We start from the raw sequence: 47,132 nt of genomic DNA on the forward strand, positions 1-47,132 counted from the left end.
GCCTCCAGGTCGGCCAGCCGGGCGGCGGTCGCACTCGCGTCACCCGTCACCAGCCCCAGGGTGTTGCCCGTCGGCGCGGCGGTGCCGGTGACGGCGTGCTTCAGCGGGCCGATGGTGGCGGTGTTGACGGTCTGGCGGCTGATACCGGTGGCGTCGTTGATCGCCTTCTGCGCCGCGCTGACGCCCCGCAGGCTGGCCTCCAGCCCTTTCGCCGCAGCGCTCCACTCGGCAAAGCCGGCATGGCCGGTCCGGAAATCGGCGTTCAGCAGCTGTAGAGCGTGGACGGTGCCATTGATCCCGGTGGTGACGGATCCGGCCGCGGCGTAGACGCTGGCCATCGCCCCCGACCAGGACCCCGCCGCCGCGGTCGCGGCGGCCATGCCGGCGGCCTGGGCGGTGGCGGCCGCCTCCGACGCCCGCAGGCCGGCCATCAGCTTTTCGTGCTGCGCGGTGACCCGCTGCACCGCCGCGTCCTGCTGGGCGAGGATGCTGACCCGCAGCCGCTCCTTCTCAGCCAGGCTGAGCTCGCTGCGCTCCAGGTCCTCCAGGGCCTGGCGGTACGGTCGGGTGGCCGCCGTCAGCCGCGCGGCCAGCCGTTCGGCATCGCCGAACGCGCGAGCCAGCTGCGCCCCGGACCGGCTGGCCCGGGTGACCTTCGCCTCGGTGGCCAACGCCTCCTCACCCACCCGCCGGATGGCTTGGGCGCTGGTGTTGGCGGCCGCGGAGGCGTTGTCCTCGTAGCCGACGGACAGGCTTTCGACTTGTGACGTCATGGGCAGCCTCACAGGCGCGGAGTGATGATCAACGCCGGGCTTTCCACCGGTTTGCCTGCGCGGTTGCGCGACCGGCCGACATAGCGGCCGGACCGATGCACCTGTTCGTTTTTCAGGAGGTACTGGCCATCGAAGCGCATGGTGTAGACGCGCTTCACATCGACGAGCGACCCGTACCGGGTGCGAATGGCTTTCGCAGCGTCGTCGAAAATCCCAGGAGGCACGCTGAAGGAGAGGGATTTCCCCCCGACCTGCTGGACGTCCACCTTCCGGCTGTAGGCGTTGATGTTGTAGATGACCAGCTCGGCGCCGGCCGGCACCAGCTCCGGATCGTAGCGGGCCGCCGGGAAGGCCCGGCCGTTCACGCCGATCCAGAAGCTGTCCCGATAAGCCCCGTGCTTGCCGTTCCGCGGCCGCGCCGGCAGCCCGGACGCCGCCGGGCTGCGCTGCCGTAGGAACGACACCGCGAAGGTGCCGACGGCGCCAAGGTGATTGAAGCGATAGACGATCCGGCCGCCCGGCGCCGGCGCGACCGTCTCCTCCGCGGCGCCCTCCCGCCCGTCGACGAACCGCTGGTAGGACGGCGAGGCGTGCCCCTCGGCGACCAGCCGTGCCAGCTCCCGCTTGGCCGCCCCGGCCAGCCGGGCGGACTGCGCCGCCGGCGACAGGGTGCGGTCAACGAACAGGTCGAGCGACCGGGCGAAGGCGGCGGCTTTGGCCATGGGCTAGTCCTCCGTCCGCTTGGCCGCCGCCTTCGCCTGCTCGGCCCACCAGGCGCAATAGACATCGTCCATGGCGCGCAGCAGCCGGAGCAGGACGGGCAGCGGGTGCTGGTGGTGCGCGGCGTACCGGGCCACCACCGGCCAGGGAATGGGGCTGGGCGTCGCCGGCCCCATGCCGCCGCCGCGCCACTGGCGGCTGTCGGAGAGCGTGTGCCACGCCCGCCAGGCCCAGCGGCACCAGGCGTGCGGCTCGACCGCCTCGCCCAGCTCGGCGAGACGGTCGGCAACCAGCGCCGCCGCTTCAGGTTCCTCCGCCGCAAGGTCGGCCAGCAAATCGACGTCGCCGGCCTTGCGGGTCAGGAAATCCTGAAGGGCGGCGGTCAGTTTCCCTCCGCTTCCTTGACCTCCTCGGCCTCCGCCTCGGTCGCCATGGTGGCGGCGGTGAACGCCAGCCCGAGCAGCTTCTGGCCGCGCTTTTCCTGGATGAGGGCGCAGAACGCCTCGAAGTCCAGCGCCTGCCCACCGACGACGGCGTTCTCGATGTCCATCAGAGCGTGGTTGATCAGGCACTTGGCGTTGATCGAGCGCTTCACGGCGACCGGGAGCTTCTCCGTGTCGCCGCCCAGCCCCGTGGCGGCCTTGCGCTGCATGCGGGCCTGCGCGTCGGCGTACTCGTCGCCCAGCGGCTTGGTCTTGATGCGCAGGGGCAGGTCGGGGTCCGGCTGGACCCAGCGGCCGTCGATGTAGACGTTCTCGTCGACCAGCAGGGCGTCAAGCGAGGCGGCGGTCAGCAGGTTGGTCTTCATGGTCGTGATTCCTATGGTCGGTTGGTCGGAGTGCGCGGTGGATGGGCGGGCGCCGACCAAACGCCCGCCCGCGGCCCGCGCGAGCCGCCACGCCGCCCCGGTCGAGGGCAGCCTCTGTCCCGTTGGTCGCGGGATCGCGTCAGGGGATCAGCGCACGAACTCGAAGCGATTCAGGATGCACTGCACCCCGGTGACCGGGTCCTTGGAGGCGGTGGCCCGCACCGGCAGCATGACGTCCTGGTTCTTGCCGGACACCGTCGGGTCGCCCTCGCGCGGGGTGAGGTAGGGGGCCTCCCACACGATGGCCTTGCCGTTCTTGTCGAGCCAGGCGTTCACGGCCCGGCCGGTGCCGGTCAGGATGTCGTTCAGGATGCTGTCGTTGCCGAAGTAGCAGTCCAGCTCCACCGCGAGATCGAACGCTCCGTCCTGCACGTCCACCGGACCGGGCGCGTTGCTGTCGCCGTCCGCGATGGCGTCGAGCGGCCGCAGGTTGTTGTTGAGGGTGAACTTTAGCGCTTTGGCCCAGTTCGGCGTTCCGAGGGCGCCGCCGCCGTAGCCGACCCGCCCGCAATTGGCGCTGAAGGCGAAGACGGGGTAGTTCACGTCGTCCGGAGCGTCATCCGGCGAAGCGTCGAGCGGGACTTGGCTGGATTCGCCGCGCATGCCGACGAAAGAGAGCGAGCCGGAGGCCTTCTGTTTGGCCTGGCCACCGAACTCCAGGGTGTTGATCCGCATGCCACGCTGCGGGATGTAGGTTGGGACGGTCTGCCCCATGAACCCGCGCTCCAGGGTGACCCCCATCTTCTGGACGCCGTTGCGGATCACGTCGCCGAAGAAGACCCGGATCGTCTTGCCGTTGCCGTTGTCCGTCGCCCAGGCCGCCGGCAGATTGTCGAGCGTCAGCTTGTTGGCGGCGATGTCGACGATGCGGGCGCGCCCGTTGGCGCCGGCGGTCGCGAAGCGGTAGGCGGCCCCGACATCGCCGATCTTCACCCACTGGCCGATCGACAGGTTGAACGTCGTGAAGTCGAGCGCCATCGAGCCCAGCCCGTCGGCCAGGGCGGTGAGGTCGCTCGCGGCGCCTTCCAGGCCGATGACCTTCATCCGGGCGTTCGCGGCCGGAGCGGCCTCGTCGACCAGGCCGGCGCCGGCGAAGGCCGGCACGGTGGCGCTGCCGGTCGTGCATTTGGCGATGGTGTTGTTGGCCGACATGCCGAACTTCGTGAAGCGGACCAGATGGCCGGCGACGAAGGCCGCGCCGGCCGCCACGGTCACCACGCCGCCGGTGGCGACCACGGCCGAGATGACGGAATCGGCGACGCCGTCGTTGTCGCGCCACGGCGTGTTGACCCAGTCGTTGCAGAAGGCCGACTTGATCTCCTCGTCCAGGAGGCTGCCGGGCAGCGGGTAGTGCCACTCGATGCCGATCTGGCCGGTGTTGGACTCACCCACCATGATCGGGGCGGAGGCCATACGGTCGTCGCGGATGTCGTCGGATTCGACGTATTCCGGCTTGAGCGACAGGCCGATCGAGGTGACCCGCTGCCGCCGCATGCGCGGGTTGGCGGGGGTCTCGCCGAAGGTGGCTTCAGCAACGCCCGAGAGGCGGACGCGGTTTGAACTGGTCATGGACGGCTCCTTCCGGCCAAAGAAAAAGCCGCCTCACACGGGCGGCCTCGAAATGCGGATGACAGGGTGGATGGTCAGGCGGCGGGGTCCGCCTCGCCGGTCGGCGCCTTGCCGCCCTTGGCCGGCTTTGGCGCGGGCTCGGCGGCCGGCACCGGGTCGAGCACCGGTGCGGCGATCTGGCCCAGCGCCACGCGCTCGGCGAAGGACAGCGGGCCGGTGATGTCGGCTTCGGTGACCGGCTGCCCGACGGCAAACCGGCGGGTCGGGGTGCTGAAGGGCTTGGCGACGGTGTGCGTGCTCATGGTGGTCAACTCCTGAACCAGTCGATGGTGATGGTCATGCCCCACCAGGCGCCGGACTCGTCCTTGGTGCCGATCGGGTCGAAATGCACGTCCTGTAGCTCGAGCTGGCCGCCGAGGTCCTGGCCGCGGCACATTTCGGCGAAGGCGGTCAGCTGCGCGCGCACCGGCTGGCTGCCGGCGTTCACCGGGGCGAAGACGGTCAGCAGCAGGCTGCCGGTCTCGCCCCAGCGCTCCGCCGCCGGGTCGCCGGCGCCGATCGACTGCTGCTCCCACAGGTCGCCGTTGACCAGCACGCGGCCCCAGCACTGCGGCTGGTCCTGCGCGTCGAACGGCTGTGGCAGCGCGAAGGCCTCGTTGTCCCAGTTCAGCGGACACGGCGCCGGCGCCGCGTCTGGCCAGGTCGCGTCGACGAAGCTGCGCAGCAGCTCGAAGGCGTGAAGGCTCGCCATAGCGTCACCCCCGCGCCTGGATCCAGAAGCCGACACCGGCGCGCGGTCCCGGGTCCTGGATGGTCAGCGGCCGGCCGCTGCCGCGCTGCCAGACGCCGTCGGTGACGATCGGGCCGATCACGACGAGGTCGTTGTGCTGGACGGGCAGCGGGTAGCCGGCGGCCGCCAGCTCCTCCTCGAGGACGATCACTTGGTGGTCGCCCTGGACGATGGCGCCGGCGAGCTCGTGGACGCCGAAGGCGCGCTCCAGCCCCTGCACCACCACGGTGGCGAAGGACACCGGGGTGGTCGGCAGCTGGCGGCGCAGCACGACCGGCCGGCCGTGGCGGCGCATCAGGTTGGCGATGTTGCGGGCGTCCATGCCGTCACCCCACCGCCGGCGCGACGAGGCCCTCGGCCCGCAGCGCCGCCATGATGTCGGCCGGGATGCCGCTGCCCCCGGGACCGGTGCCGCCGATCCAATATTCCTCGCGCACCGACCCCTCCAGGCTGATCGCCTTCAGGGTCAGATCCCGGCTCCTGCCCTCCCAGCGCAGCCGCACCAGGCGCAGCACCGCCTGGCGCAGCGCCGCCGGCACGTCCCCGGGCGCCCACCCGGCGGTGCCAGTCACCACCACGCCATCGCCCCAGCTGCCGCCGTCGCGGCGCGACAGCAGCAGCGCATCCGGATCCAGGTCGTAGGCGCCGGCATCGAGGAGGGCCCCGCCGACGCGGACCGCCACCGTGGTGCTGTCCAGCGCCAGCCGCCACGACAGGAGCAGGCGGCGCGCGCGGGAGGCCTCGGCCGCGCTGAAGGTGATGGTCACGTCCTCGGCCAGGAAGGTGCGGCGGCGCTTCTGGTCGGCCGCCGCGCCGCAGGCGGCGCACACCGCGTCGCTGTCATCCCGGATCCAGCCGGCCAGCACGTCGTCCGCCAGGGCCGCCGCGCTGATGCCGAGCTCGGCCCGGACCCGCGCGACGTCGACCAGCGACCGGTCGGCCACGGCGGCCGCCACGGTGAGCGCCGGCATGGGTCAGGCTGCCGGGTCGGCGCCGGCGGTCCGCGCCGCCTTCTTCGGCGGTTCCTTCGCGGTGTCCTCGTAATGCTCGGCGACGCCGCGGGCGACCAGGTCGGCCGCTTGATCCGCGGGGAAGCCGGCGATTTCGCCGGCGAGATAGGGAGCGGCCGTCTTCAGAAAGCGGACGGGGGTTTTGGTGAGAGTGGTCATGGCAGGCAGTCTCCCAAGGGACAGAAGAGCAGAAAGGGAACCGGGCGCGCCGGCCTGGAAGGTCAGGCCGGCGACGGCAGCACGCTGAAGCCGCCGAAGGTCCAGGAGGCCGCCACCGACGCCGTGTCGGTGTCCGCCGCCGACAGGTCGGGCTGGAACACCACGCGGACATAGCGGCGGGCGCCGGTCAGGCAGACCTTCGCGGAGGTCTGGCCGGAGCCGCTGGTGGTGGCCACCACGCCGGGCGCCGTGAAGGCGGTGAAATCGCCCCAGCTGGCACCATCGCCGGAGTCCTGGATCTTGAAGGCCGGAACCGACAGCGTCTTGCCGGCGCCCAGCGTGGCCGTGAACAGCAGAGTCACCAGGGCGGACCCGGGCAACCCGAGCGCGTTGCGGTCGATCGCCAGGCCGTTGACGGCGACGTTGTCGCTGCCGCTGCCGGCGGTGATGGCGGCGATCGCCGAGCCGGCGCGCGCGGTGATGACCGACCCGATGTCGGTCTGAAGGATGCGTTGCATCAGGGAACACTCCCGAATGTGAGGGGGAACCGGCGGCCGGCCGGGGACGGTCCGCGGGGGCTTACTTCCACTTGACCCGGTGGATGACGGAGACGGCGCCGTCGTGGCGCATGTGGAAGTCGTGTTCGGCGATGCCGCGGAAGAGGGTCTCGTCCCGCTCGAAGGCGTTGCGCTGCGTGCCGTCTTCCGCCGTGTAGGTGCCCTCGTTCGACATGGCGATCGAGAGCGCCAGGGCGTCGAAGATCATCGCCTGCGCCATGTCGCCGAAGTAGATTTCCGTCTCGTCGCCGCCGACGCCCAGGTTTTGCGGAATGCGGGTCGTGGTCTTGTACGGGTAACGGCGCAGCTTGCCGCTGTTCATTTCATCCCGGTAGACATAGAAGCCGTTGTCGTTCTTCAGGTTCCACAGGAACTCGGCCGTGCGCGGGTTCATGAACCAGCACGGGTTCAGCATGGGAATGTCGCGCAGCTCCAAGGCCAGCTTGGCGGAGCCGAGCTCGCTGTCGACCGTCTCCAGGGTGAAGGTCGGATCGGACGCGATCAGGTTGCCGGGCAGGACGGCGTTGCGCATGCCCAGCGGCCACTCGCCCGTGCCGTCGCCGCGCAGGAAGGCGAGGTCCTCGGTGCCGGCGAGCCCCTGGAGGATGTCGTCCTGGACCATGGAATCGGTGGCGGCCGAGGCGTAGCGCAGCCAGTCGTTGCTGACCGGGGTCAGCACCGTCAGCTTCTTGAAGGTCGCCGTGATGCCGCCGGTGCTGCCCTGCTGGGTGCCGGCCTTGGCGCCTTCGCCGCCATAGGTGCCGGTGACGCCGCTGGTCTGCTTGGGCATGCGCATGGTGCCGCGGGGCATGGGAACGACGCGGGCGCCGGAGGAACGGACCACCGTGCGGGGCCGAAGCAGCTCCACCACCTCGTTGGCCATATCCTCGGCCAGCAGGGCGCCGCCGGCGGTGGCGGTGGCGGTGTTCAGGGCCTTGGTGACCGGATGGGACTCGCCCATGTTCTCGGTCGCCCACTGTTTGGCCAGCATGAAATTGCCGCCGGCGTTGTAGAGCGACTTCACCAAGCCGCCGATCTTGGCGACCTTCTCCTGCGGCTGGGCGGGCGTGGTGGGAATGACGGGGGTGGTCGGCTGGCCCGGGCTGGGCTCGGCGGTTTCGGCGGCGAGCAGCTGCTGCTTCTCCATCCGCTGGATCTGGCCCTTCAGCTGCAGGGCCTCCGCCTCCTTCTTCTCGAAAGCGTCCTTGTCACCGGTGAGGGTGGCGAGATCGTCGACCGCCTTGGCGTACTGCTGGCGGAGCTGGGTGATGGTCATGGTGGACTCCTGTGGACATAAAAAATGCCGCCCCAAAGGCGGCCGCGGCCCTTCGCCAGCACGGGCGGGGGAAATCAGTCGATGGACAGGCGCATCGCCTTTACGCGCCGTTCGCGCTCCTCACGGGCGGCCGCGTCCGCATCGGCGGCATCGTCCGGCGCCGCCGGCGTCGTGCTGGCCTTCGTCGCGCCGATCAGGTCGACCACGGCCTTGATGTCGGCTTCGCTGGCGGCTGACAGCGTGCGGCCGGCCTTCACGATCGCCCCGAAGCTCTTCAGCTGCGCCGCCGTGGCCGCCTTCTCGCCGCCGGCTTTCGCCAGCAGCTCGGACACCTCCTCGGCCGTCATGGCGATCAGCGCCTCGCCGAGCTGGCGCATCGCGTCGGCCAGCATGCCGGGGACCGCGCTGCCGTCGCCCTCGTAATCGGCCTCCCAATCGGCGTTGCTGTGGATGTAGCCGAGGCTCGACAGCAGGTTCGCGAGGCTGGCGACGTCATAGAGGCCCTTCACCGCCAGCTTCGGGGCATCGCGCGTCACCAGCTGCTTGGTGACGAGGCCATCATCCTCGAGCTGCCAATCCCGCCCGACGATGAACAGGCCACCAGAGGCCCGCGCCTCCAGCCAATCCTTCCGGATCTGCGCCACGGCGTCCTTGGAGAGCTCCGCGGGCACGCGCAGGACCGCCGGCCGGCCCCACACTCCGGCATCCAGCGCGCGCTCCACCACCAGCGCGTCGGCGTGGCAGGGGATGGTGACGAAGCTGAACTCCATCAGGTCGCAGCGCGTGAACTCCACGCCGCCGTCCTTCCGCGGCTTCGCCTCCAGCGGGTCGAAGCCGATCGACACGCCCTTGATCCCGCCGGATTTGACCATCCGGCAAATGCGGTCGGCCGTTTCATCGACGCCTTCTGGGAAGAACTCCACCAGGGCCTCGGTCAGATCGCCCTTGGGGATCAGCTCAATGGCGTTGCCGACCGGGAAATCCTTCTTGTGATTCCACAGCACCACCGGGTTCTTCTGGTAATTGTCGAACCCGATCCCCTTCTGGACGACGACGTCGCCGGCGCGGTCAACCGTGCCGGCGGAAATGACGACGCGGACCTGGCGCGGGCCGAGGCCGTCCCCGCTGGTGACCGTGCCCCCGATGAATTTGCGCTTCAGGTCCATGCCCTACCCCTTTCCCAGAGTTGCCCGTGACCGCCGGCGGAGCTATGCTGCACACGCGGTCCGTGAAATCGGTTCGGCCGTTCAGTGACGGGGGGACCTTCGGGTCCAGCACGCTCACGTCACGGGCCGCGAATACATCGTCAGCATCGTCTCGCGCTTGCGCCCGGTCAGCACCTCGGCGACGTAGGTGTATTCGACCCCGTCGATCCTCTTCCCGTAGCGCAGCACATCCCGCCCCAGCTTGCTCTTGCCGGCCGCCTCGATGCTGTCCGGCTTGGACACGATCGCCGGAATGTGGCGGAAATCCTCCTGGACGATCGCCCGCTGTCCGCGCTTCGCCTCGGATTTCGCGTTGCCATGGTGCTTGATGGCGTGGCGGACGCCGTAGGTGTCGACCGTGCGCTGGTAGCCCGCCAGCGACAGGCCGGTGGCCTTCAGCACGTCGTCGGCGTTTCCGACCAGGCCGAGCTCGACCACCGCCTGGCTGTTGCCGGGCTTGGCCGCCGCTTCGAACAGATCGAGGAGCGCACCGCCGGTCCGGGCCCACCGCCCGCGCTCATCGCGTGGCTGGTCCTCATGCCCCTTGGTCACCCCGCCAGAAAAAGGGAACTGCGCCACCCCCGAGGCGCCCTTGTCGAGCCGTTCGCTGTCCGCGGGGCGGCCGGCGCCGTCGGGTGCCGAGCCGGAGGCGTGGCTGCCGGTGGCCGCCATGTTGGTCGGCGCCATCAGGACGTCGCCGCCCTCGATCGGCGGCAGCGACCGATCGAAGACCCACCGCGCCTCGTTCTGCGTCAGGATCCCGCCGTTGTAGCCCTGGCGCGCCGTTGCCATGCGGGTCGACGGGTCGGCCCGGAACAGGTCCGACAGGTCGAAGTCCACCTCCAACCCCTGCTCCGCCAGCTGGAAATGGAAATCCAGCCGGCGCTCCCACCGGGTGAAGCGCGGCGACAGCGTGTTGTCGAGATAGTCGCTGTCCTGCGCCTGCATGTTGCTGTTCGTCGCGCCCTTCACCTGCGCCACCTTGTGCGGCGGCATGCGGAAGAACCGGCAGATATCCTCCACCTGGAAATTGCGGCTGGCCAGGAACTCCATGTCGGTCGACTTCAGCGACAGGGTTTCCGGCTTCAACCCCTGCTCGAGCACCGCGGTGCCGCCTTGCCGGCCGAGGCCCCCGTTCAGCTCTTCCCACTCGGCCTTGATGCGCTTGGCGGCCGGCTCCGACAGCTCCTTGTCGGTGACCAGCACCACCGACGGCTTAGCGCCGTTCGCCATCCAGGCCGAGGCCACCTGCTCCTGCGCCATCGACAGCCCGATGGCGTCGGCCGCGAAGCCAATTCGCGATGAGCCGTAGAGCATGCTGAAGCCGACGTCCTGCAGATGCAGCACGTATTCCGCTGGCACCGTCAGGCTGCCGGTCTGGCGGAACAGCCGGTCGAAGAGCGACCGCTCGACGTTGCCGGCCGTGGCGAAGCGGTAGAACACCGAGCCGTCGACCGCCTCCAGCACCGTCACCTTGTCGGCGTTCATCGGGATCCACTGCGCCGGATTTCCGCGCCGGTCGGTCAGGATCACCGCGTAGGCGTTGCTCTTCAGGCCCAGGCACCGCTCCATCATGCCGGCGAACTGGTTCCAGTCCTGGTACTGGTTCGGCCGGACGAAGCGCCGGGCGACCGGATGGTCGGTCACCTCCACCCGCCCGCCGGGCAGGACACGGCCGTCATCCAGCACCCGCGGCGGCAGCTTGCGGTACAGCTTGGGCACCGCGCGGGCCACGTCCTCGGCCGGGATGTTCACGCAGGCGAACACCGTGCTGACCTTCATGGCGGTGCCCTGAGACACCGCCAAGCCCACCGCCGACTTGGTGGTCAGCAGCGGCATCCAGCCGGCGGTGCGGCCGGCCGCGACCGCGCTGCCGTCGGCAGCGGCCGCGGCCGACTTGCGCACCGGCGCCACCATGCCGCCGAACAGGCCTCGCATCAGCCGTCACCCCGCGCGGCCATCGTCCGCGACAGCTGGGAGACGCCGGCGATCACCAGCCCCCCGCCGACGATGAAGCCGGCCGGCGGCCAGGCCAGCCACGCGCCATAGGCGACCGAGGCGGCGCCGGCGACGCCGGTCAGGTCGAGCAGGATCACGCCCACCGCCGCGGCGGTGCGCTCCAACAGCTTCTTCATGACGATGTCCCCTAGAACTTGCGGAGGCCGCGGTCCTCGTAGACCGACCGCTTCGCTTGCGGGTTGCGCTCCATCAGGACGGCGGCGTTCAGCATCGCCATCAGCGGATCGATCTTCGCCTTGCCCGAGGCCTGCTTGGTGATCAGGAAGGCGTTGCGGGTCGGCTCCACCTTGGCGTTGCTGACGGACCAGTTCAGCAGCGGCTGGCCCGCGTGGACGAAGGAGCCGTCGATCACCTTGCGCTCCACCGTCTTGATGGTGCCGCTGAGCTTGTAGCCCTGCGAGATGCCTTCGATCAGCCCGTTTTCTTGGGTGACGTCGATCACGTCCAGGGCGTCGACGAGGGCGCCGATGCCGATCACGTCCAGGCCGATGCCGGCGAAGAGCTGCGCCTTCTTGACCAGCTCGACCAGCTCGACCACCCCATCGATGTCCTCGGGGTAGTCGGTGATCACCTGTAGGTCCTCGTCCTTGACGAACCCCTCGTACCAGGTGGCGTTGATCTTCCGGCGCTCCAGCGCCACCGGGTGCGCCCACGCCTTGCACCAGGCCAGCCAGCGGCGTGTGATCTTCTCGCGCCCGATCGCGCCGAAGCCGAACAGATCGTCGGCGCCGCCGCCGTCGGCGCCGCAGGTCACCACGTCGCACCGCTCCAGCATGCGCCGCAGGGTCAAGGCGCGGTCGACGTTCTGGGCCCGCAGCCAGTAGTCGGCGCCGGCCCAGCGGTCCGACCGCAGGGCCATGCCGATCTCGACGTTCAGGTGTTTCGCCAGGAAGCCCCGGACCGAATCCTCGCCATCCTGCAGCGCCTTGGCGTACTCCCGCTCCAGGAACTCGACGTCGACCGAGGTGCCGAGGTTGGGGTTCGTGATGTAGAAATACGCCGGGTCCTTGTGCTTCTCCTCCTTCAGCAGGGCGTCCGGGAACTCGTAGATCACCGGCAGGAACTTCCGGTCGGTGATCCGGCCATCCCGCACCCCGCGGGCGTAGAGGAGCTTGGTGCGGAAAACCCCGCGCGGCGGTTCGTCCGACTGGGTGGTCAGGTAGATGACGAACCCCTCCGGCCGGCTGGCCAACCCGCCGGTGGCCTCGCGCAGCATGTTCTCGGCGCCGTCCCGCTTGCCGAAGATCCAGAGCTCGTCGACCAGGATGCCCACGGCCTTCTTGCCGCCGACCGTATCGTTGTCGGCCGCCACCACCTTCAGCGTCGCGTTCGTCAGGCGGTGGGTGACCGTCCGGGTGTGCTCCTGCACCAGCAGCAGGTCGGAGAGCTCCGGATCCTTCCGGATCATGTCGCGGACCGGGTCGAAGCTGTTCTTGGCGATCTCGATGGTGGGCGCGAGAATGATGAACTCGGCCGATTCCCGCCAGTTCAGGATCAGCGCGGTCAGCATGATGCCGGCGGCGGTGGTCGATTTCGTGTTCTTCTTGCTGATCAGCAGGAAGAACTCATTGACCAAGCGGCGGCCGCTGTCCGGATCGTAGGCGCCGAAGATCGACGCCACGAAGTCCTTCACCCACGGGCGGGCGGCGTCCGCCATCATCGGGCTGCCCGGAGCGTCGACGACGCGCAGGCCGTTGAAGACGTCCATGGCGGCCGCGGCCTCGCCTGGGAACAGGGGCGCGAACGGCACCAGGCTCTCCGACGCCACGATGCGCCGCTCCCAGTCCGGGCACGCGGTGCTCCAGACCGGCTGACCGTCGAAGGGCGCCGTCATCAGCCGTTGTCCACCACGAGCTTCGGCGGTGGGCGCGGGGCGTAGCGGCCGCGGCCGGCCTCCGCCGCCGCCTCCTGCCGCTGCTCCTTCTTCCCGACCTTCTTCTTGCTGGCGCCGGCCTCGCCGAGCAGCTCCAGGACCTGGGCGATCGTCTTCAACGTCAGCGACCGCGCCGGCAGGCTGACCGCCTTCAGCATGGCCGAACGCCGCCGCCCGCTGCGATCGCCCTGCGTCTCGTCATGGATCGCGTCCTCGATGTCGTCGAGCTGCGACGTGGTCGTGTCCAGCTCGTGCAGCTGCCGGCGCACGAGCTCGCGCACATGGTCCGCCAGCTCGACCGGAACGACCGGCGCCGCCGCGGCGGAGGAGGCGGTGCCGTCCGCCGGTGGAAGCTGCGGCCGCACCGGCGGCAGGATCTCGGGTTCCGGCTGGCGATCCTGCTGGTGCGCACCGTGGTGCGCGGGTGCGCACCCGGTGCGCACCCAGCCGGCCTCGCCGGCCTTCTTCCGGATCGCCGCCTCGGACACCCCGTGCTTCGCCGCCAGGGCCCGATTGCTATAGTTCCCAGTGCGATAGTCGGCCTCGATGGCCGACCAATCGATGTCTTTGCGCTTCGTCATGGGCTACCGCGCCCCCCGCGAAAGTGCGCACCTGGAATCGCCCAGGGGAAAAATAATCTGCGCGTGAGACCCATACCGGTAGGGCGGGCAGGCCCCTCGGTCCGGATCCAAACCCCCTCCCCCCTCAGAGCCCGCCCAGCCGCCGGCGGCGGGCCTCTGAGGTCTTGCGGGCATGGCACCCACCCGACGCCCCATCCGCGTGCTGGCGGCCGTCGCCGCCCGCCCTGGCGCACAGCAGCTGGACGTTGGCCGGATCCAGCTCGGCGCCGCCGTCCCGCCGCTCGTGGATGTGGTCGCCGATCAGCTTGACCGGCGCGCCATCGTCCTCGTGCGTCTTGCCGCAGCGCTCGCACCGGCGGCCGCGCACCTGGATGGCCCGCTCGACGAGCTGCTGCCACGCCGAGGACACCAGGACCGCGTCGGGCTGCTTCGGCGCCGGGCGCGCGGTGCGCACGTCCATGGGCGTGAGGCGCGGCTTCAGCACTATCAGGCGCTTGCTCATGGTCACACCCGCCCGCCGAGCTGTCGGTCCGTGGCATAGAGCGCAGCGTGCGCATCCAGCCGGGCCTCGAACGTGTCGATCGCGGCCTGCCGGGCCGCCTGGATGCGAGCCGGATCACCCACGGTCAGCGCCGCCTTGAACAGCAGCAGATGTGCGTCGAAGGCGAGATCGCTGGCCACGCTGGCGTTGGCCGCCTGCTGAAGGATGGGGTTGATGGTGGGGGTGGTCATGTCAGGCCTCCCGATCCGGCCGCCACCGGCGATAAACACGAGGGACATGGTGCGCACCGAGCTGGTGGTGCGCACCTGCGCACCGCCCCAGATGGATGGCCAGAGCGACCAGCGCGCCAACGCCGACAGCACAGACCAGCGCCAGCGTCAGGATGGCTTGGGTGAGGGTCATGGGCAGCCCCGAGTTTACGATAATGACGGGATCCGGCGGGTGAGGTCAGGCGTTCGCCAGATCCAGCGTGACCGATCGCCACGACGATTCCGGCGTGTCCCGGTGGTAGAACCGGACGTAGGTCTTCGTGCCAGCCACCCGGATGCTGTCAGCGATGGCCTCCATTGCCCGCGCCCACCGGGCATCGGCAATGGAGACACGGCGCAGAGCAAAGACACTTTCACGGGAGACTTGGCCTTCCTTATCAACGCGGAAAGCGTGATCGACAAGAACGCGGATGTTATCGTTCGCGTCCTTGCCCCATTCACCAATGCATTCGTCAATCAGCTGCTTGGCGACTTGGAGTTCAGGGCCAAACGTCAGGTGATCCGCAACGGCGACTTGAACCTTGAGCTTGCCGTCGAAGCTGGTGAAGGTCAGGTTTCCCTTCTTGCCGCCGCGCTTTGCGTCGTACTGATCGGCCAGGATCGCCAGGAAGGCGCCGACGTCGTTGAAGACGCCCGCCTTGAAGGCGGCCAGCGTCGCAGCGAGGGATTCCGCCCGCTCCAGCAGCTCACGGACGAGCTGGTCCTCCAACAGGTCGGTGGCCTTCACCAAGCGCGCCGGGATCATGCGTCCCTTGGCGTCCTCGTAATACGCCGGCGGATCGGCGGTTTCGGCCGGCTTCTGAGCGTCCTGCGTCATGGTGCGCACCAGTTCAGAGTTTACGATAATGCCCATTTTCGTAAGCTTCAGACCGCGCCGGCCGAGGTTTTGCCGTGCTGCAGACCCTGCTCGTAGCCCGTCTTGAAGTCGAGATCGGCGGTGCCGCCACAGACCGCACAGCGATACTTCGAGAAGATCTGCCCGGGCGCGATCCGCTCGAAGCGGTGGCCCGGGCAGCCTTCCAGCGCCCCGAGATTGGCCTTCACGGCCGCCATCAGGGAGCGCGCATCGAGGGTCATGGTGCGCACCTTACGGCTTGGGGGGCCGGCCGGCGCGGAAGCGCGCGACCAGGTCCAGCACGAACCAGGCGAAGCGGCCGACGGCGAGCAGGACGCAGGCCCAGAAGGCCAGCTCCGCCGCGACGCCGTGCAAGGCGCCGTACCACGCCGGCATCGTCCACACGGCGGTGGCCACGCCGCCATCGAGGACGGCTTGGCGGGTGTTGTAGACGTCGAACGGCAGGGTGCCGAAGGACGAGCCCAGGCCGTCGGCCGGGGCGCGGGGGGACAGGTCGACCATGGCGGTCCTCATCGTCAAGATCCTGGAAGCCACCAGGTGTACGAGCCGGCGGCGGCCGGCGGCGGTGCGGAGGCCCGTTCGGGCCGTGGCGGGGCAACCTCACCGCCGATCCAGACCAGGCCCAGCGCCGCGACGCCGCGCGCGCGCAGCGCCGTCAGGCCCTCCTCGATGTGCCAGCCGCTGGTCGCCACGTCGTCGATCAGCAGCATCGGGCCCGGCGGGTCCGCCTGCCACTCCAGCGGCGGCAGCTTGGCAAACTCCTTGGGGTGGCTGACCCCCGAGACGAAGCGATCCGCCCAGACCTGCAGGAAGGGCAGCCCGAGCCGACCGGCGCAGCGCTGGGCGAGCTGCTTGCCGAAGCAGTCCGGCCGCCGGCTGTGGCCGCAGGGCACCGTGGTCACCGTCCAGCCGGTCAGCGGGCCGCCCAGCGCCGCCGCCACGAGCGCCACGTCGGCGGCCGCGGCGTCCAGCACGTCGGGCGCGCAGGTCCGTTTCGCCGCCTTCAGCGCGCCGATGTCGGCGGCCTTGGCGTCGGACCGCCAGGACCGGCTGACCAGGTAGGCGACGGCGTTGCGCGAGCGGAAGGCCGGCCGCCAGACGAGCGAGCCGACGGCGGCCGCGCCCGGCGCCGCGACCATCAGTCGTCGTCCCGGGCGATCCGGTCGGCCATCTGGCCGGCGAGGTCCTCGCGGGAATCGTCGTAGCGCTCCAACACCCGCACGTCGCGGTGCCGGCTGAACTTCTGCGCCGCCCGAATGTCGCCCTTCGAGCGGTCGAGCACCGTGGTGATCGCGGTGTGGCGGAACCCGTGCGGCCGCGCCGTCACCCCGACGTCCTCGCCCAGCGCGCGAACGATCTGGTAGACGGCGGTGCCGGTCAGCCGGCCGTCGCCCTTCCCCGCCGGATCCAGCGAGCGGAACAACGGGCCGGGAACCGGCCCCCGCCGCTTCACCCAGGTCATCAGCACGGCCAGCGTCGCCGGCGGCACCGTGACCAGCTCCTTCTGCGTCCGGCCCTTGCCAAGCACGGCCAGCGTGCCGGCGATCGTGTCAAGATCAGCGAGGTCGAGCGCGACCACCTCGCCCCGCCGCAGCCCGAGATCGTGCAGCAGGCGCAGGATCGCCGCGTCCCGCAGGCCCTTCATCCCGCCGCGGCCGGCGGCCATCCGCGTCATCGCCTTGACCGCCGACCGGCCAGGCCCACGGGTGTCGCGGTACAGCTCGGCCCGGACGTTGTCGACCTGGAGCTGCCACTGGATCAGGCCCAGCTGGTTGCCGAGCTGCACCAGGCTGCGCAGCGCCGACAGGCGGCGGTTGACGGTCGCCGGCGCCAACTTGCGCCCGATCAGGTCGGCACGGTAGGCCATGGCCAGGCCGTTGGCGTCGCCGTGCGGCGTGGCGAGCAACCGCCGGGCGGCCTCCTCCGGATCGGCCACACCGACGAAGCGGGCGAAGTCGGCGACGTCACGCTGGTAGGCCGCCTGCGTGCGCGGCGTCCGGCCGGCCAGAAAGGCGTCGAGGAGGCGCTCCTGCAGCCGGGTCAGGGGCAAGGGCGCCGCCGGCGCCGATGAGGCTGCTGGCTGTGTGGTCAGGTCCCCCATGCACCCTCACAAACCGGCCGGGTGGTGTGTTCCATGGCGAAACCTATCGGTGCCAACGCCGCCACGGCGGCGGCCAGGGACTCCCGCTGGTGCGAATGCGTTTCGCACCGCAACGCGGGCATTTGCTCCAATTGGCCGGCTGGGCGGGTCAGACTCCGCCCGGGACGATCTCGGAGCCGGCCGGCTCGTACGGCCGGCCGGTACGCGCGCAGTCGACCAGCGTGTGCAGCTCCGCCACGAGCTCGGCCGTCGGCTCGCACCCGTGGGCGCGGCTGAAGGCGGCGTGGAGGGCCAGATAGGCGGCGGCGAAGACATCCGCGTGGCCGCCGTCCGGTCCCGCCACAGCGTGCGCCAACTCGTGCGCCAGGATGTCCGGCACCGCGTAATAGGGAGCCGATGCGTCGATCAGGATCAACGCCGTGATGCCGTCCTCCCAGTCGGGATGCAGCTCGCCGGCGCCATCCGGCCACCAGGTCATTCCCCAGGCGCCGTCCGCGGCGTGCATGCCGTCGACGAGCACCACCTTGGTGGCCAGAGCCGGGTACAGCTGCTGGGCACACCGGAGGAGCACCGAAACGGGTTCGTCGAAGCGGATCATGGACGGGTCACCAGCGGTTGGGACGATCGGGCGCGTGCGCCAGAAACAGGAACGCCCGCCGCGGCGGAAGCCGGGCGGGCGTGATGAGCGCATCGTGAATCACACGATGGAAAATAATCCTAGGTTTGTAAAGCGACATGTGCAAACGCCCCGCGGAATCCAGCTACAGCCGGTCGGGGTGGGGGATTTGGTGACGCCCCCTCGTCAGGCCGATCGGGCGATGGGCGGGCGGCTGGGGTAGAGGACGATCTCCTTGTCCTCGATTGTCACGACGGCCTCCGGGTATGCCGCGAGGGCGCGGCGCAAAGACGGCCCGGCCTTGTATTTGAACTGCCGGACGGTCTTGTAGCCGCCGCCGAACTGTTCCTTGAGGGCCGCCCAGGACATGGGCGTCGGCCGATCGAGGCTGCGCAGCCGGTAGGCCAGCCAGACGTACATGTCGAGCGCCACCGGTTCGTCCGCGAGGGCGCGGACGGCGGCGTCGAGAAGCGGCACCGCGTGTAGCCGCAGGTGCTTGTAGAACTCGTCATCCAGGGTGACGGAATCGTCCCACAGGCGCGCCTGGGGATCGTCGGCGGCGCCGGCGCCGGCGAAGGAGCCGCTGCGGATGAGCCGCGGGCACTCGAAATGGTCGCTGCGGGCGGTGGACCAGAAGAATTTCAGGCTGCAGGCCGAGAGGCGGTAGATCTGATCCTGGAGAGCCTTGCCGGTCGACCCGCCCCACTCCAGCCCCAGCCGTTCGGTGGCGAAGGCCCGCAGCGACCGGCCCAGCTCGACCGTTGGACAGGAGGTTCGCACCGCCTCGCTCTGCAGGTAGATCATCACCAGACGGGCCGAGGCTCCGTAGGGCACGCCGTATTTTCTGACCTTCCCGGCCACTTTCAGGCTGCCCGGGTCGACCGTCATGGTCACCTGGTGACCGTCCTTGGTCCAGCTGGCGTCGGTGGGCAGCTTCTTGTACGGGAAGGCCGTCAGCGCGAAGCCGGAATACGAAAAGCCGGTGTCACGGGTCTCATCGGCGAGCACAGCAGCCGCGATGTCGGCTTCGCTGTGGGGGAATTGAGATCGAGCGGCATTATGCCCAACCTGCAAAACGAGTTGATGTATTTCACCCATCGCATTCCCCATCAGCCCGGTCGATCTTCAATTTTTCGTCGCTGCCGTCAAGGTGGGGGATTTGGTGACGGAGCTATTTGTTTTTTCTTTTGTCCTTACCTTTTGACTCGTCACCAAATCCCCCGGGATAAGTCGAGTCGTGTCACCAAATCCCCCACCTTGCGTCACCAAATCCCCCGGGATAAGTCCGGCGTTGTGGACAACAGGGGGGTGTCACCAAATCCCCCACCCCCCGAATCGGAACCATGAAGCGGTGGCGTCACCGACGCGATGACGCCAGGAGGCATAGCGCCATTCTGACGCTACCATGATGTCATTATGGCGCCTTGTTGGCGTCATTCAGGCGTCGTCACTCGGAGCCCGCCCGGCCTAGCTTCTCGTAAGCCGCTTCGAGCAGCCAAGTGTTGGCGGACACGGTGCCGGGACGCTTCTTCGCTTCGGCCTCGATCCGCTCCATCAGTTCGACCGGTGCCCGGAACGAGAACCGGCGGACCTTCCCTTCCGCGGCCGGCTCCGTATCGGCCCGGGCCAGACCCCGGTTGATCACACGGTCCACGGCGGCTTCATCCACCGGAGGCTTGGGGGCTGGTTTGACGCGAGGGGTGATGGCCATGGCTGCTATCCTTGATGTCGTTATGGCGCTTCTTTGATGTCACGATGACGCCATTATGGCGTTACGGTGGCGTCACTTTGGCGGCTGTCTGCCGTCACCGAGCCGAACGCAAGGTCGTAGAGCTGCTGCATCTCGGCCGAGGCCTGCGCGATCGCTTTGCGCTCCGAGCTGCTCTTGGACGTCAGCTCTGCGACGGCCAACCCCTTCCCAGCGGCGGTGTTGAAGACCTTCCGTCCCATCAGCGTCACCGGCGCGAAGCGGATCACCTGAGACTGCCGCAGCAGGTCGGCCGCATCCTCGTTGTCGGATCCGACGGCAAGCCCGCGGGAGATGTAGGCTATGGCGTCGAGCTCGGGGTTCACCGCCCGCACGTCCTCGATGATCCCTTCCACCTTCTCCAAGGTCCACAGGTCGAAGTTCCCGGGCTGGAATGGCAGCAGGACAACGTTGGACACCGTCAGCGCCGCACGCTGGCTGGCGGTGTCGCGGCCGCCGGTGTCGATGATGACGTCGGTGTACTTGCCGGCGAGCTGGCGGACCTGGTCACGCACCGTCTTGCCGGTCAGCTGGACCAGGGGAAGCACGCCGTGGCCGAGCGCCTCGCGCTGGTCGGTGAACTCCTTGGCGGTCTCCTGGTCGTCCGCGTCGACCAGCAGCGCATCGACGCCAGCGGCGCGGCGCAGCACCATCAAATTGGTGGCGGCAAGCGATTTCCCGCTGCCGCCCTTCATGCCACCCACTGTGATAATCATGACGCCACTCCGATGCCATTATGGTGCTGGATTGCTGTCATTGTGACGGCACATAGGCGGCTGAATGCCGCCTGATTGACGCCAATGTGACGTCATGATGGCGTCATGTCAACGCCATCATGCCGCCCATATGGCGTCATCCAGCTTGCATCGTGAGTTTGCAAGCGACACCGGCAAGGATGGCGGCGGCACCACCCCCCTCGCCAGTGCTGACCCCTCGGCGCCGTCTTACGGAAAAACGCTGCCGTAGCGGGTGAGTTGCCCGAACCAGTGCGGGGTCGGAAGCGGCGCACCCTCACCAGTGCGGATCGGATCGTCAGCCGCCGGGGACAACGCGATGGTCGCATCCTTCACGATCTGGCGCGCAGCATCCCGAGCATCTTCCCGAGAGCCATAGCTGGGGACGGTGACCGTGACGTCCGGCCCGTCAGCCAGAGCCCAACGGACAGTCGAACGCCAGCCTTCGGCGGTGCGCACCGCCGTGAAATCCGTTGCCTCCACGCTCGCCACAGCCGCCAGCTTGCGAGCCAGGTTCCAACGAGCGGCCCGCGCCACCACATCGGCCTCAGCTTCAGAGAGCGACGTGTCGCCCCAAGAGGTGATTACGGGACGGGTGGTCACATTGCCTTCAAGGTGCACTGAGACCTCAGCCTCCGGGCGCCAAACCCGACGTCCACTGGTGCCGATGATGATCTCCTTGTGGGCCAGCGTGACAGTCTCAACAATTTTGAAATTACCGCTCATGCGCTTCCCCTTCGCTTGCATGCATGAGGCGGACACGTAGCGAGTCGGGTAAATCGCTTCAAGAGGACTATTATTTTTAAACGTGCAGCGAAGGGCGACGCAGCAACCACCCTCCCAAGGGTGATTCCGCAATCACCCTCGCCCACGAGGTGGCGGCCGCCCAAGGGTGACAGAGGAATCACCCTTGACCACCCTTTGGCATGCGCTTGCATAGGGGTGGCGACCGCCGCCGTAAGGGTGTCTCTGGAATCACCCATCAGCCGTTCAGCGTGGCGACGAGCAGCTCGACCGCCTTGCGCTCCAGCGTGGCGACGTGGGTGTGCGAACAGTGCAGCGCCTTGGCGACCCGCCGCAGCGAGATGCCCATGGCCACCGCGGTGACCGCCTTCCGCTGGTCGATGCCCTCAAGGAGGAACAGCCACTGCAGCACCACGTCGAGCCGGCCGAGCTCGGACGGCGTGGGCAGGATCCGGATCCGCGCCTCCGACCACCCATAGGCCAGGGCGGCCTGGTGGATGACGTCCGGCATCGAGCTACGCCAGCCGCCCGGGTGGTCCTTCGGGCAGGCCCGCAGCGTCTCCATCGCCTCGGCAAGCCACTCCCGCACCGTTTCCACTGTCCAGCCACCGGAGCCGCCCCACGGCCCCTCCAGGAGCTCCTCGCCCGGCGCCGGCTGCCAGGGCGGGATCGCGGCCGTCGCGGTGTGCGGCGCGCGGCGGTAGTCGTCGTGGGCGCCGCGGCGGCCGCCGACCGGGTAGGACACGGTGCGGGTGGTGGTGGGCATCGTCGGCATCGGGATGTGGCGGGTGTCGCTGATCGAGAAGCGGAGGGATTCGGCCTGGGCCAGCAGGCTGCGCGTCGCCCGGTCTTGCTGGCGCACGGCGCGCTCGCGCAGTTCCCTGGCCGTCAGCTGGCGGGCGGCGCGCCGGTCGCGCCCCTGCTTCTTCCGGCCCATGTCAGACGCCGGCGAGCGGCTGGGTGTTGGTCAGCGCCGACAGCCCCGCGATCAGCGCCGGCACCAGCTCGGGATTGACCATGGCGCCATCGTTGCGCTGCCCGTGCAGGACCTCCTGCGCGATCGCCATTACGTCGCGCGCGTCGACGACGGTGCCGCGCACCAGCTGCTCCTCGAGGAGGCCGAGGGTGGTGTCGTAGGCCTCGGCGTCCAGGCCGATGGTGCGCAGCTTCTCGCGCAGGCCCTGCAGCGTGACAAAGGCCTCGGCGGGCCGCATGGCTTTGATTTCGGCACGGCTGAACGACATGGCCACCTCGCCCATCATGGCTCGTGCCGCTGGAACGGACGGCGCGCCGGCGGCACCGCGGCGGCCGCGACCACGAAGGCCTCGCGCCCCGGCCGGATCGTGACGCCCGGCAGGGTGGCTGCGGCGTCCGGATCGGCCAGGATCGCCGCTTGGTCGATGGAAACATTGTTGCGCAAAAGGGCCGGCCGGTTGCTCTGCAGCCACCGGACCAGCGCCGCCTCGTCGGCGATCGCCAAGCTGTCCGGGCGCGGGTGCCAGCACAGCCGGCCGGTGGTCAGTGTGATCGACCGGGCCCGACCGATGCGGCGCCGGGTCGCCCAGCTCTCCAACCGCGCGGTCAGCGCCTCGATGCGGGCGCGCAGCGGCGCCGCCCGCGTCTCGGCCGCCGCCTGCAGGGCCGCCACGTCGGTGACCAGGTCGGTTGTGACCGCTGCCAGCTGCCGTTCAGCCGATGCGATCGCCACCAGCACCCTGGACGCTTCAGCCGCGTCCTGGATGTCCCCTTCCACCGCCTTTGGCGTGCCCCTTTCGGCCACCCTACACCCCCAAACAGGCGCAGAAAGGGCGCCCCGAAGGTAGGAGTAGTATCACACGATAGGGGTAGAGAATACCACCTTGGAGGACAATTATCCTATCATGCTGCTGCCGCCTGCTCGCCCCGGAGGGCCGCAAGGGTGGCAGCGACGAGGGTCGGTGCCATGGCAGCCAGCACCTTGGTGACCGTCAGCGCCACAACCTCCTCCGAAACGCCCAGAGAAGGCGCGGGAGGGGCTGCTGGGGGCGGTGCCAGGGGGGCGGAGGCCGGCACTGCCTCCGCCCCCTGGCAGGCATCCAGAGCCGCCTTCAGGGCGGTCCGGAGTTCAGGGTCACCGAGTTCCTGGCCGCGGATCAGTCCCTGGAACAGAATCGGGTTGGTCGACTGGAGGGCGCTGACGGCGAGGTTGCCCTTGCCACGATCGCCGAGCAGCCCCCCTGCCCGTTCCAGCAGCGTCTCCAGGTGGCCATCGCTTCGCGCTGCAGCGGCCGCTCGGCTTTCGGCCATGGCACGGCCGACCGGACCGCAGTCGATCGGCAGCATGATGTTCAGCTGGGCGGAGGGGATGGGTGGCTGACCCGGCTGGCGTGGGCCTCGCGTGCGCGCACGCGCGGGGTTAGATCCCTGTTTAACTATATGTTCGGGTGATTCCACGTTCACCCTTATCGAGGCCTCGCTGCCACCCTTATCGGCAGCGATTGCCACCCTTGCCGTGTCCTGGACCGTTTCGGAGCCGGATTTATCCACAGAAAGGGGGCGTGCGGCCGGATTGTCCACAGCCTGGGGGTGGGATTCTTGGGCATCAGGTGCGACAAGAGTGACAGAGGAATCACCCATCGCGTCCTCGCCACCCTTCACGCCCGCGAAATCCGCGCTGGAATGGGTGGTCGTCCTGTCACCCATCCCGCCATCCGCCGTGCGGTCGAACAGGCCGGGAAGGGTGGCCGTCCGGTCACCCTTCTGCCCCTTGCCCTTGCCGAGCTTGGCGAACTGACCACCCTGACGCAGCTTCGCCTCCATGTCCTCCAGCCACCGCATGGAAAACTCCACGCACTTGGTGTCGCCGGCCCCGCGGCCACCCTCGTGGCAGTCGACCAGGATCCCGGTGTCGAGCATGGTGGTGCGCGCGGCCTTGATCGTGCGCGGATGCAGCCCCAGGACCGCCGCCATGGTCGGGACGCCGATCCAGGTGACCAGCGATCCATCGCGCCGGCCGGTTTCCCCGTGCAGATGTTCCAGCATGAGGCCGGCGACCACCTTGTGAGCCTCTGTCAGGTCCGACAGAAGCACCGCGAGACGAAACCGCGCAGCGGTCAGCCGAAAGCCATCGGTCTTTTCCGTCGTCATGGTGTCCCTGCTGCTGCCGGATTCTCCGGCCGCCGGAGTCCCCGGACGGTGGTCAAGTCCCGCTCCATGGCCGCGCAGACGCACTCCGCATCGGACAGGGTCAGGCGCTGGGGATCGAGGCCGAGTGCGCGGCGGACCCACAGGTCCGGCCGCGACCAGGCCGAGCTGATGGGGGCGATCCGGCAAGCGGCCCGCAGCCGCAGCCAAGCCGCGTCCACGCGCTCGTAGGGCGTGCCGCATAAGCGCTGCATCGACTGGTCCATCATCCTCGCTCCCCCTGCACTTCCACCATTCTTGCGGCCGCCGCGCGGCCGTGACCTGTGAACCGCTGCAGCCGGATCCAGCCGCGCAGCTGCCACCCCCGCCGGATCGCCGCGATCGTCTCCGGAGCGGCTGGGTAGCGCGCAAGTGCCGGGTCATCCTGGTCGACGGCATGGCGGAGCGCCGCGAGGATCGCCCCCTCGTCCGGTACGGCGGGCGGCACGTAGCCCCGACCGCCCCGCCGGGCGGATGGGTCGACGAGCCGCGCCGCCCGGGCTTCGCCCTGCTCGGTGAGCCGATACCAGCGGCCAGGGGCGTTCATCGGAGCGGTGCGGATCAGCCCACGGCGGCACAGGAACAGCTCCGGGGCCTGGTAGGCCTGGATCAGCACGCCGTTTTCGGTGACACGATACCCGAACGTCCGCGTTCCGCCGGCGAACGACGCCGGCCCATGCGTGCGCATGAGCAGCAGGATTTTCCGCTGCGTCCGGGAAAGCGACCCGGTGTCGAGCGGTTCAGCCATGATCCGCCGCCTTTCGCCGACGCCGTAACGGCGCTCCAGCCGCCTACCGTCCCCGCGTTCGTCCACGGCATCGTTGCGGGCCGCGTCGCAGCACGTCGAGCAGATCAGGAACTCGGTCCGGGTCCGCTCGTACTCGGCCATGTCGGCGGCGGTGACGACGCCGGCGTCCTCGGCCGGCATGCCCTCCAGGTCGGCGCGGGTCTCGACGATGCGGCGCACCTTCGTGCCGGCATGGATCGGCCCGGCGCACACATGGCACCGGATGGGCGCGGGGGCGTCGACGATCGCGTCGACGACGCGGGTTTCCCGGTCGCCGAAATCGCCGTCGAACGGATCGAAGGACAGCGCGTCATCCTGCTGTTCGGTCGTCTGGTCCATGGCCTCAGCCCTTCCTGGCGGCATTTGCCAGCCGCTTCATCTCGTCCCCGACGACCTTCCGCCAACCCTCGTCGTGCCGGAGCGCGAGCTGGATGAACCAGTGCAGGACGTGGGCCTGTTCGTCCTCGCACCGTCGCTTGATGTCCGCACCGCCCGCCCGAAGAGCATGGGCAACCGGTCCGCTCTGGAAGTTCATGACCCCGAGCGCATCGTGCAGGGCCGGCGTCATCACGTCTGGATAGATCAGCGCTTCCGCCGGCGGCTGAAAGCGCTGGTTCCAGGCGGCGCGAGCGGCTTCCTGGCCGCGACCGTCGTCCGTGATGTAGTCGCCATGCTCCACGATGGGCCCCCGCGCGCCGCAGCCGTCGCAGCGTGCCTGATAGGCGCACAGGTCTTCGCGCTCTACGAAAACGTCGGTGCCGCCGCAGTGCCCGCAGGGGCGGCTCGCCGGAATGGTTGGCTCAGCCATGGTCAGTCCCCCTTGGTCACGACGGCTGGACATGCGGGTCGAACCACAGGCCCTGGCTGGCCAAGGCGTGGGCCGCGTTGTTCATGGAGAGCTGCAGCAGCGACAGGACCAGATCCGCGTTCCCCGGCTGTGCGTTGCTGCCGACGATGGCGGCCGAGAACAGCGCGACCGCCTCCGTCAGCTCCGAGCCGGTCAGGCCGTGCTCCTGGCGGAGGGCCTCCGCCGATGCGCCGAGGGCCATCGCGAAGGCGATGGAGCGCGGGCTGAAGGACGTGGCGTCAGACATGGGCGACTCCATCCAGCGCGTAGTCGGCGGCGTGGGTCTCAAGCAGGGCGATCAGCTGCTCGAGGTGGTCGAGCGGGCCGAGGGAGGGCCGCCGCTTCTGCCCGCCCAGCTCGGTGAAGAGGGCGGCCGCCTCCAGGATGTCGCGGCCGGACAGCACGGCGCCGCCGTTCTTGAAGTGGCGCAGGACCGCACAGTCGGCGTCCAGGTCGGGGTGCAGGCCCTCCGCGATGGCGGCGAAGGGTTGCAGCACCTCCAGGAGCCGGCGGCGGGTGGCGGGGCGGAGCACCAGGGTCGGGGCGGCCATCATGCTTGCCCCCCAGCTGCGGGTGCGGGCGGCTTGGCGGTCACTGGCGCCAGCCAGTCGCGCACCGGCTCGGCGGGCTCGTGCCCGACGATGAAGTCGCAGTCGCTGCACCGGCACAGTTCGTCCGGATGGCAGATGCGGCAGGCCTTGGCGAAACGCAGCCCGACCCAGCCGTCCCGGCCGGTGCCGCGGAAGGTCACGGCGAGGTAGCGATCGCCGGTCCGGATCGGGTGGCCGCACAGGTAGCAATGGTGCGGCTGGCGGGCCTGGTGGAAGCACTGGCGGAGGACGCTGGCCATGGTTCACGCCCCCTTCTTCGGCGGCGCCGGCAGGCGTCGGACGGCGGGGACCTCGCCGATCGGCACGTCCAGCGCGGCGGCGACGGTGCGCAGGGCCTCCTGCCTGATCCGTTCCGCGCCTTCCTTCTGAGCGATCCGGAAGGCCGTCATAAGGCCGATCTCCAGGTTGGTGATCGGGCCGCCCAGCATCGGGAAATGCTGAAGGTCGGCGTAGGTGGCCGCCCCCGGAGGGCGGGCGGCGGCGCGCTCGCGCAGCTCGGGGCGCGAAAGCCATTCGCGGCGGACGGCGCAGTCGGTGCAGAAGAACGGCTCCGGCGCCGGCGGCGGGAGGGTGGCCGCGCCGGGGGCGCTGGCGGAGCCCTGGGACTTCAGCCCGCCGGCGACGGCGGCCGTGCGCAGACGCTCGCGCTGCGCCGGCGTCATGCGGCGCAGCTGGCCGACGACGTCCGCCTCGATCTCGGACAGGCCCGGGACGGCGCCGGCGGCCGCGGCGTCGAACACCTCCACCACCGCGATGGTGATGTCGGTGGCGCGGTCCGTCTCGGACTTGGTGGCGATGTAGATCGCCTGTTTCTTGGTGAGCCAGTATTCGGTCGCGGGACGGCCCCTGCCGCGAATTTGCGCCACCATGGCGCAAATTCGGCCGAGCCGTTGCAGCGCCGGCAGATGGCGCTCGATCAGCTTCCGGATGTCGCGAGGTTGGGCGAACCCCAACCCTTGAGCCAACCGCAGATCCAAGATGCGCGGCTCGTGGTTGATGGTGGTGTTCAGGTCCGTCGGCATAAACGCAGCCGGATCTGTGGCGTCGTCGGCTTCGGCCATGGCGCAAGCTCCCTTGAGGGCGTTGACCACGCCACCCGGAAAGCCTGCTAGAGCCGCCCTGGTGGCGGGAGCTAGCACATGTTCAAGGACATGCCGGGGCGTTACCGCTACCCGACTCCCGCCATAGGGAGACACGCGCCGGACAGAGTCCGAGCGTGAAAAAGGCCGCATCGCAAAAATGCGCGGGCGGCCTGCCGCCTTGAAGGAGTTGCTAGCTCCATAAGGCAACATGGAGAAACCCGTATGCCGGGTCAAGTGGCCGGACCAGGAGACGAAAGAACCTGACTGCGGCACATATCGCTGTATGCAATCGAGGCGCGAGCGGGATCGACTCCCGCTCGCGCGCTGCCTACCATGGTCAACGCCAATCAACCCATGGAGGCAACCTCTATGTCTGAAGTTACTGCTGAACAGAAAATAGATGAACTCGCTAGCCAATTCACCAAATTGAAGAATGAACTTGATTTCCTCAACCATCTTGTTGGAAACACGGAAAAAATCAGGATTGAGGAGAGTTATGGTGATCCAAAGCTCCCCAATCTTCTGAAGTATTCCAAATCCTCGAATGATGAAAAATCGCCAGTCCCGCGAAGTTTGAGGAATGCATATATATCCATCTATTGCCATAACGAAGAAATCAAGAAACTTCAGACCGAAACGGACATTCTCTCCCAATTCATCGTCAGAGCTATAGGTGTCTTGGAAGCCAGAAAAGCCATTCCGCAAGGGGTCATGGGGGCGCTTGCAGAATCGTTCGTCAATGAACTCAACGAGGAAGAGAGGGAGGCGGCCCTTCGCGTCGTGAGCACGCTGGAGCTCTTGATGTAACTCACCGTTGGCCCGCAGTCCGAAAAAGTCCCCCACCAGCTTGCGGGCTGGCGGGGGGCAGGCCCAGGAGGAACCCAAGGAATTCCGGAAACCGCCTTCAACCCGGTGAGCGAAAAATTTCGCCCGGCCCGTTTCTGGATAATGTACCTTCGAGGGGTATTTCTTACCCTCGTACCGTCTCCGGAAACCCCGAGCATGAGCAAGGACACCGAACTGTTTGAGAAACTGGACACGCTGATCGGCATGGTCCGCGACGTGCAGGCCGAACAGCGCCGGCACGCCGAGGCCATCGCCGAATTGCGTGGGGAAATGCGCGGCCTGTCGTCCTGGCTGTCCAGCATGGACCAGCGCTTCGTGGCGATCATGCGGCCGTACGAGCCCCCGGCGGCACGGCCGGCGCCGCCCGCCGTGAGCGGATAGGCCTGAGAGGGCGCGATGACCAGCAACGATAAAGCTGACGAACTCGACATCGCCGAAGAGACCGCCAAGCTCGCCGCGAATGTGGCGGTCCTGGAGGACCGCATCGGTCGTGGTGACCGTGCCCTTGAGGGCGGCCCCGCGGCTTCCGATCACGCCAGCCAGGACGAGCGGATCGCCTACCTGGAGGGGCGCGTGGACGAACTGTCCCGGACCCTGAACGCCCTGATCGCCGCCTTGGCGGGGTCGCGCACCGCGCCCGAATAGTCCGGCGCCGGTCAAGACACCAACTCCCCATCATCGACGCGCTGGGCCGCCCGCACCTTCGCCGGCAGCGTCTCCACCAGCTGGCCCACCAGCTCGGCGATCCGGTTGCTGGGCAGGTCGTCGAGCTCGGCGGCGCCGGACGGCAGGTTGCTCAACCCGTCGCCGTCGACGAACCCGCCAACGGCTTGGCGCGCGGTGGCCAGGGCCGCGCGCAGGGCCTGCACCTCGGCCTCGAGCTCGCCGAGGCGGGCGTCCTCGGCGGCGTAGGCCTCGGCGAAGACCGAGCGCAGGAACTCGCCGTCCCACCGCGCCACCATCTCCTCGAACAGCCACATGCGCGGCGCGTAGCCGCCCAGCAGCTTGTTGGCCAGGGGGACGCTGATCCCGAGTTCGTTGGCGACCGCCTTGGCGCGCGGGGCGTCGAACCGGGCGCGCAGATAGGCGCGGGTGCGCGGGCCAACTCCATGAACTGTATCATTCATGGCGCTTGGGTCCCCCGTGCCGCCGACAGTACGGTCGGGCCTCTCGCATTGCGCGTCGACCATGGCCCTGGATTCCCGCACCCCGCATACCCCAGTATGTCGGCAAGGCGTACAGCCAAGCCCGAGAACCGGGCTCTGGCGGGATCGACGCGGCACGCCGCACGCAGCCGTCGCGTGAGGCAGAGGGGAGAGGGCGGGAATGGCGAGCCGTTATCGATGGGGAGACGTGCAGCATGGATCGTCAGCCCTTGACGCCGGCGTGCTTGGTGGAGCGGCGCGGTTGACCGCGCGGTCGGACCGGCAGCCGGTGCATATGGAACCGCTTCAGGACGGTGCGCCCGGCGAGGCCGCACTCGGCGCCGAGGACATCGAGGTTGGCGCCAGCCAGATAACGGCGGTGCAGCTCCAGGAGCTGCACCACGCGGTCTCCGGGCGCGACAAGGTGTGTTTGCGTCATCCGCAGCCTCTTCAACCGGAACACAAACAAATTAATAGCTTTGAAGAAGCTATTAAGCAACCTGGGATTATAAGCGCGCCAAGTGCAAATACGCCGCACCGCGATAAAGCCATAATCCCGGCCATGCCGATCCGTTCCAAGTTCCCCGAGAGGCCGTACCTGGAAGTCGGCCAACGCGTCGAAGCCACGCGTCTGCTTGCCGGCCTCACGGTCATTGAGATGGCCGAGCTGATGGGCGTCTCGCAGTCCCGCTACACCGTCCTTCAGTACGGCCGAGCTCTTCCCGACGCTGAAAAGCTGGAACCGCTGTGCGACCACTTCGGCTTGTCGCTGGACTGGCTGTATCGGGGGATCACCGCAATGATTCCGCTGGGCATCCACCGCCAGTTGGAGCAGCACCTACAGTCGCTGGTCGACGAGGAGGGCCGTCCCCACCAGCGCAAACCCGGCCGGCCTTTCGGCACCGGCGGCACCCCACGCAAGAAAGCGGCGAAGGACCCGACCTGACGGACGGAGCCGCCCGATGGCGGCGTCCGACATTCTAGGTCCTGCTTAGCATTTCCGTTATGGAAACACTGCCCGAACTCTGGAAGAAGCGGCAAGCGGCGGTGCGCCGGATCGAGCGCGCAACCCAGCCGGCCCCCCCTGCCCTTGCGGCCGAAACCCACGCCCTGACCGTCGCGGTCGCCGGCCACCCGATCGGCAGCGACGCCGACATTGACGTGAAGCTGACCCTGGCGCGCGAGCTGGCGGCGCATGCACCGGACGCCGCGCTCCTGCTCAAGCTGCTCGACACGCTCCAGGAAGGGCTCCCCGCTACACGCAGCGCGCGACTGCCGGGGGCAAGGGTTGCGGAACTTATTAGCGCAAAAAAGGCCAATAAGGCGAATTTCCCACTTTAATAATAGCTCTCATGATGTAATTAATTGAGCGGATCACAACCGCCGAATTGCCATCATGACGGCTATTCCCGAGCATCTCAAGACCGTCCAGGACCTGTGCCGGATCGCGCGCCGCGTGTATCAGCCAGCCCCTGTGCCCAGCGCCACCGAGCGGCAGGACGCTGTCCGGCACATGGTGGCGACCGGCCGGGTGACACTGGACGGATACCCCTGCGCGCCGGATCTGGCGGATGGAATCCTCGCCATCTGCCGCCAACGCGGCTGGATCGTCCGGTCCCGGCTGACCGCCGCCGCCCGGCGACAGGCGGAGGAGGGCCACCACCCCGCCCGCCTACAGGAACTGGGAGCGGCCGATGCCTGACACCACCCTCCTCCTCAGCCCGCTGGCCACCAACCTGCACAGCCGGATCCAGGCCGCTGGGTTGGACCGTGCCGCCTTCGCCAGGGTGACCGGGATCCGGCGGGACACCCTGGACCGTCTGTTCGCCGGCAGGATCGTCGATCTGCCGCATGTCGACTTGGCTGCAGCCGCGGACTATTTCGGCGTGGCGCCGACCATACTGACGGCCCGCATCCGCCCAGAAGCGACTGACGTTCCGGCGGGTGCGAATGCGCTTCACGGTCATACCCTCCTGCCGCTCCGGAGCATCCGCCGCTCCGACCGGAATCCCCGCAAGCACTTCGATCCGGAGGCCCTACAGACGCTGGCGGACTCCATCCGGACGAACGGGATCCAGCAGAACCTGGTGGTGCGCTACGATCCACAACCCGGTGAGCCGGATTATGCAATCGTCGCCGGCGAGCGGCGGTTCCGGGCCGCGCATCTGCTGGCCAACGTCGGCGAGCTGGATCCGGACGCGCCGCTGATCCCGGTCAAGATCGTCGACGTCGACGACGCGCGCCACACCGTCCTCGCCATCCTGGAGAACCTACAGAGGCAGGACGTCAACCCGCTCGAGGAGGCGCAGGCCTTCGCCGACCTGATCGCGCTGGATCCGGATACGTGGGGGCCGAGCCGAATCTCGAAGGAGGTCGGTTGCAGCCGCCGCCATGTCCAGCTCCGCCTTGGCCTGCTCGAGAAGCTGTGTGGTGAAGCGCAAGACCGCCTGCGGTCCGGCACGATCACCATCATGCAGGCTTACGTCCTCGGCACCACCACGTCCCAGCGCCAGCGGGAGATCCTGAAGAACATCGACCGCTACGGCACGTTACAGCAGCTACGCGACGCGGTGACCGACGGCTTGGTCCCGACGACCCGGGCCAAGTTCGACTTGGAGACCTTCACCGGCCGCCTCGTCACGCTGGACAACGGCGCCCGCTACTTCGCCGACCGTGACGAGTTCCTGGCGGCGCAGCGCGCCCATGGCCAAGCCCTGGCCGAGCGGTTGAAAGAGGGGTGGGCATGGGCGGAGTTCCTGGAGGACACTTACTTTCCGTCCGCCCGTTTCGAAGCCGAACGCAGCCATGACGCCGGCGCCGGCGTCCTGGTGCTGATGCACCCGGTCACCGGCGTCATCACGGTTCATGACCAGCTGATGCCGCGCGCGCCCAAGCCGCCGGCGCCGGTGGCGCCGTCCCGCGCGGCGGCCGCCAGCCCGGCCGGGCAGACCAAGCAGCTGCTGGTCGACTTCCTGGGCACGGATCCGGACACCGCCGACGGACTGGTCCGGACGGCGGAAGCCGTCGGCAAGGCGGTCGCGCACGTCAACGACCAGACCCGCCGGGCCCAGGAAACGGAGACGGCGCGGTTCCACACCGCTCTGTCCGACCGGATCAAGCGCGACAGCCGCACGGCCATCGCGGTGCTGCTCGCCGACGCGCTGCGTCTCGACGAGGGCGGCTTGCTGGAGGGAACACCCAGCGATGATTACGGGCTGCCGGCGTCCGTGTTTCGGGGGCCGGACGGACCGCTGAAGCATCTGGCGCAGCACGTCACCAACATCGGCCGGGGCCGTGTGGCGCTGATCGAGGACACGGCTGCGGCGGAGGAAGCGTTGCACGGTCTGATGGGCACGCCGATGCTGCTCCTCCTGGAGGCGCTTGCCCTTTGGACGGCGGACCACCTGATCATCCCTGAAGGCACCGAGTTGCCGATCGCTATGCGCGAGCTGGCGGTGGCGCACGCGATTCCGATTCCCACCCATCTGCGGGGTGGATTGACGGGGCCGGACCACGCGGTGGAGGAGTTCCGCCAGGACGACGAGGCGGAGGAGCCCGAGGAGGACGTCCCCGCGTGGGCCGACCGTGAGCGGCCGGTCCGCACCTGGGACGCGCCCCCCGCCCCGGCGCCGGCGGCCACCCCGCGCGTCGTCTGCAGCTCGACAGGGCCGATCGACGCGAAGCTGCTGGAGCGCTTCGCTGTCGCGGCCGCCCCGCTGCTGACCGGCAAGGACCTGTCGGTCAACCTCGCTGACAGCAAGGTCGGCCTTCGGCTGTCGCTGAAGCGCGGCGAAACGGCGGTCTACGACGTCAGCGGCTACTACGATGACCGCGGCTGCTGCTTCTCGTGGGGCTGCATGTCCAAGACACGCGTCACGGCCTTCCTGCGCGCCTGGCTGCGCCAGAAGGGCGGCTGACCCCCGATCCGGCCCGGCATCGCCGGGCCTTCCTCCTGTGGCCCTGTCCCTTGTCCAGCAGGCGCCCCAGGGTCGGCCGCCGGTCTCCACCTTGCCCCGCCGACGGCCGTCCACCACCCCCCAGACCTTTTGGAGGCCCTGCCATGCCACCCGCCCCCACGCACGCCGCCCTGAAGGGCAAAGCCCAGCTGGAGCCCTACTATCACGACTGCCTGGACGAGATCGCCAAGCGCACCGGAATCGCCGACGGCGCCACGCTGCTGGACGCGCTGCTCGACCAACCCGGCCAGACGGCCCACAGCATCCGCTCCTTCGTGATCGGTTACTACCGCGGCCAGCCCGCCCGCATGCCAACGACGTCGTCGGCGGCATGACACCCGCCCTCCCAGCGCCGGGCGAACCCGGCGCCGCCACCCTGCCCCGAGCCAGGATGCCCCATGGCGCGCGCGCCTGACCTGCCCCAGCTGTTCGACGAGGCCGAGCTGACGCGCCGGATCGGTGTGCCGCAGGACCTGCTGCGCGCCGAGCGTGACGCCGGCCGGCTGAGCTATTACACGATCGCGGGAAGCTGCTGGTACAGTGCGGACATCGTGCAAGCGTGGCTTGCGAGGGTGAGGGAATGCCCAGAAAAAACTCCGGCCCCCACCTCGTCTGGCTCAAGAAGCGCAAAGCCTATTACATCTCCTTTACCGAAAAGGGACGCTCCCGCCTCGTCTCCACAGGTCAAAGAGATCGCGGACTCGCTCAAAAGGCGCTCGCGGACTTCCTCGCGACCCGATCCATCGCAACGGACCCCGCTGCTGGTCGTCTCCGGGGGCCAGCCGAGTTGAGCATCGAGCAAGCCCTCGTCTGGTACGGACTGGAGCACGCGCCCGACGTGGAGGCGCCGCGCGCGATCGGCACGGCGATCGACCACCTGTCGGCCTGGTGGGGGACGCGGGTCGTTGCGGAGATCACCAAGGCCACCGTGTCGGCCTACCGCCGGCATCGGGAATCCACCGGCCGCGGCCGCGGGCTGCGCAAGGACGAGCCGTCCGCCGGCGTCTCGCCGGCAACGGTCGACCGCGAGCTGGTCGTGCTGCGCGCCGCGGTCAATTGGGCCCACGAGAACGGCCGCCTGACCACGCCGCTGAAGCTGGAGACCGGTCCACAGCGGCCGAGCCGGGATCGTTGGTTGACCGTCAGCGAGGCGGCCCGGCTGCTGTGGCAGTCGCGCCAGTCGCCGGCGCACATCCAGCTGTTCACCGCTCTCGCCCTCTACACCGGCGCACGCCACGCGGCGATCGTCGACTTGACCTGGGACCAAGTCGACCTACAGGCCGGCACTATCCGCTACCTGCCGGTCGGCCGGACCCAGACGGCCAAGCAGCGCCCAACCGTCCCGATCCCGCGCCCCCTCCTCCGGCTGCTGAAGAAGGCCCGGAATACAGCCAAGAATCCGTACGTCATCACTTGGCGCAACAAGCCGGTGGAGAGCTGCCGAACGGGCTTTCGCACACTGGTGACCCGCGCCGGCCTCGCCGGCGTCACACCGCACGTCCTCCGCCACACGGCCGGGACCTGGATGGCCCAGAGGGGCGTCGACACTTGGCAGATCTCCGGCTTCCTCGGCCATTCGGAGGCCCGCACGACGGCGCTCTACAAACACCACAGCCCCAACTTCCTCGGCCAGGCGCGGGCGGCCATGGAGGGCCGCCGCCGCCGGTAGGCCTCCCATCGCTGAACCTACCAGGGGGCACGCCATAGAACGGGCGAGAATATACGCTAAGCGGACAAAGCCGGAACATCATGCGGCCAAGAGTTCGGTTGGCGCGCGCAATAGGCGATAGCCGACCGTGCTTGGCACACGGTTCGCGCTCCAGAGATAGTCGCCGGTCAGGTTAATGTGTTGCCATCCAAGGGGCGCGAGATGGCTCAGCATCTCGTCGGGAATCCGCTCGCCCCCGGCGCGCAGGGAATCGATGGCCAGCTCCATATAGACGGTGTTCCAGAGGATGATTGCGGCCACGACCAGGTTGAGGCCGCCGGCACGGTGCTGCTGGTTCTCCGGCGTGCGGTCGGGGATGCGCCCAAGGCGGTGAAAGCACACGGCGCGGGCGAGTCCGTTGCGGGACTCCCCCTTGTTCAGTTCGGCTGTGGCTTGGCGGCGAAGTGCCGGATTTTGCAGCCATTCCAAGGTGAAAGCTGTTCGTTCAATGCGCCCCACCTCCCGCAACGCCAATGCCAGCCCGTTCTGCCGTGGGTAGGAGCCCAGGCGCTTCAGCATCAGCGAGGCCGGCACGGCGCCGGTTCGGATCGAGGTGGCCAACCGCAGCACGTCGTCCCAGTGCGCCTGGATCAGCGCCTCGTTGATCCGCCCGGCGATGAATGGCTCCAGACGCGGCCAGGCCGCCGCCGGCCCGAAGGTGTAAAGGCGCCGGTCGTGCAGGTTCGGAATGCGCGGCGCGAAACGAAATCCCAAGAGACTGCATAGGGCGAAGACGTGGTCAGAGACTCCGCCACCATCGACATGATGGACGGCGATCCCGGCATCCGTGCCATGGTAGAGAAGGCCGTCGATAACGTGAGCCGCCTCGCTCTCCGCCACCGAGATGGCCTTGGTGTGGTAGGGCGCGTAGCGGTCGGAGATGTGGGTGTAGAAGGAGATCGCCGGGCCGGTCCCCTTGTGTGGGTTGACGGCCCCGGTCACCTCGCCCCGCCCGCTGAGCGGGAAATGCTGACCATCGGAACTGGACGCCGTCCCGCTGCCGAAGCGGGCGGCAAGGGGCTGCCCCTGCTGAGCTGCCACGATCCGGGCCAGAGCCCGGCCATAGGCATCGGGGGGCGAGTAGCAAGCGAACGGAAAACCTAGGTAAGCGCTGCATGCTGGCCTGCTACTTCGGCACTGAGTGTCGGCGTGCACGGAGCGCCATTTTAATAGCCCTTCCTAGTCACAAAAGACCAGGGGGAGGTCGTATAGGACTAGGGAAGAAGTAAGAATAAACATTTATAAATTCAATGACTTACTCCCCCCAGTAGGAATTGACATCCCATGCTAGACATATCATGTTTGGGGTGTAGGGTTCTTGAGGTGAGAACAGCCTCCTCACACACGGCCCTGTCGCGTGGCGCCAGTTTCGCGATGGGCAGTAGAGTAGCTTCCCTTCTGGGGGAGTGAAGAGATCCGGAGTTGGGCAGCCCGGCAGGAACCCCACCAAATCTCAAGGCTCCGCTTGTTGCGGAGCCTTTCCCTTTGCAATCTTTAGTGTTCCAGCTCCGCGTCGCTGGTCAATCTTCTTATCCGATATCGGATACATTGATGCAACGCGGTATCGTCCCTGTTCGTCTGGAATAATTTCAACTGCTATTAGAAGTCCATTTCCAAGGGCGGGAACACGTGAAATTAATTCAATCTTACCGTGATTCTTGAAATCGTCGCGTAAATACGTTGGCTTAGCCACAACTGTACCAATGTGGGGAAGGCATCGGCCGAAATCTTCTGGATGTTTATTAAGTGCATGCTTTTGATTGCTGACCGTAAATACGACTGGGCCAAGCTCCACCTCGATTCCCAGGGTAGCTTCTATAATATCGACGGGCAAAGGGCCTAGTTCGAGGAGGACAAGACTGTTTTTTCTGGACATGGCGTGAACTCAAATGAATAGTAAACAGCACAAATATCCAAAACATTATACTGCAATGATATTTTAAGTTAATGTTTTGGATACTGGTTTAAGTTGCTTTCGGCGCTCGACTGCCGCCCGCTTGCGCTTATTATCCTCTCTTACTTCGCGAAACTCAGGTTCCAATTCCTGGAGCTTCTTTACCAAACCATCCAGATGATAGAGATTGCTGGTTTGCCCCCCTCCCCCAGCGAGAAAGCGCTCTTCACGGCGGATAAGTCCAGCCTTTTCCAATTCGGCAATGTACCGCTGGACTTGGCGTTCCTTAATGCCTAGCCGCTGTGCCAAGGCAGCTTTGCTCGGATATGGCTTCCGTCCACTCTCCCACCAGAAATCGGCAAGTTGTAGCACGACAGCAAGTTGGGTGGGGTTGAGGCCGAGCCGATGCTGGGCACGAAAGATCAGCGACGGAATAATGCTGAACCCAATATCCATCACTGCCTTGCCCCACTTGTCGTCAGCAGGGCGCCGCTCCTTCGCTTTCTCCAAGCTAACAACAGTTCCAGTGGTGACGACACTCATGGGGCTCTCCTTCATCTCCTGAGATGAAGGTACGGGCGACCGAGGCGTTACGCAAGGAGGCCCCGGTGGTCAAATCTGACCAGGACTCGCTACGTCCTATGAGTATGTTATGGGGTTTATGTCCTGATAACGATGAGTCGTATTTCGGCAGTCGTCTGAGACTAGGAGGGGGACGTCATAAAAGGCCAGGACGGGGCGTCATAAAAGTCTGGGGTATGGTAGACATTTTATATGAGAAATCTGTCCCAGGTACACATGAGCGTACCATGCACCTCGGCTCTCCATGGCTACAAAAATAATTAAAGGGGCCAATCGCCTTGGTGAGCTTGGGCACAGAAAGCGCAGGCCATTTTCCATAAAATCCGTACCCTGCGCGAACGGCGTTCGGGGTGGCCGGCCGGCCAGCCACCCCGAACGCCGGGCCGGCGCCGTCGGTCACCCGGCAACCGGGATCCACGCGATCGACAGCAGCGCCAAGACGCCCGCCCACGCGGACCAGAAGGTCAGCTCGCTGCCGTCACGCGTCTGGTGGCGGCGCACCAGGTCAGCGGCCAGGGCGGCCGCCAGCAGCAGGAACGGGACGAGCCACCACAGCTCGGTCCAGAGCGGATGGGGCTGGGGAACAGGGTCGAAAGGCGACATGCGCGCTACTCCAGTTCGGGGGGCCAGCCAACCCGGCCCCGCCCTCTCCACGCTCGCCCGGGTCGCCCGCTTCCGCAAGCAGGAAAAATCCAGCAAGATATTGAAATTGTTGACAAACAGGACGCATCGCGGGGTTGAAGCCCGCATGGCGTATGGGCTTGTCAACGGATTTGTTCGGTTCAAGAAAAGTGAAAGGCCGCCCTGGCAAACGCCGTTCACGGGCGGTGGGCTGGACGCGGCGTCCGCATAGTTCTAGTTTTGTTCCCATGAGCCGCGCCGCCACCGTCCTCTTGCTGCCGACGCTCCGCCTCCGCGATCTGCTCCGCCCGGTGGTCGAGGCGGAGATCGCCTGCTGCCTCTGCCGCCACCGCGGGCCGCTGGACGCCGTCGACCTGCTGTGCCGGACCGGCCGGCACGAGCGGCTGACCAAGGCGGTCAAGGACACGCCGTGCCCGCGCTGCGGCGCGCAGGACGCCCTGGACTGGTGCACCCGCCCGCAGCTCCTGCGCTACGCCGCCCGCGTCAGCGCTCTGGTCGGCGCGCGCGGCCCGCTCGGCGGGACCTGCGGGGCCTGCCGGCGGCGCTGGGCGGTCGATGTCCTCGATGCCGTCGAGCGCCTCGGGCCGGACGTGACGCTGCGCGAGCTGGCCGAGCGGTTGGTGTGCCCGGCCTGCGGCCAGCGGGGCTGGGCGCGGCTCGCCCTGGCCGGCCGGGTTGACGCCGCTGGCCAGGGCGGGGAGGATGGCCGCATGTGCGGACGCTACTCCATCCACTCCGGCGGCGAGCTGCTGGCCAGCCGCTTTGGCATCACCCACCCGCTGCCCGGCGACCTGACGCCGCGGTGGAACGCCGCGCCGACCCAGCAGTTGCCGGTCGTACGCCGGCACCCCGACGGGGGTCGCGCGCTGGGGCTGTTGCGCTGGGGCTTGGTGCCGCGCTGGGCAAAGGACCTGTCGATCGGCGCGCGGATGATCAACGCCCGGGCGGAAACCGTGGGAACGAGCAACGCCTTCGCCCCGGCCTTCGCGAAGCGGCGGTGCCTGGTGCCGCTCGATTCCTTCTTCGAGTGGCGGAAGGAGGGGAAGACGAAACAGCCGATCGCCTTCGCCACCACGGAGAACGGCCCATCCGCTTTCGCCGGCCTGTGGGAAGGCTGGCAGGACACCACCGGCGCCTGGGTCCACACCTACACCATCATCACCACCACGCCCAACGATCTGGTGGCGCCGGTGCATGACCGCATGCCGGTGATCCTGCCGACGGAGGCCTGGGCGACGTGGCTGGGCGAGGAGCCGGCCGGGCCGGCGGACCTACAGGCGCTGCTCGTCGCCTACCCCGCCGACCGCATGCGCGCCTGGACGGTCGACCGTGCGGTCGGGAACGTCGCCAACGACCGGCCGGAGCTGGTGGCCCCGATTTCCCCTGCCTGAGAGAGAAAATGTGGCTGAAGGACGCTATCGCAGTCGCGCCGAACTGTACGGCAACCACGGCGGCGGACCGGACTTTTGGGGCGTGCGGGGCTATCCCACGCCGGAAGACGAGTTCCCGACGCGGGTGTATCGGGTCTGGGCTTACGGGCCGGAGCAGGCACACCAGGTGATCCAGGCCAGCGGACAGGCGGACGGCGTCCACCTTGGCGAGCCGCACTGCCTATCACAAGGTGGCGGCAGCACGAACAAAGTGCCGCATCTGGACTATGCCGGGCCGTGGCCGTGGCCCGGCAAAAAGACCTGACGCGCCGACCGCGAAATCGTTTCGCACCATCCCCACCGATCCTCTCATTCCTCTGACGCCTGGACCACGCCGTTGACGCTTCGCCGCACCGCCACCGCCCTCGTGGTCATCCTCCCCGCCTTGGTCCCGTTGGCTGCCGGCGCCGGTGAGCGGATCCGCATCGCCACCGAGGGCGCCTACGCCCCGTGGAACGCCACCGACCCGTCGGGCGCGCTGGTCGGCTTCGAGGTCGACCTGGCCCGGGAACTGTGCCGGCGCATGGAGGCCGAGTGCGAGATCGTCGCCCAGGACTGGGACGGCCTCCTCCCGGGCCTGCTACAGCGCCGGTACGACGCCGTCATGGCCGGCATGGCGATCACCGCCGCCCGGCTGGAGCGGGTGGACTTCGCCGGGCCCTACGCGAGCGAGCCGACGGCCTTCGCCACGATGCGGGGGGCCAGCCTACAGGCCCTGCGGCTTCCCGCCGATCGGCTCGACCTCGATGCCGCCGGCGCCGAGACCGCGCCGGCCCTGCTGGCCCTGCGCGCCGCATTGGCCGGCCGGACCGTCGGCGTCCAGGTGTCGACCGCCCAGGCCGCCCTCCTCGAGCGCCATGTTCCCGGGGTGACGGTCCGCGGCTACGGCAAGCTGGACGAGGCGGCGCTCGACCTCGCCGCCGGCCGGGTCGATGCCCTGGCCGGCACCCGCTCGGCGATCGGCGCGCTCGATCGCGGGGACGGCGCCGGCGGGCTGGCCTTGCTCGGCCCCGACATCGTCGGCGGGGTACTGGGGCGCGGTGTCGGCGTCGCCGTGCGCAAGGGCGACGCCGGGTTGCGGGCCCGCCTCGACCGCGCCATCGCCGGGGCCGCGGCCGCCGGCGTGACGGCCAGGCTGGCCATGACCTGGTTCGGCTTCGACGCATCGGTCCGCCCCGCCGGCGCCGGGCCGGACGCCGCTGCCACAAGGGGGGAATGATGAGCCGGAGCCGCTTCCACGACCGGGCATGGCGCGCCGAGGCGGCGGCCTTCCTGGTCCGCCTCGCGCGGGTGCGAATCCGCAACGCCGTCCTCTACGTCGGCGCGGCGGCGCTGCTGGTGATCCTGCTGGCCAGCCTGCCGGTGCTGGCCGTTCTGGCGGCCGCCCGCCTCGATGTCGCCCACGGGGTGTCGCGGCTGCAGGATCAGCTCCGCGCCATGCGCGACCGCCTTCAGGCGGAGGGTGACGAACTGGACCGGCAGCACAGACGGCTGTTTGCCTGACCGCAGGCTGGCGGGCTCAGCCCCGCCAGACCATCTCCCTCGGTGCCGCCAGCAACGTGTCGACGCGCTCCAGGCACAGATTCGGGAGCAGCTCAATCAACTTGCATCGCCCCCCCATCGTCGACGTCGTCAGCGGGCGGGGCCAGCTTGGAGAGCAAGGCCTGAACGTCGTCGTTGAACCGCTGCTCGCTGGTGGCCGGCTGCCGTTGCGAGGGATCGACCCAGCGGCCGTTCTCGTAGAGATCGAACACGGACAGAAGAACCTGATGGAGCCGTGTGATCAGATCGAGAACGTCGCCCACGTTCGTTTTGGCGAACAGCGCGGCCTGCTGATCAAGGGCGTTGACATCGCGGTGCGCCATGACCTGGTTGCGGATGGCGTTGTATTGTCCGGCCTCATACACCTTGCGGCATTGCTTGACGGCACTCTTCAAGGCCCTGAAATGGGCGGCCGTGGCATCCTCTTTGCCGACCATCCAGTCGTCAAGGTACGCGGGACGCTGCCCGCCGTTGTCGCGCACTTTCCGCTGCTCGAGAGCGTTCCGGCTGAAATCCGGCAGCGCCTTCTCACAATCCTTGAGGAAGCGCGACAGGGAGAGCGCGTCGGAATCCGTGTCGAACAACCGGCCCAGGGCGATGAAGAAGGTCAGCTGGAGGGAGTGGAGGACGATGTTCCACGTCAGAGCGTTCCCCTGCAGCCCGCGTTGAAGCCGCCGGTCGGACGCCGCCAGCTCGTTGATGGCCTTCCACGCGTAAAAGCTGGACGACATCGCCTGCACTTCCGCTTCGATATGCTTTTGAAGATCGCGGACATCGGTCATGGGATCGCACCTGCTTGGGCTTGGCTGGAAGCCGAGCATAGGCGGCCGCTGCGGGCGTGACACGCAAATGATCGACGGTGCGGTCCGCGACCGGCGTCGGTCGGCCCTTCGGCACCGTCCCGCTGTGGCGAACGGGGCGCGAACGGTCCCTTGGAGAGGGACCGTTGATTGCCAAAAGCGCTTTGAAACGCATCACTTTTTTGGAAAGTGTCCGCGTTACCGTCGGCGCATCAATCGCGCCGGAAGTGGCAGAACGGCGACGCTGCGGCGGCGCCTTCCGCCGCTGGCCATGAGCTGGGCGCCGGGCGGCGCGGGCGGTGGGCGACGCGCGACCGGCGGTGACATCACCACGAAATCCGTTACGGACCGGCCACGAGGGCGTGCAGAGCGCCCCCGCAAATATGCAGACATGGGAGGCCAATCGGCGCGGGGCAGCCAGTTCCGCGCCGATTGCTTTTTCCTCGCAAGCCAAGAGGCCTTCCATGACATCGGTTTCTATTTCCACCGCCATCGAGACCCTGCCGCACCTCCCCAAGCTGCCGCCGGAGATCGCCGCCGCCGCCGCCGCGCTGACCGCGCGGCTGGAGACCAAGGGCGTCCGCGTCTTTCTCAGCGACGACTGGTCGGAGCTCGAGGCGCTCAACGCCCGCCACGCCAACAGCTGGTTTCCCCTTCTCCCGCACCCGAAGTCGGCGCGGACGATGTGGGTCGGTGTGGCCGACGACGCCGGCGACGTCATCGGCAGCTACGGCGGCGTGCTGATCGACTGCGGCGAGCGGAGCTTGGGCGAGAAGCTCGGCGACCTCACCGTGTTCCACGACGCCGGCAACGCGCCGTCCGAGGAATGGTGCTTCTGCGCCTCCGACGCGGCGTTCGACACCCAGGGCCGGGTGAGCTGGATGACCGCAGGGTGGGTCGCCCCGGCCTGGCGCGGCCGCGGTCTGTTCCACCCACTGGGACACTTGCTGCGGCTGACGAGCTGGGCCGCGTGGGACGTGCACTGGTTCGCCGGCGTCGTGGAGGAAGAGACCGTCCCGGTGTGGAACGCTCCCGGCGCCGGCAAGCGCCGGCTGGAAACGCGGCCGACCATTCTCTACCAGCAGGCGGGGGTGCCGCGCTGCCCGCTCCACCTCTGCCGTTTCAGCCGGCCGGCGGTGACGCTGGACGCCGGCGCGATCCTCAGCCGGCTGCGCCAAGCGGCCTAGAGAAGCTCCAGCGCTGACAGGACTGCGCGCCGGCCGTCCGGCAGGCGCCAGCCCACGAGCATGTGCGTGTAGCTCAACGGCGTGTCCATCACATCGGTGACAAACACGCGGTTGTAGACGGGCTGGCCAGCGTCGATCGCCTCGCGGTATTGCGCGTCGACGCCGTTGACCAGCCCGTCGCTCGGCGCGGTGTCCGGCTTGCCAAGGTTTGCACGGGCCCAGTCATCGCCCAGGCAGGTCCGGGTCGGCACGCCGATGTACCGGAAGAGCAGCGGACCGTCGGCGGTCTCGGACGAGAGGTAGAGGCAGCGGGTCAGCAGGTTGCTGGCCTGCAGATAGTGGAACACCGCCGGGCCGAGGGTCTGCTGGCGCCGGCACTCCTCGGCGATCGCCAGCTGCCAATCGGCAGCAAAGCGCAGGGGCTGGCGGTTGATTTCGACCAGGCCCGGTTCCGGCGGTCCCGGATCTGGCAGATCGCCACGGCGCGTGATGATGGCCGGAAAGCGCAGCCGCGGCCGCGGCACGGTCAGAAGGCCGCCGGTCGCAGGCAGCACCAAGGCGATGCTCATGCGTTGCCGCCGATGAGCCGCATCATCGTGCTGTAGACGCGCTGGACCGTCAGCGCCGACAGGCCGGTGTCCCGGCTTGCGTCTTCGATCAGGGCGGGCGGCGGCGTGATCGGCGCCATGACATGGCCCGCTGCGGTGAACAGAGCGTCTACCTCGGCCGCCTTGCGCACGCCCTCGGCCGCGACGAGGCCCGCCGCCAAGCGCTCGACGGCGGCCAGCGTGGTCGCCAGCAGGCGGAATTCGGGACTCTCCGGGGTCGCCGTGTCGGCCAGCACGCGCACCAGCACGCGCAGTTTCACCAAGGCGCCAACCAGCCCCTGCGCCGGCGCATCGGCCACCGCTAGCAGCGCGGACCACAGCGCGTCCGCGTCGGCCTGGCTGGCGCCGGTGCCGCGCTCGACCTGCGCCAGCAGGGCCAGCCACTCCCGCTCGAGCAGCAGGAGTTCCCGATCGGCCGCCGTTGGCCGCACCGCGGTGGAGCGCCCCGCACGCACCAAGTCGGCAAGCAGGTCGCGGACGGAATCCAGAACGGCAATCCGCCAGATCCGGCCACAGCCCTCCGCTTCCAGCGCCGCCGCCTCGACATCGAGGACACGGGCGGCGTCGTCCAGCGTTCGCACGGGGAGTAGGGCCAGCGTGGTTTCGCAGGCCGCGACCAGGTCGGCGGTGGGCGCGCCCAGGCACAGATCCGAGATCAGCCGGTCGAGCGCGAGACCCAAGGGCGTCCTGCCCACCGACAACGGTCCGCACCCCCCTGTGCCCGCACCAGAATCACACCCATCCATGCCCAATCGCCTTTTACGAGATCTGCATATCCCGGTATGAGGGTGCCGGGAAGCTAGTTGTTCAACTTTACAGATTGAGCCTCCCCTTGTCTCGCACAACGGCACGAATCATTAATTTTGCAAGTGCAACCATTTTGGGTGGGCGGAGCCCGCGCCCCGCCCACGGCCACCGGCCGGCGTCAGTCGAAGCTGATCAGCGCCCGCGCCCCCGCCAGCCGCACAGCCGCGCCCCCGTCGCGTTGTGCGCGAGCAGCTGCTCGGCGGTGCCGTCGGTCAGCGCGTCGGCCCGGCTGATGTAGACCGGCCGGAACGCCGCGCAGGCCCCCTCAGTCCCGGGCCCAGCGGTCGCGCAGCCGGTCAGCAGCACCAGGGCCAGCCCGGCGCAGATCATCCTCAACGTCATGTCGAACCTCCGCGGCGCGCAGCGCCTCCCGGGTGGATTCCGCCGCCGCCTGCTCGCGGCCGGCCCGGCGCTGGGACGCGCCGAAGGTGGCGATCGCCACCAGCATCACGCCGGCGGCGATCAGGGTGGGGCCGATCCGGGCCCACAGCGTGGCCAGCACGCCCATCACGCTGCCTGGCGCTGGTCGGCCCGCTGGCGGATCAGCAGCGCGACCACCGCCACCGCCAGCACCGCCGCCACGCCCCAGCCCAGCACGCCGTGCGGCAGGACCTCGAGCAGGCCGCGGGCGGCGGCGGACACCTCGCGCGCCTGGTCGAGCGCCACCGCGACGCCGCCAAGGCCCAGCGTGCCCAGCCCCGCCAAGCCGGACGCCGACCGCGTCACCGGCCGCGCCGCCGGCGCCGGCTCGGCCGACCGGGTGGCCGCATGCACCTCGCCGGCGAGGAACAGCGCCGCCTCGGCCGCGCGCCGCTTGACCAGGCCGGACATCACCTTGCCGTCGCCGCGCGTCCATTTGCTGAACTCGGCCGCCGCGCCGGCGTAGTCGCCGGCGTTGAGCTTGACCAGCATCGTCGACGGCTTGCCGGTGCGCAGGGTGACGAACCCGTCCTTGCCGGTGTCCTTGCCCCGGGCCTTCCGCCCGGGCCCGACGTTGAAGACGAACGAGATCAGCGCGCCGCGCTGGTCGTCAGTCAGCGAGACGGTGACGACGCGATCCACGATCGCGGCGGCGGCCTCGAGGTCGGCGCGCAGCAGCTCCTCGGCGTCGGCCTTGGTAATCTTCAAGCCGCGGTGGACGTCGGCGCCGGTGTGGCCGTAGCCGATCGTCCACGGGTCGGCCTTGGTGGCGGCGTCCGGGTAGGCGGTGAGGCGCAGGCCCTCGGCCTGCATGACCAGGTCGATGGCGGTTTGCGGAATGGCACGCATGGGAGTGGCTCCTGTGATCGTGGGGACAAGCGGGAGAAGGGGCAGACGACGAGCACTGCGGCCGGTGCCCCGACCGGTCGCCCGTACTTTTTGCGGGCACGAAAAAGGCCGCTCACTGCGGCCGGGTCGGTCAGGTTGGAATGTTGTCGCGGGGCTATTGAAGGTAGGTGAACACCTGCTTGCCGGTCACGTTGACCGGGGCGATGGTCGCCAAGGTCGCCCAGGCCAACGCATCGAACGAATACTGCACGAACACCGTCCCGCTGATGCGGCTGGGTTGCGGCGTGAGCGACAGGGCTCGCACCGTCACTGCCGTCCCGAAGTCCACGTAAATCCAAGCGTTGGACGCTTGTCCGTCAGCGGTGGACCACTCCGTGGAGGGGTTGTCATCGATCGCCCGCCCAGCTGGGAACCCGGGGTAGGCGCTGCTGGCGGTCGCCGTCTTGCCCGTGGTGAGATCGGTTCCGGTAGCGTCGGCCGCACCGAACATCTCCAGTTCGTAGAGGGCCGTGTAGTCGCCAGCTCCCGTGTAGGGCGCGCCGCTGGAAAACAGCCGCCAGTACCGCGCCGCCACCAGTCCGTGGCTGGTCACGTCGAAAGTCAGGGTGTTGGCCGCGTCGTTGTGGACGATGCTCACGCCATTGCCCGGCACCACGAAGGCGGCCACCGTGTCGCGGATGAATTCGGCCAGATCGGGCAGATCGGCCACCGTCAAGGTGACGTCCCCGGCCCGGCCGGCGACGGAGCGCACGCGGTCGGTGTTGTCCACCTTGCCCCAGCTTGAGCCAGACGAAACGATCCAGTCGCCGACCTGCCAATCCGACTCGCCGTTGATCGCGGTGGTCCCGGCCACCGAAACCACGTAGTAGCGGCCCTTGTTGCCCGCCGCCGCCGTCGGGATGGCCGGGCTGTTGGTTGCGGCGTTCCACCCGCCCTGATAGTTGAGAGCGCCCAAAATTGCCGCCGGCAAGCGGGCGGTCGGCACCTTGCCGTCGCCGTCCAGCTCGCACACACCGCCCGGCTGGCCGGGCAGGACGGATGCAGCAGCGGCCTGCGCCGCCGTGCGGGCCGTCTCGGACAGCACCCGGTCGGCATGAGCAGCGGCGGCATCGGCCGCGGCGTTGCCCGCGCTGCCGGCGGCGGCGAGAGCGGACGCGGCGGCAGCACTGTCGCTCGCAGCCACACTTTCAGCGATGCCGGCGATCGTCTCGCCCACCGCCGCCGTATCGGTGGAGTGTCGCCGCCAGTTCGCTGCCAT

63 protein-coding genes and 2 pseudogenes are annotated in these 47,132 nt (G+C 68.5%); 14 read left to right on the forward strand and 51 right to left on the reverse strand.

The genetic code is table 11. The features are described 5' to 3' along the window. From J2847_RS31810 to J2847_RS32005, 40 genes and pseudogenes are all read right to left on the reverse strand, one after another. A pseudogene (locus J2847_RS31810) lies at positions 1–773 on the reverse strand (hypothetical protein); the annotation flags it as partial. An 8-nt stretch (positions 774–781) separates the two neighbouring features. Then, entirely contained in the window at positions 782–1,495 is a 714-nt protein-coding gene (locus J2847_RS31815; RefSeq protein WP_209782744.1) for a hypothetical protein, read from the reverse strand. Positions 1,496–1,498: 3 nt separating this feature from the next. Beyond that, a complete protein-coding gene (locus J2847_RS31820; protein WP_233474929.1) occupies positions 1,499–1,828 on the reverse strand; it encodes a hypothetical protein in 330 nt (109 codons plus the stop codon). Between the two features lie 47 nt (positions 1,829–1,875). Further along, the gene (locus J2847_RS31825; RefSeq protein WP_209782745.1) at positions 1,876–2,301 is read right to left on the reverse strand and encodes a hypothetical protein; all 426 of its coding nucleotides are present in this window, start codon (positions 2,299–2,301) and stop codon (positions 1,876–1,878) included. Positions 2,302–2,448: 147 nt separating this feature from the next. Then, on the reverse strand, positions 2,449–3,930 hold the full coding sequence (locus tag J2847_RS31830) for a phage tail tube protein (RefSeq protein WP_209782746.1): 1,482 nt from the start codon (positions 3,928–3,930) through the stop codon (positions 2,449–2,451). 74 nt (positions 3,931–4,004) lie between these two features. Then, entirely contained in the window at positions 4,005–4,232 is a 228-nt protein-coding gene (locus J2847_RS31835; protein WP_209782747.1) for a hypothetical protein, read from the reverse strand. Positions 4,233–4,237: 5 nt separating this feature from the next. After that, entirely contained in the window at positions 4,238–4,681 is a 444-nt protein-coding gene (locus J2847_RS31840) for a hypothetical protein (protein ID WP_209782748.1), read from the reverse strand. 4 nt (positions 4,682–4,685) lie between these two features. After that, complete coding sequence (locus J2847_RS31845) at positions 4,686–5,042, reverse strand: hypothetical protein (protein ID WP_209782749.1); 357 nt, start codon at positions 5,040–5,042, stop codon at positions 4,686–4,688. Positions 5,043–5,046: 4 nt separating this feature from the next. Beyond that, positions 5,047–5,691: a hypothetical protein gene (locus J2847_RS31850; RefSeq protein WP_209782750.1), complete on the reverse strand. Its 645-nt coding sequence runs from the start codon at positions 5,689–5,691 to the stop codon at positions 5,047–5,049. A 3-nt stretch (positions 5,692–5,694) separates the two neighbouring features. Next, positions 5,695–5,889, reverse strand: coding sequence for a hypothetical protein (locus J2847_RS31855; protein WP_209782751.1), 195 nt, complete (start codon positions 5,887–5,889; stop codon positions 5,695–5,697). A 62-nt stretch (positions 5,890–5,951) separates the two neighbouring features. Further along, complete coding sequence (locus J2847_RS31860) at positions 5,952–6,407, reverse strand: hypothetical protein (protein ID WP_209782752.1); 456 nt, start codon at positions 6,405–6,407, stop codon at positions 5,952–5,954. Between the two features lie 61 nt (positions 6,408–6,468). Beyond that, positions 6,469–7,722, reverse strand: coding sequence for a phage major capsid protein (locus J2847_RS31865; protein WP_209782753.1), 1,254 nt, complete (start codon positions 7,720–7,722; stop codon positions 6,469–6,471). A gap of 74 nt (positions 7,723–7,796) precedes the next feature. Beyond that, a complete protein-coding gene (locus J2847_RS31870) occupies positions 7,797–8,888 on the reverse strand; it encodes an HK97 family phage prohead protease (RefSeq protein ID WP_209782754.1) in 1,092 nt (363 codons plus the stop codon). A gap of 114 nt (positions 8,889–9,002) precedes the next feature. Then, a complete protein-coding gene (locus J2847_RS31875; RefSeq protein WP_209782755.1) occupies positions 9,003–10,865 on the reverse strand; it encodes a phage portal protein in 1,863 nt (620 codons plus the stop codon). After that, the gene (locus J2847_RS31880; protein WP_209782756.1) at positions 10,865–11,062 is read right to left on the reverse strand and encodes a hypothetical protein; all 198 of its coding nucleotides are present in this window, start codon (positions 11,060–11,062) and stop codon (positions 10,865–10,867) included. The genes J2847_RS31875 and J2847_RS31880 overlap by 1 nt, the downstream gene beginning before the upstream one ends. An 11-nt stretch (positions 11,063–11,073) precedes the next feature. Next, positions 11,074–12,780, reverse strand: a complete 1,707-nt coding sequence (locus tag J2847_RS31885; RefSeq protein WP_209782757.1) for a terminase large subunit — start codon at positions 12,778–12,780, stop codon at positions 11,074–11,076. Next, positions 12,780–13,400 carry a terminase gene (locus J2847_RS31890; protein ID WP_209782758.1) on the reverse strand — a complete coding sequence of 207 codons (621 nt, stop codon included), beginning with the start codon at positions 13,398–13,400 and terminating at the stop codon, positions 12,780–12,782. The genes J2847_RS31885 and J2847_RS31890 overlap by 1 nt, the downstream gene beginning before the upstream one ends. A 124-nt stretch (positions 13,401–13,524) precedes the next feature. After that, a complete protein-coding gene (locus J2847_RS31895; protein WP_209782759.1) occupies positions 13,525–13,902 on the reverse strand; it encodes an HNH endonuclease signature motif containing protein in 378 nt (125 codons plus the stop codon). A gap of 2 nt (positions 13,903–13,904) precedes the next feature. Further along, entirely contained in the window at positions 13,905–14,132 is a 228-nt protein-coding gene (locus J2847_RS31900; protein ID WP_209782760.1) for a hypothetical protein, read from the reverse strand. Positions 14,133–14,349: 217 nt separating this feature from the next. Then, entirely contained in the window at positions 14,350–14,988 is a 639-nt protein-coding gene (locus J2847_RS31905) for a DUF3164 family protein (RefSeq protein WP_209782761.1), read from the reverse strand. Between the two features lie 47 nt (positions 14,989–15,035). Continuing rightward, positions 15,036–15,248, reverse strand: coding sequence for a hypothetical protein (locus tag J2847_RS31910; RefSeq protein WP_209782762.1), 213 nt, complete (start codon positions 15,246–15,248; stop codon positions 15,036–15,038). A 10-nt stretch (positions 15,249–15,258) separates the two neighbouring features. Continuing rightward, positions 15,259–15,540 (reverse strand): hypothetical protein, encoded by a 282-nt coding sequence (locus J2847_RS31915; RefSeq protein WP_209782763.1) that lies wholly within the window; start codon positions 15,538–15,540, stop codon positions 15,259–15,261. 2 nt (positions 15,541–15,542) lie between these two features. Further along, positions 15,543–16,166 (reverse strand): P-loop NTPase family protein, encoded by a 624-nt coding sequence (locus J2847_RS31920; protein ID WP_209782764.1) that lies wholly within the window; start codon positions 16,164–16,166, stop codon positions 15,543–15,545. Next, positions 16,166–17,077 carry a tyrosine-type recombinase/integrase gene (locus tag J2847_RS31925; protein WP_233474930.1) on the reverse strand — a complete coding sequence of 304 codons (912 nt, stop codon included), beginning with the start codon at positions 17,075–17,077 and terminating at the stop codon, positions 16,166–16,168. Before J2847_RS31925 ends, J2847_RS31920 begins: the two co-directional genes overlap by 1 nt. Before the next feature lie 199 nt (positions 17,078–17,276). Further along, the gene (locus J2847_RS31930; RefSeq protein ID WP_209782766.1) at positions 17,277–17,726 is read right to left on the reverse strand and encodes a hypothetical protein; all 450 of its coding nucleotides are present in this window, start codon (positions 17,724–17,726) and stop codon (positions 17,277–17,279) included. A 204-nt stretch (positions 17,727–17,930) separates the two neighbouring features. Then, the gene (locus J2847_RS31935; RefSeq protein ID WP_325169528.1) at positions 17,931–18,752 is read right to left on the reverse strand and encodes a replication protein RepA; all 822 of its coding nucleotides are present in this window, start codon (positions 18,750–18,752) and stop codon (positions 17,931–17,933) included. Between the two features lie 439 nt (positions 18,753–19,191). Continuing rightward, a complete protein-coding gene (locus J2847_RS31940; protein ID WP_209782767.1) occupies positions 19,192–19,455 on the reverse strand; it encodes a hypothetical protein in 264 nt (87 codons plus the stop codon). Positions 19,456–19,508: 53 nt separating this feature from the next. Continuing rightward, the gene (locus J2847_RS31945; protein ID WP_209782768.1) at positions 19,509–20,207 is read right to left on the reverse strand and encodes a nucleotide-binding protein; all 699 of its coding nucleotides are present in this window, start codon (positions 20,205–20,207) and stop codon (positions 19,509–19,511) included. Positions 20,208–20,435: 228 nt separating this feature from the next. Continuing rightward, positions 20,436–20,951 carry a hypothetical protein gene (locus J2847_RS31950; protein WP_209782769.1) on the reverse strand — a complete coding sequence of 172 codons (516 nt, stop codon included), beginning with the start codon at positions 20,949–20,951 and terminating at the stop codon, positions 20,436–20,438. A 256-nt stretch (positions 20,952–21,207) separates the two neighbouring features. Further along, the gene (locus tag J2847_RS31955; RefSeq protein WP_209782770.1) at positions 21,208–21,906 is read right to left on the reverse strand and encodes a DUF6362 family protein; all 699 of its coding nucleotides are present in this window, start codon (positions 21,904–21,906) and stop codon (positions 21,208–21,210) included. A gap of 1 nt (position 21,907) precedes the next feature. After that, complete coding sequence (locus tag J2847_RS31960) at positions 21,908–22,231, reverse strand: hypothetical protein (RefSeq protein WP_209782771.1); 324 nt, start codon at positions 22,229–22,231, stop codon at positions 21,908–21,910. Beyond that, complete coding sequence (locus J2847_RS31965; protein ID WP_209782772.1) at positions 22,228–22,683, reverse strand: host-nuclease inhibitor Gam family protein; 456 nt, start codon at positions 22,681–22,683, stop codon at positions 22,228–22,230. Before J2847_RS31965 ends, J2847_RS31960 begins: the two co-directional genes overlap by 4 nt. Before the next feature lie 164 nt (positions 22,684–22,847). Next, the gene (locus tag J2847_RS31970) at positions 22,848–24,095 is read right to left on the reverse strand and encodes a hypothetical protein (protein ID WP_209782773.1); all 1,248 of its coding nucleotides are present in this window, start codon (positions 24,093–24,095) and stop codon (positions 22,848–22,850) included. After that, a complete protein-coding gene (locus J2847_RS31975; RefSeq protein ID WP_209782774.1) occupies positions 24,092–24,346 on the reverse strand; it encodes a hypothetical protein in 255 nt (84 codons plus the stop codon). Before J2847_RS31975 ends, J2847_RS31970 begins: the two co-directional genes overlap by 4 nt. Before the next feature lie 11 nt (positions 24,347–24,357). Beyond that, a complete protein-coding gene (locus J2847_RS31980) occupies positions 24,358–25,257 on the reverse strand; it encodes a hypothetical protein (protein WP_209782775.1) in 900 nt (299 codons plus the stop codon). 4 nt (positions 25,258–25,261) lie between these two features. Beyond that, entirely contained in the window at positions 25,262–25,726 is a 465-nt protein-coding gene (locus tag J2847_RS31985) for a Lar family restriction alleviation protein (protein ID WP_209782776.1), read from the reverse strand. 16 nt (positions 25,727–25,742) lie between these two features. Further along, a complete protein-coding gene (locus tag J2847_RS31990) occupies positions 25,743–26,012 on the reverse strand; it encodes a hypothetical protein (RefSeq protein WP_209782777.1) in 270 nt (89 codons plus the stop codon). Next, a complete protein-coding gene (locus tag J2847_RS31995) occupies positions 26,005–26,319 on the reverse strand; it encodes a hypothetical protein (RefSeq protein ID WP_209782778.1) in 315 nt (104 codons plus the stop codon). The genes J2847_RS31990 and J2847_RS31995 overlap by 8 nt, the downstream gene beginning before the upstream one ends. Continuing rightward, a complete protein-coding gene (locus J2847_RS32000) occupies positions 26,316–26,615 on the reverse strand; it encodes a hypothetical protein (RefSeq protein ID WP_209782779.1) in 300 nt (99 codons plus the stop codon). The genes J2847_RS31995 and J2847_RS32000 overlap by 4 nt, the downstream gene beginning before the upstream one ends. Before the next feature lie 3 nt (positions 26,616–26,618). Continuing rightward, on the reverse strand, positions 26,619–27,437 hold the full coding sequence (locus J2847_RS32005; protein ID WP_209782780.1) for a hypothetical protein: 819 nt from the start codon (positions 27,435–27,437) through the stop codon (positions 26,619–26,621). Between the two features lie 390 nt (positions 27,438–27,827). Between J2847_RS32005 and J2847_RS32010 the strand changes: the two genes are divergently transcribed. The 3 genes from J2847_RS32010 (at position 27,828) to J2847_RS32020 (ending at position 28,949) form a co-directional block, all read left to right on the forward strand. After that, positions 27,828–28,265, forward strand: coding sequence for a hypothetical protein (locus J2847_RS32010; RefSeq protein ID WP_209782781.1), 438 nt, complete (start codon positions 27,828–27,830; stop codon positions 28,263–28,265). 195 nt (positions 28,266–28,460) lie between these two features. Beyond that, positions 28,461–28,685, forward strand: coding sequence for a hypothetical protein (locus J2847_RS32015; protein WP_209782782.1), 225 nt, complete (start codon positions 28,461–28,463; stop codon positions 28,683–28,685). Between the two features lie 15 nt (positions 28,686–28,700). After that, a complete protein-coding gene (locus J2847_RS32020; RefSeq protein ID WP_209782783.1) occupies positions 28,701–28,949 on the forward strand; it encodes a hypothetical protein in 249 nt (82 codons plus the stop codon). 11 nt (positions 28,950–28,960) lie between these two features. Here the strand turns inward: J2847_RS32020 and J2847_RS32025 are convergent, their stop codons facing one another. After that, positions 28,961–29,431, reverse strand: a complete 471-nt coding sequence (locus J2847_RS32025) for a hypothetical protein (RefSeq protein ID WP_209782784.1) — start codon at positions 29,429–29,431, stop codon at positions 28,961–28,963. A gap of 199 nt (positions 29,432–29,630) precedes the next feature. On the opposite strand from J2847_RS32025, the gene J2847_RS32030 reads away from it, so the two are divergent. From J2847_RS32030 to J2847_RS32055, 6 genes are all read left to right on the forward strand, one after another. Further along, a complete protein-coding gene (locus J2847_RS32030; RefSeq protein WP_209782785.1) occupies positions 29,631–30,395 on the forward strand; it encodes a helix-turn-helix domain-containing protein in 765 nt (254 codons plus the stop codon). Between the two features lie 59 nt (positions 30,396–30,454). Further along, complete coding sequence (locus J2847_RS32035) at positions 30,455–30,790, forward strand: hypothetical protein (protein WP_209782786.1); 336 nt, start codon at positions 30,455–30,457, stop codon at positions 30,788–30,790. Between the two features lie 55 nt (positions 30,791–30,845). Further along, entirely contained in the window at positions 30,846–31,151 is a 306-nt protein-coding gene (locus J2847_RS32040; RefSeq protein WP_209782787.1) for a hypothetical protein, read from the forward strand. Then, positions 31,144–33,366, forward strand: coding sequence for a ParB/RepB/Spo0J family partition protein (locus J2847_RS32045; RefSeq protein ID WP_209782788.1), 2,223 nt, complete (start codon positions 31,144–31,146; stop codon positions 33,364–33,366). The genes J2847_RS32040 and J2847_RS32045 overlap by 8 nt, the downstream gene beginning before the upstream one ends. Positions 33,367–33,509: 143 nt before the next feature. After that, positions 33,510–33,740: a hypothetical protein gene (locus J2847_RS32050; RefSeq protein ID WP_209782789.1), complete on the forward strand. Its 231-nt coding sequence runs from the start codon at positions 33,510–33,512 to the stop codon at positions 33,738–33,740. A 452-nt stretch (positions 33,741–34,192) separates the two neighbouring features. Then, on the forward strand, positions 34,193–35,074 hold the full coding sequence (locus tag J2847_RS32055) for a tyrosine-type recombinase/integrase (protein ID WP_209782790.1): 882 nt from the start codon (positions 34,193–34,195) through the stop codon (positions 35,072–35,074). 78 nt (positions 35,075–35,152) lie between these two features. Here J2847_RS32055 and J2847_RS32060 read toward each other — a convergent pair. The 4 genes and pseudogenes from J2847_RS32060 to J2847_RS32075 form a co-directional block, all read right to left on the reverse strand. Next, a pseudogene (locus J2847_RS32060) lies at positions 35,153–36,184 on the reverse strand (Tn3 family transposase); the annotation flags it as partial. 382 nt (positions 36,185–36,566) lie between these two features. Further along, positions 36,567–36,989 (reverse strand): PBECR3 domain-containing polyvalent protein, encoded by a 423-nt coding sequence (locus J2847_RS32065; protein WP_209782791.1) that lies wholly within the window; start codon positions 36,987–36,989, stop codon positions 36,567–36,569. A gap of 63 nt (positions 36,990–37,052) precedes the next feature. Then, the gene (locus J2847_RS32070; protein WP_209782792.1) at positions 37,053–37,550 is read right to left on the reverse strand and encodes a helix-turn-helix domain-containing protein; all 498 of its coding nucleotides are present in this window, start codon (positions 37,548–37,550) and stop codon (positions 37,053–37,055) included. A 435-nt stretch (positions 37,551–37,985) separates the two neighbouring features. Further along, a complete protein-coding gene (locus tag J2847_RS32075) occupies positions 37,986–38,192 on the reverse strand; it encodes a hypothetical protein (protein WP_209782793.1) in 207 nt (68 codons plus the stop codon). A gap of 266 nt (positions 38,193–38,458) precedes the next feature. On the opposite strand from J2847_RS32075, the gene J2847_RS34430 reads away from it, so the two are divergent. From J2847_RS34430 to J2847_RS32095, 4 genes are all read left to right on the forward strand, one after another. Next, a complete protein-coding gene (locus J2847_RS34430) occupies positions 38,459–39,622 on the forward strand; it encodes an SOS response-associated peptidase (RefSeq protein WP_233474931.1) in 1,164 nt (387 codons plus the stop codon). A gap of 10 nt (positions 39,623–39,632) precedes the next feature. Continuing rightward, complete coding sequence (locus tag J2847_RS32085; protein WP_209782794.1) at positions 39,633–39,926, forward strand: hypothetical protein; 294 nt, start codon at positions 39,633–39,635, stop codon at positions 39,924–39,926. 72 nt (positions 39,927–39,998) lie between these two features. Beyond that, positions 39,999–40,880, forward strand: coding sequence for a transporter substrate-binding domain-containing protein (locus J2847_RS32090; protein WP_209782795.1), 882 nt, complete (start codon positions 39,999–40,001; stop codon positions 40,878–40,880). Continuing rightward, positions 40,877–41,164 carry a hypothetical protein gene (locus J2847_RS32095; RefSeq protein WP_209782796.1) on the forward strand — a complete coding sequence of 96 codons (288 nt, stop codon included), beginning with the start codon at positions 40,877–40,879 and terminating at the stop codon, positions 41,162–41,164. The genes J2847_RS32090 and J2847_RS32095 overlap by 4 nt, the downstream gene beginning before the upstream one ends. Before the next feature lie 92 nt (positions 41,165–41,256). Here J2847_RS32095 and J2847_RS32100 read toward each other — a convergent pair whose 3' ends face one another. After that, positions 41,257–41,985, reverse strand: a complete 729-nt coding sequence (locus J2847_RS32100; RefSeq protein WP_209782797.1) for an AbiU2 domain-containing protein — start codon at positions 41,983–41,985, stop codon at positions 41,257–41,259. Between the two features lie 482 nt (positions 41,986–42,467). On the opposite strand from J2847_RS32100, the gene J2847_RS32105 reads away from it, so the two are divergent. Next, complete coding sequence (locus tag J2847_RS32105; protein WP_209782798.1) at positions 42,468–43,190, forward strand: hypothetical protein; 723 nt, start codon at positions 42,468–42,470, stop codon at positions 43,188–43,190. Here the strand turns inward: J2847_RS32105 and J2847_RS32110 are convergent. From J2847_RS32110 to J2847_RS32130, 5 genes are all read right to left on the reverse strand, one after another. Next, complete coding sequence (locus J2847_RS32110) at positions 43,187–43,759, reverse strand: hypothetical protein (RefSeq protein ID WP_209782799.1); 573 nt, start codon at positions 43,757–43,759, stop codon at positions 43,187–43,189. The genes J2847_RS32105 and J2847_RS32110 overlap by 4 nt on opposite strands. Further along, a complete protein-coding gene (locus tag J2847_RS32115) occupies positions 43,756–44,478 on the reverse strand; it encodes a hypothetical protein (protein WP_209782800.1) in 723 nt (240 codons plus the stop codon). The genes J2847_RS32110 and J2847_RS32115 overlap by 4 nt, the downstream gene beginning before the upstream one ends. Positions 44,479–44,737: 259 nt before the next feature. Beyond that, complete coding sequence (locus J2847_RS32120; protein WP_209782801.1) at positions 44,738–44,947, reverse strand: hypothetical protein; 210 nt, start codon at positions 44,945–44,947, stop codon at positions 44,738–44,740. A 165-nt stretch (positions 44,948–45,112) separates the two neighbouring features. Next, positions 45,113–45,874 carry a lysozyme gene (locus tag J2847_RS32125; protein WP_209782802.1) on the reverse strand — a complete coding sequence of 254 codons (762 nt, stop codon included), beginning with the start codon at positions 45,872–45,874 and terminating at the stop codon, positions 45,113–45,115. A 154-nt stretch (positions 45,875–46,028) separates the two neighbouring features. Next, the coding region (locus J2847_RS32130; RefSeq protein ID WP_209782803.1) for a discoidin domain-containing protein at positions 46,029–47,132 on the reverse strand (1,104 nt) is incomplete at its 5' end.

Source organism: Azospirillum agricola (assembly GCF_017876095.1).
Lineage (GTDB): Bacteria > Pseudomonadota > Alphaproteobacteria > Azospirillales > Azospirillaceae > Azospirillum > Azospirillum agricola.

Bases quoted from the DNA above. Each gene is read 5' to 3' on its own strand.
- J2847_RS31905 (WP_209782761.1), bottom strand. From the start codon at position 14,988: ATGACGCAGGACGCTCAGAAGCCGGCCGAAACCGCCGATCCGCCGGCG.
- J2847_RS31975 (WP_209782774.1), bottom strand. From the start codon at position 24,346: ATGCAGCGCTTATGCGGCACGCCCTACGAGCGCGTGGACGCGGCTTGG.
- J2847_RS31985 (WP_209782776.1), bottom strand. From the start codon at position 25,726: ATGGCTGAGCCAACCATTCCGGCGAGCCGCCCCTGCGGGCACTGCGGC.
- J2847_RS31940 (WP_209782767.1), bottom strand. From the start codon at position 19,455: ATGGCCATCACCCCTCGCGTCAAACCAGCCCCCAAGCCTCCGGTGGAT.
- J2847_RS32045 (WP_209782788.1), top strand. From the start codon at position 31,144: ATGCCTGACACCACCCTCCTCCTCAGCCCGCTGGCCACCAACCTGCAC.
- J2847_RS31855 (WP_209782751.1), bottom strand. From the start codon at position 5,889: ATGACCACTCTCACCAAAACCCCCGTCCGCTTTCTGAAGACGGCCGCT.
- J2847_RS32000 (WP_209782779.1), bottom strand. From the start codon at position 26,615: ATGGCCAGCGTCCTCCGCCAGTGCTTCCACCAGGCCCGCCAGCCGCAC.
- J2847_RS32125 (WP_209782802.1), bottom strand. From the start codon at position 45,874: ATGCGTGCCATTCCGCAAACCGCCATCGACCTGGTCATGCAGGCCGAG.
- J2847_RS32025 (WP_209782784.1), bottom strand. From the start codon at position 29,431: ATGAATGATACAGTTCATGGAGTTGGCCCGCGCACCCGCGCCTATCTG.
- J2847_RS34430 (WP_233474931.1), top strand. From the start codon at position 38,459: ATGAGCCGCGCCGCCACCGTCCTCTTGCTGCCGACGCTCCGCCTCCGC.
- J2847_RS31960 (WP_209782771.1), bottom strand. From the start codon at position 22,231: ATGATGGGCGAGGTGGCCATGTCGTTCAGCCGTGCCGAAATCAAAGCC.
- J2847_RS32070 (WP_209782792.1), bottom strand. From the start codon at position 37,550: ATGAGTGTCGTCACCACTGGAACTGTTGTTAGCTTGGAGAAAGCGAAG.
- J2847_RS31865 (WP_209782753.1), bottom strand. From the start codon at position 7,722: ATGACCATCACCCAGCTCCGCCAGCAGTACGCCAAGGCGGTCGACGAT.
- J2847_RS31945 (WP_209782768.1), bottom strand. From the start codon at position 20,207: ATGATTATCACAGTGGGTGGCATGAAGGGCGGCAGCGGGAAATCGCTT.
- J2847_RS32035 (WP_209782786.1), top strand. From the start codon at position 30,455: ATGGAAACACTGCCCGAACTCTGGAAGAAGCGGCAAGCGGCGGTGCGC.
- J2847_RS32120 (WP_209782801.1), bottom strand. From the start codon at position 44,947: ATGACGTTGAGGATGATCTGCGCCGGGCTGGCCCTGGTGCTGCTGACC.
- J2847_RS32110 (WP_209782799.1), bottom strand. From the start codon at position 43,759: ATGAGCATCGCCTTGGTGCTGCCTGCGACCGGCGGCCTTCTGACCGTG.
- J2847_RS31815 (WP_209782744.1), bottom strand. From the start codon at position 1,495: ATGGCCAAAGCCGCCGCCTTCGCCCGGTCGCTCGACCTGTTCGTTGAC.
- J2847_RS31990 (WP_209782777.1), bottom strand. From the start codon at position 26,012: ATGTCTGACGCCACGTCCTTCAGCCCGCGCTCCATCGCCTTCGCGATG.
- J2847_RS32065 (WP_209782791.1), bottom strand. From the start codon at position 36,989: ATGTCCAGAAAAAACAGTCTTGTCCTCCTCGAACTAGGCCCTTTGCCC.
- J2847_RS31910 (WP_209782762.1), bottom strand. From the start codon at position 15,248: ATGACCCTCGATGCGCGCTCCCTGATGGCGGCCGTGAAGGCCAATCTC.
- J2847_RS31850 (WP_209782750.1), bottom strand. From the start codon at position 5,691: ATGCCGGCGCTCACCGTGGCGGCCGCCGTGGCCGACCGGTCGCTGGTC.
- J2847_RS31890 (WP_209782758.1), bottom strand. From the start codon at position 13,400: ATGACGAAGCGCAAAGACATCGATTGGTCGGCCATCGAGGCCGACTAT.
- J2847_RS31900 (WP_209782760.1), bottom strand. From the start codon at position 14,132: ATGACCACCCCCACCATCAACCCCATCCTTCAGCAGGCGGCCAACGCC.
- J2847_RS31870 (WP_209782754.1), bottom strand. From the start codon at position 8,888: ATGGACCTGAAGCGCAAATTCATCGGGGGCACGGTCACCAGCGGGGAC.
- J2847_RS31880 (WP_209782756.1), bottom strand. From the start codon at position 11,062: ATGAAGAAGCTGTTGGAGCGCACCGCCGCGGCGGTGGGCGTGATCCTG.
- J2847_RS31830 (WP_209782746.1), bottom strand. From the start codon at position 3,930: ATGACCAGTTCAAACCGCGTCCGCCTCTCGGGCGTTGCTGAAGCCACC.
- J2847_RS32030 (WP_209782785.1), top strand. From the start codon at position 29,631: ATGGCGAGCCGTTATCGATGGGGAGACGTGCAGCATGGATCGTCAGCC.
- J2847_RS32105 (WP_209782798.1), top strand. From the start codon at position 42,468: ATGACATCGGTTTCTATTTCCACCGCCATCGAGACCCTGCCGCACCTC.
- J2847_RS32050 (WP_209782789.1), top strand. From the start codon at position 33,510: ATGCCACCCGCCCCCACGCACGCCGCCCTGAAGGGCAAAGCCCAGCTG.
- J2847_RS31915 (WP_209782763.1), bottom strand. From the start codon at position 15,540: ATGAGGACCGCCATGGTCGACCTGTCCCCCCGCGCCCCGGCCGACGGC.
- J2847_RS31860 (WP_209782752.1), bottom strand. From the start codon at position 6,407: ATGCAACGCATCCTTCAGACCGACATCGGGTCGGTCATCACCGCGCGC.
- J2847_RS32040 (WP_209782787.1), top strand. From the start codon at position 30,846: ATGACGGCTATTCCCGAGCATCTCAAGACCGTCCAGGACCTGTGCCGG.
- J2847_RS31995 (WP_209782778.1), bottom strand. From the start codon at position 26,319: ATGATGGCCGCCCCGACCCTGGTGCTCCGCCCCGCCACCCGCCGCCGG.
- J2847_RS31895 (WP_209782759.1), bottom strand. From the start codon at position 13,902: ATGAGCAAGCGCCTGATAGTGCTGAAGCCGCGCCTCACGCCCATGGAC.
- J2847_RS31980 (WP_209782775.1), bottom strand. From the start codon at position 25,257: ATGGACCAGACGACCGAACAGCAGGATGACGCGCTGTCCTTCGATCCG.
- J2847_RS32010 (WP_209782781.1), top strand. From the start codon at position 27,828: ATGTCTGAAGTTACTGCTGAACAGAAAATAGATGAACTCGCTAGCCAA.
- J2847_RS31970 (WP_209782773.1), bottom strand. From the start codon at position 24,095: ATGACGACGGAAAAGACCGATGGCTTTCGGCTGACCGCTGCGCGGTTT.
- J2847_RS31920 (WP_209782764.1), bottom strand. From the start codon at position 16,166: ATGGTCGCGGCGCCGGGCGCGGCCGCCGTCGGCTCGCTCGTCTGGCGG.
- J2847_RS31955 (WP_209782770.1), bottom strand. From the start codon at position 21,906: ATGGGCCGGAAGAAGCAGGGGCGCGACCGGCGCGCCGCCCGCCAGCTG.
- J2847_RS32095 (WP_209782796.1), top strand. From the start codon at position 40,877: ATGATGAGCCGGAGCCGCTTCCACGACCGGGCATGGCGCGCCGAGGCG.
- J2847_RS32020 (WP_209782783.1), top strand. From the start codon at position 28,701: ATGACCAGCAACGATAAAGCTGACGAACTCGACATCGCCGAAGAGACC.
- J2847_RS31885 (WP_209782757.1), bottom strand. From the start codon at position 12,780: ATGACGGCGCCCTTCGACGGTCAGCCGGTCTGGAGCACCGCGTGCCCG.
- J2847_RS31825 (WP_209782745.1), bottom strand. From the start codon at position 2,301: ATGAAGACCAACCTGCTGACCGCCGCCTCGCTTGACGCCCTGCTGGTC.
- J2847_RS31875 (WP_209782755.1), bottom strand. From the start codon at position 10,865: ATGCGAGGCCTGTTCGGCGGCATGGTGGCGCCGGTGCGCAAGTCGGCC.
- J2847_RS31835 (WP_209782747.1), bottom strand. From the start codon at position 4,232: ATGAGCACGCACACCGTCGCCAAGCCCTTCAGCACCCCGACCCGCCGG.
- J2847_RS31840 (WP_209782748.1), bottom strand. From the start codon at position 4,681: ATGGCGAGCCTTCACGCCTTCGAGCTGCTGCGCAGCTTCGTCGACGCG.
- J2847_RS32100 (WP_209782797.1), bottom strand. From the start codon at position 41,985: ATGACCGATGTCCGCGATCTTCAAAAGCATATCGAAGCGGAAGTGCAG.
- J2847_RS32015 (WP_209782782.1), top strand. From the start codon at position 28,461: ATGAGCAAGGACACCGAACTGTTTGAGAAACTGGACACGCTGATCGGC.
- J2847_RS31845 (WP_209782749.1), bottom strand. From the start codon at position 5,042: ATGGACGCCCGCAACATCGCCAACCTGATGCGCCGCCACGGCCGGCCG.
- J2847_RS31930 (WP_209782766.1), bottom strand. From the start codon at position 17,726: ATGATCCGCTTCGACGAACCCGTTTCGGTGCTCCTCCGGTGTGCCCAG.
- J2847_RS32005 (WP_209782780.1), bottom strand. From the start codon at position 27,437: ATGGCCGAAGCCGACGACGCCACAGATCCGGCTGCGTTTATGCCGACG.
- J2847_RS31950 (WP_209782769.1), bottom strand. From the start codon at position 20,951: ATGAGCGGTAATTTCAAAATTGTTGAGACTGTCACGCTGGCCCACAAG.
- J2847_RS32075 (WP_209782793.1), bottom strand. From the start codon at position 38,192: ATGTCGCCTTTCGACCCTGTTCCCCAGCCCCATCCGCTCTGGACCGAG.